The organism is Cellulomonas triticagri (assembly GCF_003696205.1).
Taxonomy (GTDB): domain Bacteria; phylum Actinomycetota; class Actinomycetes; order Actinomycetales; family Cellulomonadaceae; genus Cellulomonas; species Cellulomonas triticagri.
The window spans coordinates 1-44052 of record NZ_RFFI01000020.1; the positions used below are offsets into that span (position 1 = coordinate 1).

The window sequence follows — 44052 nt, forward strand, 5'->3', positions numbered from 1 at the left end:
GGGGTCGCGGTCCGCCCACGCGCGCGGCGGCGGCGGGCCGTCGGACCGGGGGCCGCGGCTGCTGGGCAGCTCGCTCTCCGGCAACTGCAGACCCGTGTCGATCGCGCGCTGCCACAGCGCCGCGCGGCGGCGGGTGCCCTTGCCGGAGAACGCGGGCAGCGCCACGAGCTGCGGCACGGACCGGGGCAGCGCCTGCGCGGCGGCCACGATCGCGGCGTCGGGCAGCACGCGGCCGGGGGAGATGTCCCGCTGGCGGGCGTTCTCGTCGCGGGTCTCCCACAGCGCGCGCACGACGGCGAGGCGGCGGGGGTCGCGGATCGCGTGCACGCCGGACACCCGGCGCCACGCCTCGACCCGCGGGGCCGCGGGCGGCGCGAGGCGCACGGCCTCGAACTCCTCCGCGGCCCACTGCGCCTTGCCCGCGACGGCCAGCCGCTCGGCCAGCACCTCGCGGAGCTCGATCAGCACCTCGACGTCGAGGGCCGCGTACCGCAGCCACTGCTCGGGCAGCGGCCGGGTGGACCAGTCGACGGCCGAGTGCTCCTTCGCGAGCCCGAGGCCCAGCAGCTCCGCGACCACGGCGGCCAGGCCGACCCGCTCCAGGCCCAGCAGGCGCGCGCCGAGCTCGGTGTCGAACACCCGGCTCGGGCGCAGGCCCTGCTCGGCGAGCGCGGACAGGTCCTGCGACGCGGCGTGCAGCACCCACTCGACGCCGACGAGCGCCTCGGACAGGGCGGACAGGTCGGGCAGCGCGGCCGGGTCGATCAGCGCGGTGCCCGCGCCCTCGCGGCGCAGCTGCACCAGGTAGTTGTGCTGGCCGTAGCGGTAGCCGGACGCGCGCTCGGCGTCCACGGCCACAGGGCCGGTGCCCGCGCCGAACGCGGCGACCACGCGCGCCAGCGCCTCGGGGGTGTCGACCACGGCGGGGACGCCCTCGGCCGGCTCGGTCAGCGGGACGACCACGGGCGCGTCGTCGACCTCGGTCGCGGCGTCGGCCGGGAGGTCGTCGGCGGGCGGGGCGTCGGTCGGCTCGGGGCCTGCGGCCGTCATGTCGAGGGGCTCGGCGGCGGCGGCCGGGACGGGAGCCGCGTCGGACGCGGGGGTGTCCTCGGCACCGGACGGCGCGGCGGACCGGTCGCGGGCGGAGGTCGGGGTGGGGACGGCGCCGGCCAGGGCGGGGTCGCTCGCGGCCGGGGTACCGGCCGGGTGGGGGACGGACTGCATGGCACAACCGTAGGCCGTCACGGCCCGGGGGCCGCGTCGCCGCGCGCGGGAGGCGCTCTCCGGCGCGCGGCCGTCGGGCACGTCGGACCCGCTCGGGGTCCGGCTCAGGCGAGCAGGCCCGTGCGGATCGAGATCGCGACGAGCGCCGCGCGGTCGCCGGTGCCGAGCTTGCGGGAGATCCGCGCGAGGTGGCTCTTGACCGTGAGCGCGGACAGGCCGAGCTCCTCGCCGATGGCGCGGTTGCTGAAGCCGTCCGCGACGAGCCGCAGCACGCTGAGCTCACGGGTGGTCAGGTCGGGGCGGGTGCGCGCGAACGGCGAGGGCACCGCACCGGGCTGGGCACCCGGCTGGCCGACGACGGCGTTCGGCTCGGTGGCGACGGCGCCGCGCAGGCCACCGGTCAGCAGGCCGACGAGGTCGCGACGACCGGCGCGGCGGGCGAGCAGGATGACGCGGCCGGAGCCGCGGCGGCGCAGGTTGCGCACCAGGGTCTGGCCGTCGCCCTCGGCGAGCTCGGTGACCACCACGCACATCTGGCCCAGCGGGCGGCGGCGGGGGTCGGCCTGCGTGGCCGGACCGCCCAGGGTGCCGGGGCGGCGGGGGGCGAGGGTCGCGGCGCGGGCACCCGACGTCGCCGCCGGTGCCAGGCCCGTACTGCGACGGATCGGCTCGATGCTCACTGCGGTGCCCCCTTGACGGTCCAATGCCTTGTTCCCCCTATCGGTCCGTCGCCCCGGTGTCTTGAGCGGAACGGGTGACATCGTGACCCCGCCGTGACCGGACGTCACGGGTCCTGGGGCCCACCGGGGTGCAGCGGGTGGTGCGCGGGTGGGTCAGCGGCGCGGGCCGAGGGCCACGACCCCGTCGGGGAGCGGCTCCAGACCGGCCACGGTGCACAGCAGCTCGCCCCAGGCGCGCAGGTGCGGGGCGAGGTCCTCGTCGCGCGCCGTCCAGGAGGCGCGCAGCTCGAGCTCGCACAGCTCGGGGCGCTCGTCCAGCGCGCCGAAGGACTGGGACAGCACCCGGGTGACGGTGCCGCCGGCGGCGTGCGCGTCCACCCCGGCCCCGGCCAGGGCGTCGGCGAACCAGCTCCAGGCGACCTCCGCGAGCATCGGGTCCTGCCCGACCTCGGGCTCCAGCGTCGCGCGCACGAGCGTGACCAGGCGGAACGCCCCCTCCCAGGCCTCCTGGCCCGCGGGGTCGTGCAGGACCACGAACCGGCCGGAGGCGAGCTCGTCGGCGTCCGGGTCGCGCCGGGTCCCGTGCACCTCCGCGACCAGCGCGGCCGTGTACGGGGCGATGCGGGCGGGGCCCGGGGCCTCCTCGAGGCTCACCTCGGACCGGAGGCTGACGCCGCGCAGCGACCGCAGGGCGCGCAGGAACTCCGGGGGCGCGTCGCGGGGGCCGGTGCTCACAGTCGCCGACTGTAGGGGCGAGTGCCCGACGGGTGGGCGCGGCACGCCGGTCGCCCGGGCGCAGCACTAGGGTGAAGGGGCCGTCTTACCGCACAGAAGGAGCACCCGCGCATGTCTGCACCCGCCGCACAGATCGGTGTGACCGGCCTCGCCGTGATGGGCCGGAACCTCGCCCGCAACCTGGCCCGGCACGGCTACACCGTCGCGGTGCACAACCGCTCCTACGCCAAGACCGAGTCCCTGGTGGCGGACCACGGCGACGAGGGCACCTTCGTGCCGTCGGAGTCCGTCGAGGACTTCGTGGCGTCGCTGGCGCGCCCGCGCAAGGTCATCGTCATGGTCAAGGCCGGTGGCCCGACCGACGCCGTCATCGACGAGCTGGTCCCGCTGCTGGACGAGGGCGACATCGTCATCGACGCCGGCAACGCGCACTTCCCGGACACGCGCCGCCGCGAGGCCGCGCTCAAGGCGAAGGGCCTGCACTTCGTCGGCACCGGCGTCTCCGGCGGCGAGGAGGGCGCGCTGAACGGCCCGTCGATCATGCCCGGCGGCTCGCGCGAGTCCTACGAGGTGCTCGGCCCGATCCTGGAGGACATCTCCGCGAAGGTCGACGGCACCCCGTGCTGCACCTACGTCGGCCCCGACGGCGCCGGGCACTTCGTCAAGATGGTGCACAACGGCATCGAGTACGCCGACATGCAGCTCATCGCCGAGGCGTACGACCTGCTCAAGCAGGGCCTGGGTGCCTCCGCCGCGGAGATCGCCGACATCTTCCGGACCTGGAACGAGGGCGACCTCGAGTCCTTCCTCATCGAGATCACCGCCGAGGTGCTCTCGCAGGTCGACGCCGAGACCGGGTCGGCGTTCGTCGACGTCGTGCTCGACCAGGCCGAGCAGAAGGGCACCGGCCGCTGGACCGTGCAGAACGGCCTGGACCTGGGTGTGCCGATCACCGGCATCGCGGAGGCGACCTTCGCCCGCGCCCTGTCCGGCTCCGTCCCGCAGCGCACCGCCGCCGTCGGCACGCTCCCGGCGCACGCGCAGGCCTTCGACGTCACCGACCGCGAGGCGTTCATCGAGGACGTGCGGCTCGCGCTGTACGCGTCCAAGGTCGTCGCGTACTCGCAGGGCTTCGACCAGATCGCGGCCGCCTCGGCGGAGAACGACTGGGCGATCGACCGCGGCGCCATGGCCCGCATCTGGCGCGGCGGCTGCATCATCCGCGCGCGGTTCCTCAACCGGATCACCGAGGCGTACGAGCGTGACGCGGACCTGCCGCTGCTGCTCGCGGACGAGTACTTCACCGGGGCCGTCGGCAACGGCGTGCAGGCGTGGCGCCGCGTCGTGTCGCAGGCCGCGCTCGCCGGCGTGCCGACCCCGGCGTTCTCGTCCTCGCTGGCGTACTACGACGGCGTGCGGGCCGAGCGCCTGCCCGCCTCGCTGATCCAGGCGCAGCGCGACTTCTTCGGCGCGCACACCTACCGCCGCACCGACAAGGACGGCACGTTCCACACCGACTGGTCGGGCGACCGCACCGAGCAGCCCGCGTGAGCACCCCCGCAGGACGTCCGATGTCCGGCGCCGAGGAGGTCGCGGGCCTGCAGCCCGTCATCCTCGGCGCCGACATCGGCGTGTACGCGCTGGCCCGGGCGTTCCACGAGCAGTACGGCGTCCGCTCCGTCGTGGTGAGCGGCGCGGCCCTCGGGCCCGTCGCGCACTCGCGCATCCTCGACAACGTCCTGGTCGACGACGGCCACGACCCGCGCCAGCTGGTCGACGCGCTGCTCCGGGTCGCCGCCCAGCGCACCGGGCAGCGCCTCGTGCTGCTCGCGAACTCCGACTGGCTGGTCCGCGTCGTGGTGCAGCACCGGGCCGAGCTGGAGCCGCACTACGTGGTGCCGTTCCTCGGCGCCGACCTGATGGACCGGCTGTCCGACAAGGCCACGTTCGCCGAGATCGCGACGGACCTCGGCATCTCAGTGCCGCGCACCATCGTGCAGGACTTCGCCGGTGCCGCCAACCCCGCGTGGGCGCCGGTGCCGGTGAACATGCCGTACCCGCTGATCGCCAAGGCGGCCAGCAGCGCGGACTACCAGGAGGTGACGTTCCCGGGCAAGAAGAAGGTCTTCGAGATCCAGGACGCCGCGGAGCTCGACGCGCTGTGGGTCTCGCTGCGCGCCGCCGGGTACCGGGGACGGTTCGTCGTCCAGGAGCTCGTGCCCGGCGACGACACCCAGATGCGGTCCGTCACCGCGTACGTCGACAGCCGGGGATCCATCACCCTGCTGTGCTCGGCGCACGTGCTGCTGGAGGAGCACACCCCGTCCGGCCTGGGGAACCCGGCCGCGATGGTCGTCACCCGCGAGCAGGAGATGCTCGACCAGGCGGCGGCGTTCCTGCGCGGCGTCGGGTACGTGGGCTTCGCGAACTTCGACGTGAAGGTGGACCCGCGCGACGGGTCGTACCGGTTCTTCGAGGTGAACCCCCGCATCGGGCGGAACAACTACTACGTGACGGCCGCCGGGGCGAACGTCGCCCGGTTCCTCGTCGAGGACCGGGTGCTCGACCGCGCCGTCGAGCCGGTCGTCGTGGACACCGAGGTGCTGTACACGATCCTCCCGCACCGGCTGCTGCTGCGGTACGTGCTGGACCCGGCGCTCGCCGGGAAGGTCCGCGGGCTCATCCGCGCCGGCCGTGTGGCGCGCCCGCTCGTGTACGCGCGCGACGGCGGGCCGCGGCGGCGCTGGTACGCGCTGGCCGCCGCCGTGAACCAGGTGCGCAAGTTCCGGCGCTGGTACCCGAAGGTCACCGGCACGGGCTTCTGAGGCCCGGCCCCTGACGCACCGACGGCCGCCCACCCCGCAGCGGGGAGGGCGGCCGTCGTGGTGCGCGGCTCAGCCGAGCTCGGACGTGCCCGAGTACAGGTGCAGCACCGGCACGTGCAGGTCCTCGCGGGCACGCGACGCCCAGTCGCGGTGGAACGTGTCCTCCAGCGCGTGCGGGTAGGTCACGACGACGACCTCGCGCGCGCCCTCCTCGGCGAGCGCGGTCCGCAGCGCGGGCAGCGGGTCGTCGTCCACGACGGTCCCGGACGCGCTCACACCCGCATCGGCGAACGCCGCGAGGCTGTCCGCGAGCTGCTCGGCGGCGTCGGCGACCGCCTCGGGCTTCTCGGGCTCGCGGCCCAGGACCGTGTCCAGGGCCTCGCGCAGCTCGCCCAGGCTCAGCTGGTCCACCAGCGAGACGAGGACGTTGCGCTCGGTGTCCGCCGGGACGAGCACGCGGTACCGCAGCGTCTCGTCGGCGTGCAGGGACAGGATGTGCGCGACGTCGGCCGCCGCGAGCGTGTCCTCCGTGAGGACGAGGATGGTGTCGGTCACGCCTCCGACACTATCCGGCGTCGACGCTGGTCACCCGTCAGACCGAGCACGATCCGCAGACCGCGCCGCCTGACTCGAGCAGGAGAAGGCCACGCCCACGACCGCACCCGTCCCTCGGCCGGCCGCGGCCGGACGGACGAAGCCGCTCGAGGGTGCCCGGCCGGGACCGTTGTGGGGGATCCCGGCCGGGCGTCAGGCGGGTCACAGGGGGTGGCCCCGCCTTCCCCGTCGACGCTACAGAGGAACCGGTGCTCAGCGGCCGACTGGCGGACGCCTACACAGGCCCCGTGACGACGGACGGCCTGCCCGGCGGTGCGGGTGCCGGGAGCTCGGTTCGCCCTGTCTCGTGAGGCGTTCCGCTGGTCGGCGACGCCCTTCCACGTCGCCGACGAGCGCAGGAGCCCCATCGCGCGCGAACCACGCATCCACCACCTCGCCCGGCGCCCCTGAGTAGCGGGCGGGGTGGTGAACTGCGTGGCCGGGTTCGGGTGCTCGCGGTGTCAGCCCGCTGCGAGGCGCGGTCGCGCCGCGCGATGCGCCCGGGGGCGGGGTGCGTGCAGCGGAGAGCTGCCAGCTCGGCGCGAGCGCGGCGCGCGGAGTGGGAGGGGAAGGCGTCGGTCAGGCGGGGTCGAGCGTCCAGCGGCCGAGGAGCATCCCGTCGTGGTGCAGCAGGTGCGCGGCGCGGGCGCGCCGGGGGTCGAGCCAGTCGGTGCCCCCGAGGGCGCGCAGGCCCGGGCCGCCGACCACCAGGGGGCTGGTGGTGAGGCAGAGCTCGTCCACCAGGTCGGCGCGTACCAGGTCGGTGAGCAGCCGGGGGCCGCCCTCCGCGAGCACCCGCGTCCGGCCGAGCGCGGCGAGGGCGTCCAGCGCGGCGCCGAGGTCCACGGTCGTCTCGCCGGTGACCAGCACCCGGTCCGCGCCGAGGTCCGCGCGCAGCGCGTCCAGGCGGGGGTTCGCCGCGACGGTGACCACGTACGGCGGCCGGTCCGTGCCGCGCAGGCCCTCGGGCAGGTCGCCCGACGCTGTCACCAGCGCCAGCGCGAGGTCCGGCGCCTGGCCCCTCGCCGCACGGGCCTCGCGCAGGTCCGCGGGCACCGCGAGCGGGGTGTACTGCTCGGCGCGCGCGGTCCCGGCGCCGACCAGCACGACGTCCGCGACCGCGCGCATCACCCGGAACACCCGCCAGTCCGCCGGGCCGTTGATGCTGCGCGACCGGCCGTCCGGCCCCTGCGCGGCGCCGTCGAGGGTCGCGATCATGTTCGCCCGCACCGCGCTCGTGCGTCCCGGTCGGGGGGCCGGGTGCGCGTACAGGTCGTGCAGCACGGGCTCCCCGGGCTCGGGGGCCAGCGGCACACCGGTGCGGTCGGCGGGCAGCAGCACGTCCAGGGGCGGGAGCTCGCGGGGCATGGGCGCCAGGCTAGTCGTAGGCTGTGCGGCCGTGACCCCGAGCACCACGCCGACGACGGCGAGCCTCACCGACCGGCGCCCCGACGTCGGGCGCGAGCGCCTGCTCGCCGACCGCGTCCCGCCCCCGCACTTCGACGCCGAGTCGTTCGACACCTACCGCACCGACCCCCGGTACCCGAGCCAGCAGGCCGCCGTGGACCGGCTCCGCCAGGTCGCCGCGACTCTCACCGGTCAGGGCGGCGGCCGGGGCTGGTTCCGCAAGAAAGCACCGGTCCCCGCCGTCTACCTCGACGGCGGGTTCGGCGTCGGCAAGACCCACCTGCTCGCCTCGCTCGCCAAGGCCGTCGGCCCCGAGCGCTCCGCGTACGGCACCTTCGTGGAGTACACCAACCTCGTCGGCGCGCTCGGGTTCCGGCCCACCGTCGACGCGCTGGCCACCCGCACCCTCGTGTGCATCGACGAGTTCGAGCTCGACGACCCCGGCGACACCGTCCTCATGGCCCGGCTGCTGCGCGAGCTCACCGACCGCGGTGTGGCGCTCGCGGCCACGTCCAACACGCTGCCCGAGTCCCTGGGCGAGGGCCGGTTCGCCGCCGACGACTTCCTGCGCGAGATCCAGGACCTGTCCGGGCGGTTCGAGGTGCTGCGCATCGACGGTCAGGACTACCGGCAGCGGGACACCGTCACCGACGCCGCCGGGCTGCCCGACGACGTCGTGCGCGCCGCCGTCGCCGGGACCCCGGACGCGACGCTGGACGACTTCGGTGCGCTCACCCGGCACCTCGCGACCGTGCACCCCTCCCGCTACGGGGCGCTGCTCGACGGGGTCGGGCTGGTCGCCCTCACCGGCGTCGCGCCGCTGGCCGACCAGGACGTCGCGCTGCGGCTCGTCGTGCTCGTGGACCGGCTGTACGACCGCGACGTGCCCGTGCTGCTCGGCGGGGCGGGGGAGTCCGTGCTGTTCAGCGAGCAGATGCTCGCGGGCGGGTACCGGAAGAAGTACTACCGGGCGCTGTCCCGGCTCGGGGCGCTCGCGGACCAGGGGCGGGAGCGGCTGCCGGGCTGACCGCTCGCCGGTCGACGACCCACGCCCGGATCGGTGAGGTCGGGCGTGTCTCCCAGGAGCAGCGTCAAGGTCGGTCGACGATGTCCCGGTGGACGTGTCGAGCGTGACGGTGGGACTGCCCGTGGGTGATCTAGCGGCAGCGACTCTCTGGTATCGCAGGGTTCTCGAGCTCGCCGAACCGGATCTCGAGCCTGCGGATGGCGTGGTGGAGTTCGAGGTCGGCCCGGTGTGGCTGCAGCTGGGTTCCGAGCCCTCCGGGCGTTCGGGCGCCGAGGTCGTGCTCCGACTAGGGGTCGGCGACGCTGCCTCCGAACGCGAGCGGTTGAGGGGACTGGGGGTCGCCGTCGGACCGATCGAACACGTCGAGGGCGCGGTCGACTACTTCGACTTCGTCGACCCGGACGGCAACCGGCTCAGCATCTACTCGTTGGTGCCGGCAGGGTCGTGAGCCAGGCGACGATCGCGGTCAGGACGACCCACGCGCCCGCGGCCCGCACGATCTAGGCGACCACCGCGACGGCGCGGCCCGGCAGGGTCAGCGACGCGTCGGGCCCGCTGGTGAGGCCGGGCGGGACGTCGGACCACGCCGCCCGCACGGTCACGCCCTCGGGCAGGTCGCCGAGGGGCACCGTGCGGGGCTCGCCCGCCAGGTTCACCACGACCCGCGCCGCACCGCGGTGCAGCACCAGCCAGTCTCGCCACGCGCCGTCGACCGGCTCCGCCGTCGGGTCCCAGGTGAGGTCGGTGCGCGACCGGTCGCCGGAGCCGAGGTCGGGGACCTCGCGGCGCAGCGCGACCAGCCGGCGGTACCAGTCCAGCAGCCGCGCGTGCCGGGCCTGCTCCGGCTCGGACCAGTCGAGGCGGCTGGCCTCGTGGGTGGCGGGGTCCTGCGGGTCGGGGACGACGAACGTCGCCTCGTCGGCCCCGTACGTGGCGGCCCAGCCGTGGCCGCCGAACTCGCGAGCGCGACCCTCGCGGACGGCCTGCGCGAGGTCGGGCTCGGGGTGGTCGGTGACGTACATCCAGGGGGTGCGGGCGCCCCACTCCTCGCCCATGAACAGCATGGGCGTGTAGGGCGACAGCAGCACGAGCGCGGCCTCGGCGGCGAGCGCCCCGTCGTCCAGCACCGCGGAGGGCCGGTCGCCGAGCGCGCGGTTGCCGACCTGGTCGTGGTCCTGCCCGAACACCACGAACCGGTGCCCGTCGACGTCGTCGGGGACGGGGCGTCCCCAGTCGCGGTCCCGGAACGTCGAGTAGGACCCGGCGTGCACGAACACCTCGCGCAGCGCCGTGCGCAGCGTGTCGGGCGTGCCGAAGTCGACGTAGTAGCCGTGCCGCTCGCCGGTGAGCAGCGCGTGCAGGGCGTGGTGGACGTCGTCGGCCCACTGCGCGGTCATGCCCCAGCCGCCCGCGGCGGTCGGGGTGACGGACACGGGGTCGTTGAGGTCCACCTCCGCGACCAGCGACAGCGGCCGCCCGACCTCAGCGGCGAGCGCGGCGACCTCGTCCGACATCTGCGCGAGCAGGTGCCGGTCGGAGTCGTCGACGAGGGCGTGCACGGCGTCCAGGCGCAGGGCGTCGACGTGGAAGTCCCGCAGCCAGCGCAGGACGCTGTCGAGGATCCACCGGCGCACCTCGGGCGAGCCGTCCCCGTCGAGGTTGATCGCCGCGCCCCACGGCGTGTGGTGCGCGTCGGTGAAGTACGGGCCGAAGACGCCGAGGTAGTTGCCGGACGGCCCGAGGTGGTTGTGCACGACGTCGAGGCAGACGGCGATGCCGACGGCGTGCGCGGCGTCCACGAACCGCTGGAGCGCGGCCGGGCCGCCGTACGGCTCGTGCACGCCGTACAGGCCGACGCCGTCGTACCCCCAGCCGTGCACGCCGTTGAACGGGGCGACGGGCAGCAGCTCGACCACCTCGACGCCGAGGTCGGCCAGGTGCGCGAGCCGCGCGGCGGCGGCGTCGAGGGTGCCCTCGGGGGTGAACGTGCCGACGTGCAGCTCGTACAGCACGGCGCCGCGCACGTCCCGGCCCGCCCAGGCGCTGTCGGACCACGCGTGCCGGCTCGCGTCGAACACCCGGCTCGGGCCGTGGACGCCGTCGGGCTGCCACGGGCTGCGCGGGTCGGGGCGCGGGTCGGCGCCGTCGACGGCGAAGGCGTAGTCGGTGCCGTGCGGCAGGTCGCGTCCTGATGTCCACCAGCCGCCGCCCGCCGGGTGCAGCGCGACGACCTCGGCACCCGCGTCGTCGGCGGCGGGCAGGTGCAGGTCCACGGACCCGGCGCCGGGTGCCCAGACCTCACCGGGCCGGTGCGGGTGGGTCCCGGCCGTGCGGTCCCCGGGGGCGGTGGTGGTCATGCGTCGGTCCTCCGGACGAGCAGGGCGACGGGCAGGCGGTCGAGCAGGTCGGCGAGCGGGCGGACGCCGCCGTCGACCCGTCGGTCGCCGAGGACGTCGTGCCACTCGCCGTCGGGCAGGGCCACGGTGTGCTCGCCCCAGCCGCCGAGCCGGTCGACCATGGCGGCGAGCCGGGTCGCGACGACGGCGACGCGCGGGTCCCCGTCGGCGGTGCGCGCGTAGGTGAGCACGTGCCCCGAGGAGTGCGGCAGGGCGACGAACCCGGCGCCCGCGCCCACGAACGCCTCGGGGAGGTCGCGGCGCAGCCGCAGGGCCCGGGACGTGACGAGCATCTTCTCGTCCGCCAGGTCCCGGGTACCCGCGCCCTCGTCCAGCCGGGCGAGCCGGGCGGCGAGCGCCTCGTGGTCGACGAGCCGCCGGTTGTCGGGGTCCACGAGCGCGACGGTCGGCACCTCGGTGCCCTGGTACACGTCGGCGACGCCGGGGAACGTGAGCTGCACGAGCTTCTGCCCGAGCACGGCGCCGCGCACGGCCTGCCGGGTCCGGTGCTCCCAGGTCTCGAGGAGCTCCGCGACGCGGGGGTCGCCGAGGGCCTGCACGGCGACGTCCAGCACGGCGCGCTCGTACGCGTCGTCCGGGGCGGTCCAGGAGGTGCGGTCCTTGGCCTCGCGCACGGCCTTGGTCAGGTACTGCGTGAGGCGGTCCGCGGCGATCGGGCCGTCGGCCGTCCAGGTGCCCGCGAGGGTCTGCCACAGCAGGTTCTCGGTGCGGCCGTCCAGCAGGGCGCTGCGGTATGGCGCGGACGCCTCGCGCAGCCGCCCGACGAGATCGGCCCACTCGACGGGCAGCTCGGAGAGCACGCCGAGGCGCGCGCGGACGTCCTCGCCGCGCTTGGTGTCGTGGGTGGACAGCGTGGTCATGCCGAGCGGGGTCTGCCGCTGGGAGCGCGCCGCCCAGGCCAGCAGCTCGGTGGGGGACAGCGAGAACCGCTCGGGCTCCCCGCCGACCTCGGTGAGCGCGACGAGCTGCGTCCACCGGTAGAACGCCGTGTCCTCGACGCCCTTGGCCATGACGGCGCCGCAGGTCTGCTGGAAGCGGACGACGAGCTCGTCGCGCTGCGGCTCGCGGGTGCGCCCGGCGCTGCCGACCTCGCGGCCGAGCAGCAGGTCCACGAGGACGTCCATGGTGGCGGCGCGCTCCGGGGTGAGCCGGGCGCGGGCGGTGCGGGCGGCGTGCTCCAGAACCTCGACGTCGGTGGGGTGCGGGGTGCGGCCGGGCACGACGTACGCGCGGTAGCGGTCCATCGCGACCAGCAGCTCGACCAGGCAGTCGTGCAGCGACCGCCAGGTGTGGTCGCGCAGCCGCAGGTCGGCGCGGCACACCTCGGCGGCGAGCTCGGTGAGCCGGTAGACCTCGGCGTACAGCGCGCGGTCCACGACCTGCCGCTTCGCGGTGTCGACGACCTCGGGCAGCGCGTCGGACGACTCGCCGGTCAGCCGGTGCATGAGGGCGCCGAGGCGGGCCGCGCCGCCCGGGTCGACGAACGCCTGCTGGATGCGCCACAGCGCCTCGTACCCGGTGGTGCCCGCGGTCTCCCAGTCGGGCGGCAGGTCCTCGTCGCCCTGGAGGATCTTCTCGACCACGACCCACGCCCCGCCGGAGGCGTCGCGCAGCCGCTCCAGGTAGCCGCCCGGGTCGGCCAGGCCGTCGGGGTGGTCGATGCGCAGGCCGTCGAGCACGCCCTCGTCCAGCAGCCGCAGCACGAGCGCGTGGGTCGCGTCGAAGACGGCCGGGTCCTCGACGCGCACGGCCGCGAGGGTGCCGACGTCGAAGAACCGCCGGTAGTTCAGCTCCTCGTCCGCGACCCGCCAGTACGCGAGCCGGTAGTGCTGGCGCTCCAGAAGCTCGGCGAGCGGCAGCTGCTCGGTGCCGGGGCGCACGGGGAACGCGTGGTCGTAGTAGCGCAGCACGGGCTGCGGGTCCTCGCCCTGGCCGGGCACGACCTCGTGCTCGAGGTGCAGCTCGCCCGAGGCGAGCACGGCGCCGATCCGGTCGCCGAGCACCGGCATGAGCACGTCGCCCTCGCCTGCCGACCAGTCCACGTCGAACCAGGACGCGTACGGCGACGCCGGCCCCTCGGCCAGCACGGACCACAGCGCCCGGTTGTGCCACGCGGGCGTGGGCACGGCCATGTGGTTCGGGACGATGTCGAGCACGAGACCCAGGCCGGCGGCGTGCGCGGCGTCCGCGAGCCGTCGCAGGGCGGGCTCGCCGCCGAGCACCGGTGACACCTCGTCGTGGTCGACCACGTCGTAGCCGTGCGTCGAGCCGGGTGCGGCCGTGAGCACGGGGGACAGGTAGACGTGGGTGACGCCGAGGTCCGCGAGGTAGGGCACGCGCGCGGCGACGTCGTCCAGGGTGAGGTCCGCGCCGAGCTGCACCCGGTAGGTGGAGGTCGGCACCGGGCGGTCGGGCGCGGGCAGCCGCCGGGCCGGGGTGCGGGGCTCGGTCCCGGTCGTCATCGGCCGGTCCCCGGGGCCGACCCCGTGCGGGAGCGCCCGCGCGACGACGCCCCCGCAGCCGCGTCGGGTGCGGCCGGTGCCGCGGTCGCGGAGGGTGCGGGCGGCTCCGCGCCGGAGGGCAGCGACGTCGTCGCCGGTGCCTGCGTGACCGGGTCGACCGCCTGGATCGGCGGCCGGGACAGCACCACGGTCGAGCGGGCGACGAGCTCGACCGTGGCCGAGTGCGCGATCTCGTCGCCGGGGCTCAGCTGGTGGTCGGTGTCCAGCGCGACGGTCCACGTCGCGCCGTACTCCGCGTCCGGCAGCGTGAACGACGTCGGCTCGGGCGCCGCGTTGAACAGCACGAGGAACGAGTCGTCCACGATCTCCTCGCCCCGCAGGTCCGGCTCGGCGATGGCGTCGCCGTTGAGGAAGACCATGACCGAGCGGGCGAACTCCTCCTGCCACTGCGCGTCCGACATGTGCTGGCCCGACGGGTCGAGCCACGCGATGTCGCGCAGGTCGGACTCGCCGCCGCGCTCGGGGGCACCGGCGAAGAACCGGCGGCGCCGGAACACGGGGTGCTCGCGGCGCAGGTGCACGACGCTGCGCGCGTACTCCAGCAGCGCGACGCGGTCCTCGTCGAGGTCCCAGTCCACCCAGGCGAGCTCGGAGTCCTGGCAGTACACGTTGTTGTTGCCCTGCTGGGTGCGGCCGAGCTCGTCGCCGTGGGCGATCATCGGCACGCCCTGGGACAGCAGCAGCGTGGTGAGGAAGTTGCGGCGCTGCCGCCCGCGCAGGTCGAGCACCTCGGGGTCGTCGGTCGGTCCCTCGACGCCGCAGTTCCACGAGCGGTTGTGGCTCTCGCCGTCGCGGTTGTCCTCGCCGTTGGCCTCGTTGTGCTTCTCGTTGTACGCGGTGAGGTCGGCCAGCGTGAAGCCGTCGTGGGCGGTGACGAAGTTGACGCTCGCGATCGGGCGGCGGCCGGTGTGCTCGTAGAGGTCCGAGGAGCCCGACAACCGGCTCGCGAACTCCGCCAGCGTGGACGGCTCGCCCCGCCAGAAGTCGCGCACGGTGTCCCGGTACTGCCCGTTCCACTCCGACCACAGCGGCGGGAACCCGCCGACCTGGTAGCCGCCGTCGCCGAGGTCCCACGGCTCGGCGATGAGCTTGACCTGGGAGATGACCGGGTCCTGCTGCACGATGTCGAAGAACGCGGACAGCCGGTCGACCTCGTGGAACTGCCGGGCGAGGGTCGCCGCGAGGTCGAACCGGAACCCGTCGACGTGCATGTCCTGCACCCAGTACCGCAGCGAGTCCATGATCAGCTGCAGCACGTGCGGGGAGCGCATCAGCAGCGAGTTGCCCGTGCCCGTGGTGTCGAAGTAGTGCGCCGGGTCGTCGTCCACCAGCCGGTAGTACGACGCGTTGTCGATGCCCCGGAACGACAGCGTCGGGCCCAGGTGGTTGCCCTCGGCGGTGTGGTTGTAGACGACGTCGAGGATCACCTCGATGTCGGCGGCGTGCAGGGCCTTGACCATCGCCTTGAACTCCTGCACCTGCTGCCCGGTGCTGCCGAACGCGGCGTACCCGTTGTGCGGGGCGAAGAACCCGATGGTGTTGTAGCCCCAGTAGTTGGACAGCCCCTTCTCCTGGAGCGCCGGGTCGTTGACGAACTGGTGCACCGGCATGAGCTCGACGGCCGTGACGCCGAGCGACGACAGGTGCTCCACCACCGCCGGGTGCGCCAGCGCCGAGTAGGTGCCGCGCATCTCCTCCGGGACGGCCGGGTGCAGCCGGGTCAGGCCCCGCACGTGCGCCTCGTAGACGACCGAGTCGTGGTACTCGTGCTGCGGCGGGCGGTCGTGCCCCCAGTCGAAGTACGGGTTCACGACCACGGACGTCATCGTGTGCCCGGCGGAGTCGTCGGAGTTGCGGCGGTCCTCGTCGCCGAAGGTGTACGCGTACAGCGACGGGTCGTTGCTGATCTGCCCGTCGATCGCCTTGGCGTACGGGTCGAGCAGCAGCTTGGCCGGGTCGCACCGGTGCCCCTGCGCCGGGTCGTACGGCCCGTGCACCCGGTACCCGTACCGCTGGCCGGGCTGCAGGGCGGGCAGGTAGCCGTGCCAGACGAACGCGTCGACCTCGGGCAGGTCGATGCGGGTCTCGTTCCCCGCGTCGTCGAACAGGCACAGCTCCACCCGTTCGGCGACGCCCGAGAACAGGGCGAAGTTCGTGCCGCTGCCGTCGTAGGTCGCGCCGAGCGGGTAGGGGCGTCCGGGCCAGATCCTCATGCGCGTCATTCCTCCGGGGGCCGGTGGTGGGGATGCTCTCGGCACAGCGTGCCAGTGGGTACCCCCTTTGCGCAGCGGGAACGGGTCCACCTGGGGACCACGGACGCGTCCGGGTGCCCGCGACGGGGGGTCAGGGGAGCCGCGCGCGGTGGGCAGGAGGCGGTGGGGCGGGGCTCCCGGCCGTCCGGGTGACGCTTTCACCCGGTCACCGGGTGCCATCACCCTCAAGGACTATCGCAAATCGGGCATATGGGACGGCATGCTTCCGGGTATGGCGGACGAGGACGAAGCGCGCATCGTGATCACCAACGCGGACATCGCGGCGGCGAAGCGCGACTGGCAGCTCGCCCGCAGCCGCGGGGAGCTGCCCGACCGCGTCGACGCCGCGTACGACCTCTACCGCCGCCTCATCTCCGCGCAGGCGCAGCAGATCGCCGACACGTTCCGCGCCACGGGGGCGCTCCGCAGCGACCAGGGCTGAACCCCCGCGCGACCGACCGGCCCTCGCCCCGCGAGGCGGTCCGGCCCGACGACGCGTCCCGCGCACCGCCCCACCCCGCGCACCGCCCCGGGACACCGCGCTCGCGGACCGGGGTCGCGTTCCCTCAGCGCGCGTCGGACGTCGTCAGCGCGACCCCCCGACCCGCGAGACGCGTCAGCGCGTCGATGGTGGTCCGCACGCCCACCCCGGCCGTGAGGTCGGTCAGCACGCGCACCCCGAACCCCGCCTCGAGCGCGTCCAGCGCCGTCGCGGTCACGCAGTGGTCCGTCGCCAGCCCCACGACGTCGACGTCCTCGATCCCCGCGGCGCGCAGCGCCGCCGTCAGGGTGCCGGGCGCCTCCGCATGGGGCCCCGCCTGGACGACCGCGCCCTCGAACCCCGAGTAGTCCTGACGACCCTGGCCCTTGCGGACGTGCACGGCGCTCGCGGGCAGGCGCAGGTCGGGGTGGTAGGCGGCGCCGGGGGTGTCCCGCACGCAGTGCTCGGGCCAGGTGCTGACGTAGTCCGGGTCGGCGCCGACGGCGAAGTGGCCCGCGTTGGAGTCGGGCAGCGGCTCGTGCCAGTCGGCGGTGGCGACGACGAGGTCGTAGTCCCCGGCCGCCCGGTCGAGGAACCCGGTGATCCCCGCGGCCACGGCGGTCCCGCCGGTCACCGCGAGCGACCCGCCCTCGCAGAAGTCGTTCTGCACGTCCACCACGACCAGTGCCCGGCCCACCGTGACCTCCCGTCCGCCGGTGCGCCCGGTGCGCCCCGACCCGAGGTCCACTCTAGGGACGGGTCGCGACGACGACGGTGCCGTCGAGGTCCTCGTCGCGCACCACCCGGGGGTGCAGCCCGTGCGCGGCGCAGGCCGCCGCCGTGGCGTCCGCCTGCCGGGTGCTGGTCTCGATCAGCAGGTGCCCGCCGGGTGCGAGCCAGCGCGGCGCCGCCGCGGCGACCCGCCGGTGCAGCTCGACGCCGTCGGTGCCGCCGTCCAGGGCGGTCCGGGGCTCGTGGTCGCGGGCCTCGGGCGGCATGCGGGCGATCTCGGCGGTCGGGACGTACGGGGCGTTCGCCACGACGACGTCCACCCGGCCCGCGAGGTCCGCCGGGAGCGGGGCGTCCAGGTCGCCGAGCAGCGCCGTCCCGCGGTCGCCGAGGTTGCCGCGTGCGCACGCCACGGCGGCCGGGTCGACGTCCACGGCCCACAGGGCGGTGCCGGGGGCGGCGGTCACGACGGCGAGGCCGACGGCGCCGCTGCCGCAGCACAGGTCCACGACCGTGCCCCGGCGACCGTCGTGCGGCAGCGCCGCCAGCGCCTGCGCGACCAGCAGGCCGGTGCGGGCGCGGGGCACGAACACGCCGGGCGCGACCGCGACGCGCAGTCCCCGGAACTCCGCCCAGCCGACGACCTGCTCCAGCGGCTCGCCGCCCACCCGCCGCTCGGTGAGCGCGGCGAGGGTCGCGGCGTCGGGCGCCTCGGCGGCGAGCAGGGCGGCCTCGTCCTCGGCGAACACGCAGCCCGCCGTGCGCAGCCGGCTGACCAGGGCGTCGCGCTCGGCGGGGGACAGGGGCACGGGCACGCAGGCACCGTACGCCGATGCTCGCCGCAGGACTTAGGTCCGGCCCGTCATGGCCGATAGGAGCCGCAAGGGGCACCGGAAATCGCCTACCCACGAAGGGGAGCCCACCGTGCCGGAACGGGTCGTGCGACTGGCCGAGGAGGTCGGCCGCGTCGCCGAGGAGAAGCTGCTGGGGATCGACCAGGTCGCCCGCAGCACCAAGATGCTCGCCCTGAACGCGCTCATCGAGTCCGCGCGCGTCGGCGACGCCGGTGCGGGGTTCGCGGTGGTCGCGCGCGAGGTGGGAGAGGTCGCGGACCGGGCGCGTGCGCTGTCCGAGGAGCTCTCCGGCGAGCTGCGCCCGCGGCTCGACGAGCTCACCGACCTCGGGCACCAGCTCGTGGGGCGGGTGCGGGGGCAGCGGCTCGCGGACCTCGCCCTGCACGTGATCGAGCTGATGGACCGCAACCTGTACGAGCGCTCGTGCGACGTGCGCTGGTGGGCGACCGACGCCGCGCTGGTGGACGCGCTGGCCTCGGGCGACCCGGCGGCCGCCGCGCACGCCGGGGACCGGCTCGCGACCATCCTGCGCTCGTACACGGTCTACCTCGACCTCTGGGTGGCCGACGCCGACGGTCGCGTGATCGCGCACGGCGCGCCCGACCGGGCCGGGACCCGGGTCGTCGGCGGCGACGTCAGCGGCACCCCCTGGTTCCGGGCCGCCACGGCGACCCGGGACGGGGACGACTACGCCGCCCTCGACGTCACCCGGGACCCCGGGCTGGGGGCGCTCACGGCGACCTACGCGACCGCGGTCCGGGACGGTGGCTGTCCCGACGGACGCGTCATCGGTGCCCTCGGGGTGTTCTTCGACTGGGAGCGGCAGGCGCAGGCCATCGTGGACGGCGTCCGGCTGGCGCCGGGGGAGCGCGAGAGCACCCGCGTGCTGCTGCTCGACCGCGCCGGGCTCGTGCTCGCCGCGTCCGACCGCCGCGGCGTCCTGGACGAGCGCGTCGCCCTGCGCACCGGCGACCAGCCCGCCGGGTCCTACCGCGACGAGGACCGCACCGTCGGGTTCGCGCGCACGCCCGGGTACGAGACCTACGAGGGGCTCGGCTGGTACGGCGCGCTCGTGCAGGAGGGCTGACCAGGGGCCCGGGACCGGTAACCTGGGCCGTCCGCCCCGGTAGCCCAACGGCAGAGGCAATCGGCTCAAACCCGATCCAGTGTGGGTTCGAATCCCACCCGGGGCACCCTGTGATGTCGCAGGACATCGGCGACAGCCCGAACCCATCAGGGTTCGGGCTGTTGTCGTTCCTGGGGTTGGTAGTTCCTGGTGGGGTCGAGGGTGAGCTCGCGCAGGATCTCGCCGGTGATGGCGTGGATGACGCGGATGTGCAGGTCCTGGATGAGCAGGATGACGTGGGTTCGTGCGTGGGTGCGGCCGATGCCGATGTGGTGGAGGTTGCCGGCGTGACGGACGGTGACGACGCCGTGGTCGTCGATGCGGTCGGTGCGGACTCGTTGGTGGGGTTCGTGGTGGCTGGCGGGTTGGGCTTTGGGTCGGGCGGTGTAGGCGGCCAGGGGTGTGCGTCCGGCCAGGGACCGGTGGGGGCGGGTGGTGTTGTAGTCCTGTCGCCAGGTGTCCAGCAGGTCCTGCAGGGCGGGCAGGTCGTCGGGTCGGGGGCGTGCGGAGAGCCAGCGTTTGAGGGTCTGCTGGACGCGTTCGACCTTGCCGCAGGTCGTGGGGTGGTTTGGTCGGGAGTTGCGTTGCTCGATGCCGAGGCGGTCGAGCTCGTGCTCGAAGGCGTTGCGGCCGCCGCGTCCGCCGGACAGTCGGGTGGTGAAGACCATGCCGTTGTCGGACAGGATCGCGGCGGGGATCGCGTGGTCGCTGATCGCGGCGCGGAAGGTCGTCACGACGTCGGTGCCGGTGACGCGGTGGTGGGCGGTGCAGGCGGTGACGAACCGGGAGTGGTCGTCGATGAAGGTCAGGACCTCGGTGTCGGTGGCGTCGGCGAGGCGGACGTGGGTGAAGTCGGTCTGCCAGAGCTCGTTGGGTAGGTCGGCCTCGAAGCGGATGTAGGAGGTTCGGGGCCGTTTGGACGGGGTCGGGGTGATCAGCCCGGCGGCCTTGAGGTGGCGCCAGATCGTGGCCGGTGCGATCGAGATGCCGTGGTGGGTGGCCAGGTGCCAGGCGATGGTGTGTGGTCCGGCGTCCAGGCCGTCGGCGCTGAGCTTGGCCCGCAGGTCGACGATCAGCGCGATCGTGGCGGGGTCGGTGGCGTTCGGGACGTGGTGCGGGCGCCTGGATCGAGGTTCGAACGCGGCCTCGCCCTCGTCGCGGTAGCGGGCCACGAGCTTGTAGACCCAGGCTCGGTGGACGCCGTACTCGGCCGCGACCTGAGCGACCGGGCGCCCCTCGAGGACGACCGCGGTGATGACCAGACGCGCGCGACTCGACATGCTCGAGCATCCCGGCCCGTGTCGCCGATCTCCTGAGACATGCTGTCGCCGATGTGATGAAACCAGACACCACCCGGGGCACCCTGCCCTCACCCGCACCTCGGCACGACGCGGTGCGACCTGCCGACCGAGGAGGAGTGCCGACCGTGCGACCCGCTGCCTGGGCCGAGCCCTTGCTGCGTGTCGTGCGCTCCGCGGACCTGCTGCTCGGTGACCCCGCCGCCTGGCTCGCCGACCCCGGCAACGCCCGGGTGCCCGTGGCCGTGGAGTGCTGGGTCGTCGACCACGACGCCCGGCACGTCCTGCTGGTCGACCACCGGTGGCGCGGCTGGGTGCCGCCGGGCGGGGCCGTCGACCCGGGCGACGCGGACCTCACGGCGCACCCCGTCCTCGCGTGCGTCCGCCGCTACCGCGACGACTGGGAGCCGAGCCTGTCGTTCACCTACGCGGCGCGCTCCGTGCGCGCCGAGCCGCAGGGGGAGCCCGGCCAGCCCGGCGCCTGGGTGCCGCTCGGCGCCGTCTGGCCGTCGGCGTTCCCCGAGGACCGCGCCCGGATCCGCGCCCACCTCGCCGGGCCGGGCGCCCCCGCCTGACGGTGCCCGCCGCACGCACAAGGCGTCGTCGCGCACGACCCTGGCGGTGGCGTGCCGCGTGCCGCGTGCCGCGTGCCGGTAGCGTCGACGCGCGGCACCGGTCCGACCGGGTGGTGCGCGCGTCCCCGGAGCGGAGGAGGTCCCCGTGGGCACGGTGGTCCTGTACGGCTCGGTGTCGGTGGACGGGTTCGTCGCGGACGACGACGACCAGCCCGGGCCGCTGTTCGACTGGTTGACCGGCGGCGACGTCCCGCTGGACGACGGCGGCGTGCTGCGCGTCTCCCGGGCCTCGTACGACCACGTCCGCCCGTACTGGGACGCGATCGGCGTGACCGTCGTCGGCCGTCGGGTGTTCGACCTGACGGACGGCTGGGACGGCGTCCCGCCCAGCGGCGTCGCGCACGTCGTCGTGGTGACGCACCGGCCGCCCCCGGACGGCTGGGACCCCGCGGCGCCGTTCACGTTCGTCGGCGGCGTCGAGGAGGCCGTCGAGGTGGCGCAGGGGCTCGCGGGGGACCGGGTGGTCGAGGTGGCCGCGGGTGACGTCGGCGGGCAGGTGCTCGCCGCCGGGCTCGTGGACGAGGTGCGCATGGACGTCGCGCCGGTCGTGCTCGGGTCCGGGCGCCGGTTCTTCGGGCCCGTGGCCGCCCCGCACCTGCTGGCGGACCCGGACCTGGTGGTCGCGGGCGAGCGGGTGCTGCACCTGCGCTACCGGGTCGCCCGGGCGCCGCAGACGGCTACCGACCGGTAGGCGTGCCGAGGTTCACAGGCCCGCCGTCCGCCGTCCGCGGCGCGGAGGACCTAGAATCACTCCTCGTGAGCACTCAGGACGCGACGCCCGGCGGCGAGGCGCAGGCCGCCGACACCACCCTCGACCTCGACATCCCCCCGGCCCGCGCGGCCGAGGAGACCCCGGAGGCGCCCGCCAAGCCGGCGCGCCGCGCGGTGGTCGCCGAGGACGAGGCCCTCATCCGGATGGACGTCGTGGAGACGCTCCGCGAGGCGGGCTTCGACGTCGTGGGCGAGGCGGGTGACGGCGAGCAGGCCGTGGCCCTCGCGACCGAGCTCAAGCCCGACGTCGTCGTCATGGACGTCAAGATGCCCGTGCTCGACGGCATCTCCGCCGCGGAGCGCATCGCCAAGGCGCACCTCGCGCCGGTCGTGCTGCTCACCGCGTTCTCGCAGACCGAGCTGGTCGAGCGGGCCCGCGACGCCGGCGCGATGGCGTACGTCGTCAAGCCGTTCAGCCCGTCGGACCTGCTGCCCGCGGTCGAGATCGCGATCTCCCGCTACGCGCAGATCACCGCGCTGGAGTCCGAGGTCGCCGACCTCGCCGAGCGCTTCGAGACCCGCAAGCGCGTCGACCGCGCCAAGGGTCTGCTCATGACGAAGATGGGCCTGACGGAGCCGGAGTCGTTCCGCTGGATCCAGAAGACGTCGATGGACCGCCGCCTCACCATGCGCGAGGTCGCGGACGCCGTGATCGACCAGGTCGGCAGCGCGTCCTGACGACCGGTCCCCGGTAGCCCGTCACGAGGCCCGGTCCACCCGCGAGGGTGGGCCGGGCCTCGTGCTGCACCCGGGGCCGGTGCGTGCTCGGCGCGCGGGAAGCGCTTCGCGCCCTTAAAGTCACGGTTCGGCAACAGGTGTGTTCTGAGACACAAACGACACATGCTGGACACACGCGGCCCGTAGGTTTCCCGCCAATCGCCGGTGGTCGCGTACGACCCCGGCACCCGACGGGGTTGTTCCCCGGCGGCAGTACTCATCGACAGGGGTACCACGCATGACTCGTACGACACATGCCGTCCAGGCGGCCGCCCTCGCGGGCGCGGTCGCGCTCGTGCTGACCGCGTGCGCCAGCGACGACGGCGGATCCGGCGAGGGCGAGAGCGGGGGCGGCGACGCCAGCCCGCTGATCGTCGGCACGCTGCTCCCGCAGACCGGCACGCTCGCCTACCTCGGCCCGCCCGAGATCGCGGGCGTCGACCTGGCCGTGCAGGAGATCAACGAGGCGGGCGGCGTGCTCGGCTCGGACGTCGTGGTCGAGCACGCGGACTCCTCCGACGCCGACCACGCCGAGGTGGCGACCCAGTCGGTCACCGACCTGATCTCCAAGGACGTCCAGGTCATCATCGGCGCGGCCTCGTCCTCGGTGACGCTCAACGTCATCGACGACATCACCGGCGCGGAGATCGTGCAGATCTCGCCCGCGAACACGGCCACGTCGCTGTCCGGGTACTCGGACTTCTACTTCCGCACCGCGCCGCCGGACACCGTCCAGGGCGCCGCGCTCGCGAACCTCATCCTCGCGGACGGCCGCTCCAACGTCGGCTTCCTCGTGTTCAACGACGACTACGGCACCTCGCTGCGCGACGTCGTCAAGGACACCGTCGAGGCCGAGGGCGCCACGGTCGTCTACGGCAACCCGGGCGAGGAGTTCGACCCCGCCGCGTCGAGCTTCGCGACCGACGTCACCGCGCTCACCGCGACCAACCCCGACGCCGTCGTGGTCCTCGCGTTCGAGCAGACCAAGCAGATCATCCCCGAGCTCGTCGCCGCCGGCGTCGACCCCGCGACGATCTACATGGTCGACGGCAACACGGCCGACTACTCCGAGGACTTCGACCCGGGCACGCTCGAGAACGCCCAGGGCACCATCCCCGGCGCCTTCCCGAGCGACGAGTTCCAGGCCCGGCTCAAGGAGGTCAACGCGAGCCTGACCGACTACGCCTACGGCCCCGAGTCGTACGACGCGACCATCCTGGCGGCCCTCGCGGCGGTCAAGGGCGGCGCGACCGACGGCCCGACCATCCAGGCCAACCTGGCGGCGGTCTCCGGCGCCGACGGCGGCGAGGAGTGCTCCACGTTCGCCGACTGCGTCGAGCTGCTCGACGCGGGCGAGGACATCCAGTACGTCGGGCAGGCGGGCATCGGCCCGTTCAACTCCGACAACGACCCGTCCTCGGCGTTCATCGGCGTGTACAAGTACGGCGCCGACAACAAGAACACCTGGGTCCAGGCCGTCGAGGGCACCGTCGAGTGACCTGACGCCCCACCTGGCTCCATCCCGAGGGCCCGGGACGCGCACGCCGCGTCCCGGGCCCTCGGGCGCGTCAGACCGCGGGCGTAGCGTCGCCCGCATGGACTACCGACTGGAGCTCGTGCAGGTGCCCGTCTCCGACGTGGACCGGGCCATCACCTTCTACACCGAGCGCGCAGGCTTCGTGCTCGACACCGACCAGGCCGTCGGCGGCGGCGTCCGGTTCGTGCAGCTCACCCCGCCGGGGTCGCCGGCGTCGATCGCGATCGGCACCGGGCTGACGGAGATGCCGCCGGGCTCCGTCGAGGGCCTGCAGCTCGTGGTCGCCGACATCGAGGCGGCGCAGGCGGACCTCACCGGCCGCGGTCTGGACGTGGGGGAGGTGCAGGACTTCCCGTGGGGACGGTTCCTGTACTTCGCCGACCCGGACGGCAACCGGTGGGCGGTGCAGCAGCTGCTCTCCTGAACGCCGCGCGGCCCACCCCTGGCCGGTCGTCGGCGACCGGCCTACCGTGGGCCGCATGTGCCGGAACATCACCACGCTGCGGGGCCTCGAGCCGGCCGCGACCGACGACGAGGTCGTGGCCGCGGCCCGTCAGTTCGTGCGGAAGGTCAGCGGCGTGCAGTCGGTGAGCGCCGCCACCGAGGAGCCCGTCGAGCGGGCCGTCGCGGAGATCGCCGCGATCGTGGAGCGTTTGCTGGACGAGCTGCCGGACCGTCGCCGCCCGCCGACGACGGTCCCGCCGCTGCGCCGCCCGGAGGTGCGCGAGCGTCTCGGGCTGCCGCCGTTCGAGGAGGAGCACGCGCACGACCACGACCACCCGCACGAGCACGCGCACGCCTCGGCCTGACGGCCGCGCACGACGAGAGGGCGGGGGTCGCGTCGACCCCCGCCCTCTCGTGCCTCGCTACGCCTCCGGCGTGGTGGGCTTCGCCGCGGCCGCCTCGACGTCCGTCGCCAGCGTGCCCAGGTACAGCTCGATGACCTTCGGGTCGTTCATCAGCTCGCGCCCCGGCCCGGAGTAGGCGTTCGACCCCTGGTCGAGGACGTACGCCCGGTCGCAGATCTGCAGGCACCGCCGGGCGTTCTGCTCGACGATGATGACGGACACGCCCGCCTTGTTGATCTTGCGGGTGCGCAGGAACGTCTCGTCCTGCCGCACCGGCGACAGGCCCGCGGACGGCTCGTCCAGCAGCAGCACCGACGGGTCCATCATCAGCGCCCGGGCCATGGCGACCATCTGCCGCTCACCGCCGGACAGCGAGCCCGCACGCTGCTTGCGTCGCTCTCCGAGCACGGGGAACAGGTCCACGATGAAGTCGAACCGCTCGCTGAACCGCTTCGGGGCCTGGAACAGCCCCATCTCCAGGTTCTCCTGGATCGACAGCGACGGGAACACGTTGTTGGTCTGCGGCACGAACCCGACGCCGCGGCGGACCAGCGAGTCCGCCCGGTGGTTCGTGATCTCCTCGCCCTTGAGCACCACGGACCCGGACCGGATGGTCACGAGGCCGAACAGCGCCTTCAGCAGCGTCGACTTCCCGGCGCCGTTGGGCCCGATGATGCCGACGAGCTCGCCGGGGTGCACGACCAGGTTGCAGTCGTTGAGGATGTTCACGCCCGGCACGTAGCCCGCGACCAGCGACGTGGCCGCCAGCAGCGGCTCGCCCTCGGGGGCGCCGCGGTGGACGGTCGAGGGGTCGGCCCCCTGGACGGCGGTGCTGCTCATCGCGTGCCCTCCTGCGTGGTGGTGGTCGAGCCGGTGTCGGCGAACGCGTCGGTGACCTCGCCCGCCTCCTCGGCCTCGAGCCGCTGGATGCCGTCCTCGAGCAGCGCGTCGTCGCCGAGGTCGGTGTCGTGGTGCGCGCCGAGGTACGCGTCGATGACGGCCTGGTCCGCCATGACGTCCTCGGGCGGGCCCTCGGCGACGATCTTGCCCTCGGCCATGACGACGACCCAGTCGGAGATGTGCCGGACCATGTGCATGTCGTGCTCGACGAACAGCACCGTGGTGCCGTCCTCGCGCAGCGCCTGGATGTGCCCGAGCAGCGACTGGGTCAGCGCCGGGTTCACGCCCGCCATGGGCTCGTCCAGCATGACCATCGTCGGGTTGCTCATCAGCGCCCGGGCCATCTCGAGCAGCTTGCGCTGACCGCCGGACAGCGACCCGGCGAAGTCGTCGCGCTTGGCGTCGAGCTTGAACCGGACCAGCAGCTCCTCGGCCTGCTCGGTGATCTCCTTCTCGCGCGCCTTCCACAGCGGCGGGACGAGGGCGGTGAGCAGGTTCTCGCCGGGCTGCTGCGCCGCGCCGAGCCGCATGTTCTCGATGACGGTCATGCGGGACAGCGCCTTGGTGAGCTGGAAGGTGCGCACCATGCCGGACCGGGCGACCCGCGCCGCGGACACCCCGGACAGCGAGCGGCCCTCGAACGACCAGGTGCCGGTGGACGGCTTGTCGAACCCGGTGAGCAGGTTGAACAGCGTCGTCTTGCCGGCGCCGTTCGGGCCGATCAGGGCGGTGATCGCGCCGCGCTGCACCTCCAGGTGCCCGACGTCGACGGCGGTCATGCCGCCGAAGTGCCGGGTGACGCCGTCGGCGACGACGATCGCGTCCGGCTTGTGCACGCCGGGGGTGTGCGCGACGTGGCTGAGGTCCGCGGTGACGCGGTCCTTGCCGGTCGCGGTGGTGGCGTGCGGCACGTGCGGGGGGACGTGGCCCCGGGGGAGGTCAGCGGACATCGATCGCCAGCTCCTTCTTGTCGCCGAGGATGCCTTGCGGTCGGAAGATCACCAGCAGCATCAGCGTGACGCCGACGATGATCCAGCCGAACTGCTCGATCTGCTCGGTGCGCATGATGCTCGTGGGGACGCCCTCGCGCATGACCGACTTGATGAGCATGAGCGACACCCAGAAGATGATCGAGCCGAGCACGGGCCCGAACACCGTGGCGGCGCCGCCGAGCAGCAGGATCGTCCAGATGAAGAACGTCATCGGGCGGCCCATCGAGTCGGGCTGCACCGCGCGGGGCAGGACGTAGATGATGCCGGCCGCCGCGCCGATCACCCCGCCGAGGACGAGCGACTGCATCTTGTAGGAGTAGACGTTCTTGCCGAGCGAGCGCACGGCGTCCTCGTCCTCCCGGATGCCCTTGAGCACCCGGCCCCAGGGGCTGCGCATCAGCAGCCAGACCAGGAGGCAGGCGAGCGCGACGAGGCCCCAGCCGACGAGCCGGATCCACCAGGAGTTCGACGCGTTGAGCGAGTACTCGAACGGCCCGAGGGCGAACGTCCCGTCCGGGAACGGCGAGGCGTCCTGGAACGTGTCCTTGTAGGAGTTGCCGCGCAGACCGGACGACGCGCCGGTCAGGTCGGTCAGCGCGGTCGACCGGCCGATGAGCCGGACGATCTCGGCGGCGGCGATCGTCACGATCGCGAGGTAGTCGCCGCGCAGCTTCAGGGTCGGGATGCCGAGCAGCAGGCCGAACACCGCGGCGCAGGCCAGGGCGACCAGGACGGCGGCCCACAGCGGCCAGCCGGCGATGGTCGAGATGGCGAACCCGTAGGCGCCGAGCAGCATGAACCCGGCCTGGCCCATGTTGAGCAGCCCGGTGAGGCCGAAGTGCACGTTGAGGCCGATGGCCGCCAGGGCGTAGGCGGCGGTCGTCGGGGCGAAGATCTCGCCCGCCACGTTGACGAGGATGCGGGACCAGTCCATGACGACTCCTTAGCCGATCCGCTCGGCGCGGCCGAGGATGCCCTGGGGCCGCAGCAGCAGGACGAGGATGAGGATGAGCAGGGCGCCGGCGTAGCGCATGTCGCTCGGGATGACGAGGTTCGACATCTCGACGACCAGGCCGATGACGATCGACCCGGCCAGCGCGCCGAACGCCTGCCCGAGGCCGCCGAGCGTGACCGCCGCGAACATCAGCAGCAGCAGCGCGCCGCCCATGTTCCAGGAGGTCGCGTTGAGGTAGAGGCCCATGAGGACGCCGCCGAGGGCGGCCAGGGCGGCGCCGATCACCCAGACGAGCCGCACGATGCGGTCGACGGTGATGCCGGACGCGGCGGCGAGCGCCGGGTTGTCGGACACGGCGCGGGTGGCCCGGCCGACGCGGGTGCGCAGCAGGAAGTACGCCACCGCGCCGAGCACCAGCAACGCGATCAGCAGCGACCACAGCGACGTGGTGCTGATCCGCACGGGTCCGGCGGTGATCATCGTCGGCGTGGTCGTGACGATGCGCAGCGCGCCGCCGCCGAAGAAGAACTGGTAGGTGTACTGCAGCGCCATCGACAGGCCGATGGTGACGATCATCTGCTGCGTCGTACCCACGCGCCGCTTGCGCAGCGGGTGCCACAGCCCGGCGTCCTGCACCCAGCCGGACGCGGCGCCGACCATCACGGCCAGCAGACCGGCGACCACCAGCGGCAGCCCGAAGGTCTGCGCGCCGATGTACGCGATGATCGCGCCGAGGGTGACCTGCTCGCCGTGCGCGAAGTTCGACAGGCCGGTGGTGCCGTAGATCAGGGACAGGCCGACCGACGCGAGCGCGAGCAGCAGGCCGAACACGAGACCGCTGGTCGCCTGCTGCGCGAGACGGCCCCAGGAGAACGAGCCGGACTCCGACGCCCCGACCGGGGCACCCACCTCGGCGTCGTCGGCGACCTCCCCGTCCGACGCGTCCTCCTCCGGCGAGGCGCTGGCCTCGCCGCCGGATCCGCCGCCCGCCGTGGGCTCGCCCAGCGGGAACAGCGCACCCGCCGAGGCGCCGAGCGCGACGGTGACGGTGCGGGGGTTGCTCGCGGGGTCCCGGAGCTGCTCGCCCGCGGGGAGCGTCGCGGCGTCCAGCGTGACGGTGTACTCGCCGGCCTCGGTGACGGGGGCGGTCCACCGGCCGGTGGCGTCCGTCGTGGCCTGCGAGGCCCCGCCCGGTCCGTCCACCGCGAGGACGACGCCCACCGCGGGGTCGCCCGCCGCGGTGCGGATCGTCCCGTTGATGCAGCCCGTGGCCGCGTCGGCCACGCAGGCCGCCGTGGCGGCGCGGGCGGTGCCCGGCAGGGCGAGGGAGAGGAACAGCGTGAGGAGGAGCACGCCGAGGGCGATCGGTGCCCTGGCGGTGGAACGGTCCCTGGTCGCGGCTCGGCGCACCTGGTCCTCCGTCCGGTCGTGGTCGGCAGCTGACGGCAGTCGAATGCACAGACGTCCGCGGATCTCGCGAAAACCAACCAGGAATGAGGAATCCCGGCGTTCCCGAAGTCGTGAACGGGCGAGACAGTAGGGACGGATTGTTTCCGTCCGATGTCGAACGTGTTCGAGGCATTCGCGTCGTTGCAGGCTCTCGTGGGGCCACCCGGACGGTCCCACAGGAGTCGCCACCCCGCCCCCCGGACGGAGCAGCGTTCACCCGGTGGGGTGATGCGCCCCACACGGCGCGCCCATGACCAGCGCCGCTGTGCGTCGCCCGGGCCCGTGGCGTGCACCGCGACTAGGCAGGGAGCGGGTCCGTGCGTCATGATCGGGCGATGCCGCGGGGGGCGCAGCAGGTACGACGACACCGACGTCGTCCGTGCCGTCGTCATGGAAATGGAGGCCGTCGAACCGTGCGCACGCCCGTCGCCGTCCGTCCCGCCCGCCCGCAGGATCTGGACGTCCTGGTCTCCCTGAGCCTCGCCGCACGCGCCGAGTCCCTCGTCGGCTCGCAGCTGTGCACCGACGACGGCGACCGCCTGCGGCACCAGATCGGCGCGCTCGTCGCCGAGCCCGGCGCCCTCGGCCTCGTCGGCCTGCTCGACGACGAGGTGTGCGGGCTGGTCCTCGCGCGGATCGTCGGCCCCAGCCTGTTCACCGACGAGGTGACCGTCTCCATCGAGGCCGTGTTCGTCGCCGAGGGCGCGCGTCGCCGCGGCGTCGGCCACGCCCTGCTCGGCGGCGTGGTCGAGGAGGCGCAGCGCGTCGGCGCGTCCGACGTCCTCGCCGTCCCGCTGCCCGGCGCCCGCGGCATGCTCCGGTTCCTCGCCCGGCTCGGGTTCGCACCCGCCGCCGCGCACCGCGTCGTCAGCACCGAGGTGCTGCAGCGCCGCCTCGACGCCGACGGGGCCACCCCGGCCCGCCGCGCCGGTCGCGTCGGGCTGGACGACCTCATCGCCCGGCGTCGGCGCGCCCGCGCGGGCCGGACCTCCGGCGCGTCGGCGACCGCGGGGACGGCCGCCGCGGAGGCCCGTCAGTCCCGGGCGTCCACCAGCATGCAGGTCAGCCGGGCGGAGCAGACGCGCCGCCCGCGCGGGTCGACCACGACGACGTCGTAGGTCGCCAGCCGGCCTCCGCGGTGCACCGCCGTCGCGGTGCCGGTGACCACGCCCTCGGTCGCGGACCGGTGGTGCGTGCAGCTCAGCTCGATCCCCACGGCGTGCCGTCCCGGCCCGGCGTGCGCGTTCGCGGCGTAGGAACCCAGGGTCTCCGCCAGCACCGCCGAGGCGCCGCCGTGCAGCAGCCCGAACGGCTGCACGTTCCCCGCCACCGGCATCGTGCCCACCGCGCGGTCCGGCGTGACCTCCACCACCTCGATGCCCATCCGCGCCATCAGCGTGCCCGGCGGCACGCGGGTGCCCAGCGGGGCGGTGCCGTCGGCCGGGTCGGGGTCGGGGGTGCGGGGCGCGTCGGTGTCGGTCATGCCCGATAGGTTGGCACCCGTGACTGACGCGACGCGAACCCCGGCGCCCCGCCTCCTCCTGGTCGACGGGCACTCCATGGCCTACCGCGCCTTCTTCGCCCTCCCGGTGGACAAGTTCGCGACCTCCACCGGCCAGCCGACCAACGCGGTGTTCGGCTTCGTGTCGATGCTCGCCAACCTGCTGCGCGACGAGGAGCCGACGCACGTCGCCGTCGCGTTCGACGCGGGGCGCACCACGTTCCGCACGGAGCGGTACGAGGAGTACAAGGCCAACCGCGCGGCCTCGCCCGAGCCGTTCCGCGGCCAGGTCGACGTCATCAAGCGCGTGCTGGAGACCATGCACGTGCCGACCATCGACAAGCCGGGCTTCGAGGCCGACGACATCCTCGCGACCCTCGCCCGGCAGAGCGCGGCGGCGGGCATGGAGGTCCTCATCTGCTCCGGGGACCGCGACTCCCTGCAGCTCGTCACCGACCAGGTCACCGTGCTGTACCCGGTCAAGGGGGTGTCCGAGCTCGCCCGCATGACGCCCGCGGCCGTCGAGGCGAAGTACGGGGTGCCGCCGGAGCGCTACCCGGACATCGCGGCGCTGGTCGGGGAGTCCTCCGACAACCTGCCGGGCGTCCCCGGCGTCGGGCCCAAGACCGCCGCCAAGTGGATCGCCACGTACGACGGCCTCGGCGGTGTCGTCGCGTCGGTGGCCTCGATCACCGGCAAGGCGGGGGAGTCGCTGCGCGCGCACCTCGACCAGGTGCTGCTCAACCGCGAGCTCAACCGGCTGCTGGACGACCTCGACCTGCCCGTCGGCCCCGACGACCTCGCCGCCCGGCCGTGGGACCGCGAGGCGCTGCACACGATCCTCGACGAGCTCGAGTTCCGCACCCTGCGCGACCGGTTGTTCGCGATGCTGCCGGACGACGGCGAGGACGTCCCCGTCGCCGACTCCGCCGCGCAGGGGCCTGCGCTCGCGACGCCCGTCCCCGGGGGGCTCGCGGCCTGGCTCGACGAGCACGCCACCGGGCGCACCGGCGTGGACGTGACCGGTCCGGTCCGGCCGGGCGTCGCCGAGGCCACCGCCATCGCGCTCGCCGCCGGCGACCTCGCCGTCGCGTACGACCTGCAGGACATCGACCCGCGCGACGAGCAGGCCCTCGCGGCGTGGCTCGCCGACCCGGAGCGCCCCAAGGTGCTGCACGCCGCGAAGGAGGCGTGGCACGCCCTCGCCGGTCGCGGGCTGACGCTGGCGGGCGTGGTGTTCGACACCGAGCTCGGCGCCTACCTGTGCTGGCCGGACCAGCGCGGCTACGACCTGCCGGACCTCGCCATCCGCGTCCTGCGCCGCGAGCTCGGCGTCGTGCAGCGCGACGAGGGTCAGGGCGCGTTCGACCTCGGCCTCGACGGCTCCGACGAGCACTCCCGGGCGGCCGAGCGCGCCGGGGCGCTCCTCGACCTCGCGGACGCCCTCGCGGTGCGCCTCGCCGACTCCGGCGGCGCGCACCTGCTCACCGACGTCGAGCTGCCCCTGGAGGCCGTGCTCGCCCGCATGGAGCACGTCGGCATCGCCACCGACCGCGACCGGCTCGCCGAGCTGCACGCCGAGCTCGACTCCGCGGTGCAGCGGGCCGCCGCCGACGCGTACGCCGTGCTCGGCCACGAGGTGAACCTCGGCTCCCCGAAGCAGCTCCAGGAGGTGCTGTTCGAAGAGCTCGGGATGCGCAAGACCAAGAAGATCAAGACCGGGTACACCACGGATGCCGCCTCCCTGGCCGACCTGTTCGCCGAGACCGAGCACCCGTTCCTCGAGCACCTGCTCGCGCACCGCGACCGCATCAAGCTCCGGCAGATCGTGGAGACCCTGCAGCGCTCCGTCCAGGACGACGGCCGCACCCGCACGACCTTCCAGCAGACCATCGCCGCGACCGGGCGGCTGTCCTCCACCGACCCGAACCTGCAGAACATCCCCATCCGCACCGAGACGGGCCGCCGGATCCGCGGGGCGTTCGTCGTCGGCGAGGGCTTCGAGACGCTGCTGACCGCCGACTACTCCCAGATCGAGATGCGCATCATGGCGCACCTGTCCGGCGACGAGGGCCTCATCGCCGCGTTCCGCTCGGGGGAGGACCTGCACTCCTACGTCGGGTCCCGGGTGTTCGGCGTCGCGACCGACGAGGTCACCAGCGCGCAGCGGTCCAAGATCAAGGCCATGAGCTACGGGCTCGCGTACGGGCTGTCCGCCTACGGCCTGTCCCAGCAGCTCAAGGTGTCCGTCGCCGAGGCGGACGCGCTGATGCGCGACTACTTCCAGCGGTTCGGCGGCGTGCACGACTACCTCGAGACCGTCGCCGACGAGGCACGCGCCACCGGGTACACCGCGACGATCCTCGGTCGCCGCCGCTACCTGCCCGACCTCACCAGCGACAACCGGATCCGCCGCGAGGCCGCTGAGCGCATGGCCCTCAACGCCCCCATCCAGGGCAGCGCCGCCGACATCATCAAGCTCGCGATGCTCGGCGTGCAGCGCGAGCTCGACGCCCAGGGGCTCGGCAGCCGGCTGCTGCTCCAGGTGCACGACGAGCTCGTGCTCGAGGTCGCGCCGGGGGAGCGGGACCAGGTCGAGGCGCTGGTGCGCGAGCAGATGGGCGCGGCGTACGAGCTGTCCGTCCCCCTGGACGTGTCCGTGGGCGTCGGCGAGAGCTGGCACGACGCAGGCCACTGACGCGGAGACCGCCATGACGCACCGTTGCAGTTGCCAGAACGTGAAGGTAGATTCACGTTCTGTGAAGACGCTGCCCGCCGTGCTCTCGCCGTTCATCCGGTCGGACGCGCTCGGTGCCGTCCTCGCGGAGACCATGCTCCACCCCGACCGCGAGCTGACCGTCACCGATCTGGCCCGCCGTGCGGACATCTCCGTGCCTCTGGCGCACAAGGAGGTCGGGCGGCTGGTCGAGGCGGGGGTGCTCGCCGACCGCCGGGAGGGCAACCACCGGTACGTCCGGGTCGACCGGTCGCATCCTCTGCTCGCGCCGATGACGGAGATCGTCGCGGCCACCTACGGGCCCGTCCCCGTCCTGCGTGATCTGCTCGCCGACGTCCCGGGCGTGTCGACGGCGCTGCTGTACGGGTCGTGGGCCGCGCGCCGAGCGGGTGTCGGCGGGCCGCCGCCGCAGGACGTGGACGTGCTCGTGGTGGGGACCGCGTCCCGGAGCGATCTCGCCGACCTCGCGGCGGCCGCCCGTGAGCGGATCGGCGTCGTGGTCAACGTGCACCGGGTCGCGACCGAGGACTGGGGCCGTCCGGACGGCAACCCGTTCCTCGAGACGGTGCGCTCTCGGCCCTCGGTGGTCCTGGTCGAGCGTGGTGACGGTGCCGCCTGACGCCGTCGAGTTCCTCCTGAGCCGTGGCCGGCTCGAGCGGGTCGAGCCCAGTGTGACGAGCGCGGGGTTCCTGGTCGCGGAGGCGAGGAGGCACGTCGTCTCGGCCGGCACGCTCGCCGAGACGGATCCGTCGATGGCGTTCGTCGCCGCGTACGACGGTGCGCGCAAGGCGATGACGGCCGTCCTCGCCGCGCAGGGGCTGCGAGCCGCGGCCGGCGAGGGCGGGCACACGGTGCTGCTGGACGCCCTGCGATCGCAGTTCCCGGACGACCGTGAGGTGCTCCAGCAGTTCGACTGGATGCGAGCGACGCGCAACGCGACGGCCTACCCCGACTCCGACCATCCGACGGCGACGCGCGCTGATGTCGTCGAGGCCGTCCCGGCTGCGACGGCGATCATCGACCTCGCGGTGCGCTTCCTCGACCTGCCCTGAGACGGGCTCAGGCCGGGCGGTGGGTCACGAAGATCGCCGTGCCCGGGATGTGCCGCCCGCGCAGCGGGCTCCAGCCGCCCCACGTCCGGTCGTGCCCCTCGGGCCAGGCGGGCTCGACGACCGCGTCGATGACGAGCCCCGCCGCGACGAGGTCGGCGACGTGGTCGCCGAGCGTCCGGTGGTACTCCGCGTACAGCACGGTGCCCTGCTCGTCGGCCTCGACGTAGGGGCGCCGGTCGAAGTAGGAGCGGTCGGCGGTGAGGCCCCGCTCCCCGGGGTCGTCCGGGAACGCCCACCGGACCGGGTGCGTGACCGAGCAGACCCACAGTCCGCCGGGGCGCACGACCCGCGCGGCCTCGGCGTGGACCCGCCGGGCGTCGGGGACGAAGGGGATGGCGCCGTACGCGGTGAACACGACGTCGAACGACGCGTCGGGGAAGGGCAGCGCCCTGGCGTCGGCCTGCACCAGCGGGACGGCGGGCGCGCGTCCGGCGAGGGGACCGCCGTCGGGGCGTGCGGCGTCGAGGGTCGCGGCGGCGGCGAGCATCCCGCCGGAGACGTCGGTGGCGACGACGTGGGCGCCCTGGCCGAGCAGCCAGCGGGCGCACTGCGCGGCGCCCGCGCCGACCTCCAGCACGCGACGGCCCGCGACGTCGCCGAGCAGCCGCGCGTCGGACTCGCGCAGGCCCTCGGGGCACCACAGGAAGTCGGCGTCGCCGAGGAACCCCCCGTGCTCGTCCAGGTACTCGCCGGCGTTCGCGTCCCACCACCGCCGCCCGGCGGTGTCGGTCGCCGCGGCGGGCACGTCGAGGTACCCGGCGCTGGCCAGCCGTCCGGTGCTGTCGTCGTCTGCCACCGCACGACCGTAGCGCGACCTCCGGCGGTGGCCGTGGGGTGAACACCCGGCGGCGCGCACCCGTGCGGGACCTCGGGCTCACCGAGCACCACCCGGGCACGGATAGCCTGGTCGTACCGCGTGCGCGTGCCGTGGTGCCACCGAAGCGAAGGAGACCCCAGCGTGCGAGTCGGACTGCTGACCGGCGGAGGCGACGTCCCCGGCCTGAACGCGGCGATCCGGGCCGTCGTCAAGCGCGGCGAGGGGGAGTACGGGCACTCGATCATCGGCTTCCGCAACGGGTGGCGGGGTGTCGTCGACGGCGACATCGTCCCGCTGAGCCGGGAGCACATCCGCAACGTCCTGCCGGTCGGCGGCACGCTGCTGGGGACGGCGCGGTTCCACCCGCACTCCTCGGACGGCGGCCTGGACGCGGTGCTGTCGACGCTGGAGGCGGAGCGCATCGAGGCGCTGATCTGCATCGGCGGCGACGGGACGCTGCACGCGGCGTCGAAGGTCGCCGAGGCGGGCGTGAAGATCGTCGCGATCCCGAAGACGATCGACAACGACGTGTGGGGCACGGACCGGGCGATCGGCTTCGACACCGCGGTGGAGATCGCGACCGAGGCGATCGACCGCGTGCACACCACGGCGGAGTCGCACAACCGCGTCATGATCGTCGAGGTCATGGGCCGCAGCGCGGGCTGGATCGCGGTGACCGCGGGCATCGCCGGTGGCGCGGAGCTCGTGCTGGCGCCCGAGGAGCCGTTCGACATCGACAAGGTCATCAAGTTCCTCAAGCACCGGCACCGGGCGCACGCGAACTTCTCGATCGTGGTCGTGGCCGAGGGCGCGGTACCCGCGGAGGGCACGTCGATGTCCTACGAGGCGCCGGTCGGCCAGTTCGGCGAGATCGTCGCGGGCGCGATCAGCGAGCGGGTCAAGGCGGAGATCGAGCGCCGCACCGGGTTCGACACCCGCGTGACCGTGCTCGGGCACGTGCAGCGCGGCGGCAGCCCGGTGCCCGCGGACCGCATCCTCGGCAGCCGGTTCGGCGTCGCGGCGATCGACGCGATCAGCCGCGGCGAGACCGACGTGATGACGGCGCTGCGCGGCGAGGAGGTCGTGCTCGTCCCGCTCCCGGAGATCGCGGGCAAGGTCAAGCGGGTCCCGGCGGACCTGCTGCAGGTGGCGCGCGCGCTGGCCTGACCAGGGGCGTCGGCGGCCGCGCGCGCCGGTCAGGACGGGTCCGGGTGACCCCCTGGCCGGCGCGCGCGGCCGCTTTGACCCGCTGTCGTGGCGGCCGGTAAGGTATTTGCCGGAGCGGCGTGCCCACGCGTACGCGCGAGCGCGCCGGCCCCATCCCTGTCCGTCCAACGTTCTGTCCGCATCGGAGCCCATCCCTACATGAGCATCTCCACCCCCGCCAAGCCCGGCACCCCGCAGGTCGCGGTCAACGACATCGGCACGGCCGAGGACTTCCTCGCCGCCGTCGACGCCACGATCAAGTACTTCAACGACGGCGACATCGTCGAGGGCACCATCGTCAAGGTCGACCGCGACGAGGTCCTGCTCGACATCGGTTACAAGACCGAGGGCGTCATCCCGTCCCGCGAGCTGTCCATCAAGCACGACGTGGACCCGGGCGAGGTCGTCAAGGTCGGTGACGAGGTCGAGGCCCTCGTCCTCCAGAAGGAGGACAAGGAGGGTCGTCTGATCCTGTCCAAGAAGCGCGCCCAGTACGAGCGCGCCTGGGGCACGATCGAGAAGATCAAGGAGGAGGACGGCGTCGTCACCGGCACCGTCATCGAGGTGGTCAAGGGTGGCCTCATCCTCGACATCGGCCTGCGCGGCTTCCTCCCGGCCTCCCTCGTGGAGATGCGTCGTGTCCGCGACCTCCAGCCGTACGTCGGCAAGGAGATCGAGGCGAAGATCATCGAGCTCGACAAGAACCGCAACAACGTGGTCCTGTCGCGCCGCGCGTGGCTCGAGCAGACGCAGTCCGAGGTCCGCTCCACCTTCCTGCAGACCCTGCAGAAGGGCCAGGTGCGCCCCGGTGTCGTGTCCTCGATCGTCAACTTCGGTGCGTTCGTCGACCTGGGCGGCGTGGACGGCCTCGTGCACGTCTCCGAGCTGTCCTGGAAGCACATCGACCACCCGTCCGAGGTCGTCGAGGTCGGCCAGGAGGTCACGGTCGAGGTCCTGGACGTCGACTTCGACCGCGAGCGCGTCTCCCTGTCGCTGAAGGCGACGCAGGAGGACCCGTGGCAGGCCTTCGCCCGCACGCACGCCATCGGCCAGGTCGTGCCCGGCAAGGTCACCAAGCTCGTCCCGTTCGGTGCGTTCGTGCGCGTCGAGGACGGCATCGAGGGCCTCGTGCACATCTCGGAGCTGGCCGTGCGCCACGTCGAGATCCCGGAGCAGGTCGTGCAGGTCGGCGACGACGTGTTCGTCAAGGTCATCGACATCGACCTGGAGCGCCGCCGCATCTCGCTGTCGCTGAAGCAGGCGAACGAGGGCTTCGACCCGACCTCCGAGGACTTCGACCCCGCGCTGTACGGCATGGCGGCCGAGTACGACGAGGAGGGGAACTACAAGTACCCCGAGGGCTTCGACCCGGCGACCAACGAGTGGCTCGAGGGCTACGAGTCGCAGCGCGAGACCTGGGAGGCGCAGTACGCCAAGGCGCACGAGCGCTGGGAGGCGCACCGCAAGCAGGTGCTCGACGCGGTCCAGGCCGACGCCGAGGCCGCGGCCGGTGGCGACTCCGCCACCGCGTCGTCCTCCTCGAGCTCGACGTCCTCGTCGTCCTCCTACTCCTCGGCCCCGGCCCAGGAGGCGACCGGCACGCTCGCGTCGGACGAGGCCCTGGCCGCGCTCCGCGAGAAGCTCACCGGCAACTGAGCCGACCGACCGGGGCGTGCCCCGGTCACCGGTCCGACGGGCCGGCCACCTGCGGGTGGCCGGCCCGTCGGCGTTCCCGGGCCCGTCGAGCCTGTGGGTGGGCCGTGAGAGGATCGACGGCGCCGCCCACCCACCACGCGAAAGGCGCCGCTGTGCCCGCCCGCACCACCACGCCCCGACCGGCGACGCTCACCGGATCGGTGCCGCGGCGGTCTCTGCTGCTGATGGGGCGCGGCATCGCGTCCCAGCCGCGCACCTACGTCCTCGCCATCGGCATCTCCGGCCTGTTCGGCGCCTTGACCGTGGCGGTCAGCCGCGTGCTGGGCTGGGCGACCGACACGGTCGTCGTCCCGGCCATCGGCGGCGACGCCGACGCGCAGGGCCGCATCTGGGTCGCGGGAGGCGTGCTCGCGCTCGTCGCCGTCTCGCTCGCCGCGTCCGTCGCGGGCCGCCGGATCTTCGCGGGCATGGGCGTCGCGGACCAGCAGGCGATGCACCGCCGCACCGTCACGCGCCAGTACCTGCGGCTGCCGATGTCCTGGCACCGGCAGCACCCCACGGGTCAGCTGCTGTCCAACGCGTCCGCCGACGTCGAGGCCGCGACGGGCGTGTTCAACCCGCTGCCGTTCGCCCTCGGTGTCGTCGTGATGATCGGCGTCGCCACGGTGGCCCTGCTCGCCACCGACGTGTGGCTCGCCGTCGCGGCGCTCGTCGTGCTGCCCGCGGCGGTGGTCGCGAACCTGGTGTTCCAGCGGCGGATGACCCCCGCGGCGACGCGCGCGCAGCAGCTGCGTGCCGAGGTCGCGGACATCGCCCACGAGTCCTTCGAGGCGGCGCTGCTGGTCAAGGCCCTGGGCACCGAGGACCGCGAGGAGCGCCGGTTCGCCGAGCGCACCGGTCAGCTGCGGGACGCGAACGTGCGGGTCGGCATCGTCCGGGCGTACTTCGACCCGGTCATCGACATGCTGCCGAACCTCGGCACGCTGCTGGTGCTGGTGGTCGGCGTGCTGCGGGCCCGCTCGGGCGCGGTCGGGACCGGCGACATCGTCTCCGCCGCCTACCTGCTCACCCTGATGGCCGTCCCGGTGCGGGCGTTCGGCTGGGTCCTCGGCGAGCTGCCCCGCGGCCTGGTCGGCCACGACCGTGTCGCGCGGGTGGTCGACGCCGAGGGCGAGCTGCCGCCGGGCACGACGCCGCTGGCGCGGCGTGCGGGGGGCGCTGCGCTCGGCATGTCGGGGGTCGGTGTCCGCGTGCCCGGACCGGAGGGCCCCGTCACGCTGCTCCGCGACGTCGACCTGCACGTCGCGCCCGGGCGGGTCGTCGCGGTCGTCGGCCCGACCGGCGCCGGCAAGACCACTCTGGTCTCGCTGGTGCCGCGGCTGTCGGACCCGGCGGACGGCACGGTCACGGTCGACGGCGTGGACGTGCGCGACCTCGACCCGGACGACCTCACCGCCCAGGTGGTGCTGGTCGGCCAGCAGACGTTCGTCTTCGAGGACACCGTGCGCGGCAACGTCACGATGTGCGACCCGGACGACCCCGCCGCGCCCACCGACGACGAGGTGTGGGCCGCGCTGCGGCTCGCCCGCGTCGACGGCGTCGTTCGGGACCTGCCCGGCGGCCTCGACGCCCCGCTCGGCGAGCGCGGCTCCAACCTGTCCGGCGGGCAGCGGCAGCGCCTCGCCATCGCGCGGGCGCTGGTGCGCCGCCCCCGGCTGCTGGTGCTGGACGACGCGACGTCGGCGGTCGACCCGCGGGTGGAGCAGGGCATCCTCACCGGGCTGCGCGAGCACGCCGACGGCGCCGCGGGCGGCCCCACGGTGCTGCTGGTCGCCTACCGGATGTCCTCGGTGCTGCTCGCGGACGAGGTCGTGCACGTCGAGGGCGGGCGGGTCGTGGACCACGGCACGCACGCCGAGCTGCTGGCCCGCGACGCGGGGTACCGGGCGCTCGCCACGGCGTACGAGCAGGAGTCGGAGCGGCGCGCGGCGCGCCGCCGGGACGCGCTGGACGACGAGGGCGACGAGGCCGACGACCTCGACGCCGACCTCGGCGGGGCGCGGGACGAGCAGACGACGGGAGAGGCGCGATGAGCGCGGCGGACGGGCGCGAGGGGCTGGGTGGCACGGAGCCGCTCGGCGTGATGGCGACGCTGCGGCGCGGCGTGCAGGTGTCGCCGCAGCTCGTGCAGGGCATCGGCGTCACGCTGCTGCTCGCCGTGCTGGCGGCGGCCGGCAAGGTCGTGGTGCCCGTGGCGGTGCAGCAGGTCATGGACACGGGCGTGCTCGCCGACGGCGGTCCGGACGTGCAGCGCGTCGTGACGCTCGTCGTGGCCGCGGCGCTGGCGCTGGTCCTCGGCGGTCTGTGCTCCGCGCTGGTGAACGTCCGGCTGTTCCGGGCGAGCGAGGCCGGTCTGGCGCAGCTGCGGGTCCGGGCGTTCCGGCACGTGCACGACCTGTCGGTGCTGACCCAGAACACCGAGCGGCGCGGGTCGCTGGTGTCCCGCGTGACGTCGGACGTCGACACGATCTCGCTGTTCGTGCAGTGGGGCGGCATCATGCTGCTCGTCTCGACGCTCCAGGTCGCGGTCGCGACCGTGCTCATGGCGGTCTACTCCTGGCAGCTGACCCTGCTGGTGTGGCTGTGCTTCGGGCCGCTGGTGATCGCGCTGCGGCCGCTGCAGCGCCGGGTGAACGTCGCGTACACCGTGGTGCGCGAGCGCGTCGGCGCGATGCTCGGCTCGGTCTCGGAGGCGGTCGTCGGCGCCGAGACCATCCGCGCCTACGGCGTGCAGCGCCGGGTCCAGCGGACCGTGGACGCGCGGATCGGGGCGACCCGCGACGCCATGGTGCGCGCGCAGAACACCGTCGCCTGGGTGTTCTCCTCGGGCGTGCTGGTCGCGAACCTCGTGCTCGCGGTCGTGGTCGTCGTCGGCACGCAGCTCGGCGTCGCCGGGGACCTCAGCGTCGGGCGGCTGCTCGCGTTCCTGTTCCTCGTCCAGCTGTTCACCGGCCCGGTGCAGCAGGCCACCGAGGTGCTGAACGAGCTGCAGAACGCCGTCGCCGGCTGGCGGCGCGTGCTCGGCATCATCGACACCCCCGTGCGCGTCGCGGACCCCGGCAGCGCGGGCGTGCCCTCGCCGCGCGGACCCGCCGCGGTCGAGCTGCGGGGCGTCGGCTTCGCGTACCCCGGCGGACCGCCGGTGCTGCACGGCATCGACCTGCACCTGCCCGCCGGGCGGTCCGTCGCGGTCGTCGGCGCCACGGGCTCCGGCAAGACCACGGTCGCGAAGCTCGTGACCCGGCTCATGGACCCGACCGACGGCGCGGTGCTGCTCGACGGCACCGACCTGCGCGAGGTCCGCACCGCCGACCTGCGCCGCCGGGTGGTGATGGTGCCGCAGGAGGGCTTCCTGTTCGACGCGACCCTCGCCGAGAACCTCGTGTACGGCCTGCGCGACGACGCGAGCCCCGACGGTCACCCCGCGGACGGCGCGTCCCTCGCGGACGCCGAGCCGCGGCTCCGGGCCGCGCTGGCGGACCTCGGGCTGACCGACTGGCTGGCCGAGCTCCCCTCGGGCCTCGCGACGCCGGTGGGCCAGCGCGGCGAGGCGCTGTCGGCGGGGGAGCGGCAGCTCGTGGCGCTGGCCCGCGCGTACCTCGCCGACGCCGACCTGCTGGTGCTGGACGAGGCGACCTCGGCCGTCGACCCGGCCACCGAGGTGCGCATCGCCCGCGCGCTGGACTCGCTGACCAGCGGGCGCAGCACCGTGACCATCGCGCACCGGCTGTCCACGGCGGAGGCCGCGGACCTGGTGGTCGTCGTCGACGCCGGGCGCGTGGTCGAGCACGGCCCGCACGAGGACCTCGTGGCGCAGGACGGCGTCTACGCCGCCATGCACCGCGCGTGGGTGGCGCAGACGCGGTGAGCGGGCCCGGCGCGACGTCGCCGGGGCGTGGGAGGATCCAGGGGTGAGCGAGCAGCAGAACCCGGAGCCCACCACCGTCCTCGACCCCGCCGTCGCCGCCCGCCTCAAGCGGGACGACGCCGGTCTGGTCGCCGCGGTCGTGCAGCAGCACGACACCGGCGAGGTGCTCATGCTCGGCTGGATGGACGACGAGGCGCTGCGGCGCACGCTCACCGGTGGCCGCGTGACGTTCTGGAGCCGGTCCCGGCAGGAGTACTGGCGCAAGGGGGACACGTCCGGCCACGCCCAGTTCGTGAAGTCCGTGGCGCTGGACTGCGACGGGGACGCCCTGCTGGTGCGCGTCGACCAGGTCGGCGCCGCCTGCCACACCGGCACCCGCACGTGCTTCGAGGCCGGCGGCACGCTGGACGCCGTCGTCGGCGAGCGTCCGGCCGTCGGGGCGGGGGACCGGGCGTGAGCGCCGCGACGTCCGCGCCCGCCGCGTCGCCCACCACGCCCACCGCGACCGTCGAGGTGCCCTGGGGCGCGACCTGGCCGACGCTCGACACCTTCCGCGACCTCGCCGCCCACCGACGCGTCGTGCCCGTCGTGCGGCGGCTGCTGTCCGACGACACCACCCCCGTCGGCCTGTACCGCACCCTCGCGGCCGGGCGGCCGGGCACGTTCGTCCTGGAGTCCGCCGAGCAGGCGGGCACCTGGTCCCGGTGGTCGTTCGTCGGCGTGCGCTCCCGCGCCACGCTGACCGTCCGCGACGGCCGTGCCGTGTGGACCGGGGACGTGCCCGCGGGCGTGCCCACCGAGGGCGACCCGCTCGCCGTGCTCGGCGAGACCCTGGAGGTGCTGCGCACCCCGGCGGTCCCCGGCCTGCCCCCGCTGACCGGCGGCCTCGTCGGCACCCTCGGCTGGGACATGGTCCGGCACTGGGAGCCGACCCTGCCCGCCGCGGCGCCCGACGAGCTCGGCGTCCCCGAGATGGCGCTGTGCCTCGCCAGCGACCTCGCGATCACCGACCACCACGACGGTTCCGTGTGGCTGGTCGCCAACGCGATCAACTTCGACGGCTCCGACGAGCGCGTCGACGAGGCGCACGCCGACGCCGTCGCCCGGCTCGACGCCATGCAGGCCGCCCTGCTGCGCCCCGCCGCGCCCGCCGCCGCCCTGCTGGTCGACGTCCCGGCGCCCGCGCTCGAGTTCCGCTCGACCGAGGCGGAGTACGAGCAGGCGGTGCTCGCGGGCAAGGAGGCGATCCGCGACGGCGAGGTCTTCCAGGTGGTGCTCTCGCAGCGCCTCGACCTGGACTGCCCCGCCGACCCGCTCGACGTCTACCGGGTGCTGCGCACCATCAACCCCAGCGCGTACATGTACTACCTCCAGCTGCAGGACGCCGACGGCCGGGACTTCGCCGTCGTCGGGTCCAGCCCGGAGACGCTGGTCAAGGTCAGCGACGGGCACGTCACGACGTTCCCGATCGCCGGGTCCCGCCCGCGCGGCGGCACCCCCGAGCGGGACCGCGAGCTGCACGACGAGCTCATGGCCGACCCCAAGGAGCGCGCCGAGCACCTCATGCTCGTGGACCTCGCCCGCAACGACCTGGTCAAGGTCTGCGAGCCCGCGACCGTCGAGGTCGTGGAGTTCATGGCCGTGCGGCGGTTCAGCCACATCATGCACATCTGCTCCACCGTCGTCGGGCGGCTGCGCGCCGGGGCCACGGCGCTCGGCGCGCTCACCGCGACGTTCCCCGCCGGCACGCTGTCCGGTGCGCCGAAGCCGCGGGCCATCGGGCTGATCGACGAGATCGAGCCCGCGCGCCGCGGCATCTACGGCGGCACCGTCGGGTACTTCGACCTCGACGGCGACATGGACATGGCCATCGCCATCCGCACCGCGCTGATCCGCGACGGGCGCGCCAGCGTCCAGGCGGGTGCCGGCATCGTCGCGGACTCGGTGCCCGCGACGGAGTACCAGGAGTCGCGGGACAAGGCCGCCGCGGCGGTGCGGGCGGTGCAGATCGCGGCCCGGCTGCGGGCGGCGGGGACGGCGTGAGCGCCGAGCGTGACGGCGGCGCCGAGCCCCTCGAGCACGGGGCGGCGGGCGGCGGCACGCCCACGGGGGAGCGGCGG

39 protein-coding genes and 1 tRNA gene are annotated in these 44052 nt (G+C 74.3%); 23 read left to right on the top strand and 17 right to left on the bottom strand.

Annotation, left to right across the window (positions count from 1 at the left end; all coding sequences use genetic code 11):
• The 3 genes from EBM89_RS05330 to EBM89_RS05340 all read right to left on the bottom strand — a co-directional run.
• Nucleotides 1-1050, bottom strand: a 1050-nt coding sequence (locus EBM89_RS05330) for an HRDC domain-containing protein (protein WP_147463461.1), incomplete at its 3' end; no start/stop codon positions are given.
• Nucleotides 1051-1328: 278 nt separating this feature from the next.
• On the bottom strand, nucleotides 1329-1904 hold the full coding sequence (locus EBM89_RS05335; RefSeq protein ID WP_233571555.1) for a helix-turn-helix transcriptional regulator: 576 nt from the start codon (nucleotides 1902-1904) through the stop codon (nucleotides 1329-1331).
• A 153-nt stretch (nucleotides 1905-2057) separates the two neighbouring features.
• Entirely contained in the window at nucleotides 2058-2639 is a 582-nt protein-coding gene (locus EBM89_RS05340; protein WP_122148428.1) for a DUF3000 domain-containing protein, read from the bottom strand.
• A gap of 111 nt (nucleotides 2640-2750) precedes the next feature.
• On the opposite strand from EBM89_RS05340, the gene gnd reads away from it, so the two are divergent.
• Nucleotides 2751-4190, top strand: coding sequence for an NADP-dependent phosphogluconate dehydrogenase (gene gnd / locus EBM89_RS05345; RefSeq protein WP_122148429.1), 1440 nt, complete (start codon nucleotides 2751-2753; stop codon nucleotides 4188-4190).
• Nucleotides 4187-5464 (top strand): carboxylate--amine ligase, encoded by a 1278-nt coding sequence (locus EBM89_RS05350; protein WP_369408625.1) that lies wholly within the window; start codon nucleotides 4187-4189, stop codon nucleotides 5462-5464. Before gnd ends, EBM89_RS05350 begins: the two co-directional genes overlap by 4 nt.
• 69 nt (nucleotides 5465-5533) lie before the next feature.
• Here EBM89_RS05350 and EBM89_RS05355 read toward each other — a convergent pair whose 3' ends face one another.
• Nucleotides 5534-6019 carry a hypothetical protein gene (locus EBM89_RS05355; protein WP_122148431.1) on the bottom strand — a complete coding sequence of 162 codons (486 nt, stop codon included), beginning with the start codon at nucleotides 6017-6019 and terminating at the stop codon, nucleotides 5534-5536.
• A gap of 618 nt (nucleotides 6020-6637) precedes the next feature.
• A complete protein-coding gene (locus EBM89_RS05360) occupies nucleotides 6638-7426 on the bottom strand; it encodes a dihydrofolate reductase family protein (RefSeq protein ID WP_122148432.1) in 789 nt (262 codons plus the stop codon).
• On the opposite strand from EBM89_RS05360, the gene zapE reads away from it, so the two are divergent.
• Together zapE and EBM89_RS05370 are read left to right on the top strand one after the other, a co-directional pair.
• Nucleotides 7425-8492 carry a cell division protein ZapE gene (gene zapE, locus EBM89_RS05365; protein ID WP_122148433.1) on the top strand — a complete coding sequence of 356 codons (1068 nt, stop codon included), beginning with the start codon at nucleotides 7425-7427 and terminating at the stop codon, nucleotides 8490-8492. The genes EBM89_RS05360 and zapE overlap by 2 nt on opposite strands.
• 88 nt (nucleotides 8493-8580) lie before the next feature.
• Nucleotides 8581-8940, top strand: a complete 360-nt coding sequence (locus EBM89_RS05370; protein WP_122148434.1) for a VOC family protein — start codon at nucleotides 8581-8583, stop codon at nucleotides 8938-8940.
• Between the two features lie 52 nt (nucleotides 8941-8992).
• On the opposite strand, the gene treZ is transcribed toward EBM89_RS05370, so the two are convergent.
• The 3 genes from treZ to glgX are packed head-to-tail and all read right to left on the bottom strand — an operon-like array spanning nucleotide 8993 to nucleotide 15644.
• The gene (gene treZ / locus EBM89_RS05375) at nucleotides 8993-10849 is read right to left on the bottom strand and encodes a malto-oligosyltrehalose trehalohydrolase (protein WP_122148435.1); all 1857 of its coding nucleotides are present in this window, start codon (nucleotides 10847-10849) and stop codon (nucleotides 8993-8995) included.
• On the bottom strand, nucleotides 10846-13371 hold the full coding sequence (gene treY / locus EBM89_RS05380) for a malto-oligosyltrehalose synthase (protein ID WP_122148436.1): 2526 nt from the start codon (nucleotides 13369-13371) through the stop codon (nucleotides 10846-10848). Before treY ends, treZ begins: the two co-directional genes overlap by 4 nt.
• Nucleotides 13368-15644, bottom strand: coding sequence for a glycogen debranching protein GlgX (gene glgX, locus EBM89_RS05385; RefSeq protein WP_122148437.1), 2277 nt, complete (start codon nucleotides 15642-15644; stop codon nucleotides 13368-13370). Before glgX ends, treY begins: the two co-directional genes overlap by 4 nt.
• A 271-nt stretch (nucleotides 15645-15915) precedes the next feature.
• Between glgX and EBM89_RS05390 the strand changes: the two genes are divergently transcribed.
• A complete protein-coding gene (locus EBM89_RS05390) occupies nucleotides 15916-16125 on the top strand; it encodes a hypothetical protein (RefSeq protein ID WP_122148438.1) in 210 nt (69 codons plus the stop codon).
• A 124-nt stretch (nucleotides 16126-16249) separates the two neighbouring features.
• On the opposite strand, the gene EBM89_RS05395 is transcribed toward EBM89_RS05390, so the two are convergent.
• Together EBM89_RS05395 and EBM89_RS05400 are read right to left on the bottom strand one after the other, a co-directional pair.
• Nucleotides 16250-16861, bottom strand: a complete 612-nt coding sequence (locus EBM89_RS05395; RefSeq protein ID WP_122148463.1) for an isochorismatase family protein — start codon at nucleotides 16859-16861, stop codon at nucleotides 16250-16252.
• Nucleotides 16862-16913: 52 nt separating this feature from the next.
• Nucleotides 16914-17708: a putative protein N(5)-glutamine methyltransferase gene (locus tag EBM89_RS05400; RefSeq protein ID WP_122148439.1), complete on the bottom strand. Its 795-nt coding sequence runs from the start codon at nucleotides 17706-17708 to the stop codon at nucleotides 16914-16916.
• A gap of 109 nt (nucleotides 17709-17817) precedes the next feature.
• Between EBM89_RS05400 and EBM89_RS22350 the strand changes: the two genes are divergently transcribed.
• Nucleotides 17818-18834, top strand: coding sequence for a methyl-accepting chemotaxis protein (locus EBM89_RS22350; RefSeq protein WP_305038139.1), 1017 nt, complete (start codon nucleotides 17818-17820; stop codon nucleotides 18832-18834).
• Between the two features lie 33 nt (nucleotides 18835-18867).
• Nucleotides 18868-18940, top strand: a tRNA-Leu gene (locus tag EBM89_RS05410).
• Between the two features lie 40 nt (nucleotides 18941-18980).
• Here the strand turns inward: EBM89_RS05410 and EBM89_RS05415 are convergent.
• Entirely contained in the window at nucleotides 18981-20153 is a 1173-nt protein-coding gene (locus EBM89_RS05415; RefSeq protein ID WP_122148441.1) for an IS481 family transposase, read from the bottom strand.
• Between the two features lie 146 nt (nucleotides 20154-20299).
• Between EBM89_RS05415 and EBM89_RS05420 the strand changes: the two genes are divergently transcribed.
• The 6 genes from EBM89_RS05420 to EBM89_RS05445 all read left to right on the top strand — a co-directional run bounded on the left by EBM89_RS05420 (nucleotide 20300) and on the right by EBM89_RS05445 (nucleotide 24640).
• Nucleotides 20300-20746, top strand: coding sequence for an NUDIX hydrolase (locus EBM89_RS05420; RefSeq protein ID WP_199731984.1), 447 nt, complete (start codon nucleotides 20300-20302; stop codon nucleotides 20744-20746).
• A gap of 145 nt (nucleotides 20747-20891) precedes the next feature.
• Entirely contained in the window at nucleotides 20892-21497 is a 606-nt protein-coding gene (locus tag EBM89_RS05425) for a dihydrofolate reductase family protein (RefSeq protein WP_122148442.1), read from the top strand.
• 131 nt (nucleotides 21498-21628) lie between these two features.
• Nucleotides 21629-22255 carry an ANTAR domain-containing response regulator gene (locus EBM89_RS05430; RefSeq protein ID WP_233571559.1) on the top strand — a complete coding sequence of 209 codons (627 nt, stop codon included), beginning with the start codon at nucleotides 21629-21631 and terminating at the stop codon, nucleotides 22253-22255.
• 277 nt (nucleotides 22256-22532) lie between these two features.
• Nucleotides 22533-23792, top strand: a complete 1260-nt coding sequence (locus EBM89_RS05435; RefSeq protein WP_122148444.1) for an ABC transporter substrate-binding protein — start codon at nucleotides 22533-22535, stop codon at nucleotides 23790-23792.
• 97 nt (nucleotides 23793-23889) lie between these two features.
• Nucleotides 23890-24255: a VOC family protein gene (locus EBM89_RS05440; RefSeq protein ID WP_122148445.1), complete on the top strand. Its 366-nt coding sequence runs from the start codon at nucleotides 23890-23892 to the stop codon at nucleotides 24253-24255.
• Between the two features lie 55 nt (nucleotides 24256-24310).
• Nucleotides 24311-24640 carry a DUF2277 domain-containing protein gene (locus EBM89_RS05445; protein WP_122148446.1) on the top strand — a complete coding sequence of 110 codons (330 nt, stop codon included), beginning with the start codon at nucleotides 24311-24313 and terminating at the stop codon, nucleotides 24638-24640.
• Between the two features lie 57 nt (nucleotides 24641-24697).
• On the opposite strand, the gene EBM89_RS05450 is transcribed toward EBM89_RS05445, so the two are convergent.
• From EBM89_RS05450 to EBM89_RS05465, 4 genes are read right to left on the bottom strand one after another with little or no spacing between them, the layout of a single operon-like run.
• A complete protein-coding gene (locus EBM89_RS05450; RefSeq protein ID WP_122148447.1) occupies nucleotides 24698-25519 on the bottom strand; it encodes an ABC transporter ATP-binding protein in 822 nt (273 codons plus the stop codon).
• Nucleotides 25516-26529 (bottom strand): ABC transporter ATP-binding protein, encoded by a 1014-nt coding sequence (locus EBM89_RS05455; RefSeq protein WP_122148448.1) that lies wholly within the window; start codon nucleotides 26527-26529, stop codon nucleotides 25516-25518. Before EBM89_RS05455 ends, EBM89_RS05450 begins: the two co-directional genes overlap by 4 nt.
• The gene (locus EBM89_RS05460; RefSeq protein ID WP_122148449.1) at nucleotides 26519-27505 is read right to left on the bottom strand and encodes a branched-chain amino acid ABC transporter permease; all 987 of its coding nucleotides are present in this window, start codon (nucleotides 27503-27505) and stop codon (nucleotides 26519-26521) included. Before EBM89_RS05460 ends, EBM89_RS05455 begins: the two co-directional genes overlap by 11 nt.
• 9 nt (nucleotides 27506-27514) lie before the next feature.
• The gene (locus tag EBM89_RS05465; protein WP_233571557.1) at nucleotides 27515-28879 is read right to left on the bottom strand and encodes a branched-chain amino acid ABC transporter permease; all 1365 of its coding nucleotides are present in this window, start codon (nucleotides 28877-28879) and stop codon (nucleotides 27515-27517) included.
• 509 nt (nucleotides 28880-29388) lie between these two features.
• On the opposite strand from EBM89_RS05465, the gene EBM89_RS05470 reads away from it, so the two are divergent.
• Nucleotides 29389-30093 (top strand): GNAT family N-acetyltransferase, encoded by a 705-nt coding sequence (locus EBM89_RS05470; protein WP_233571558.1) that lies wholly within the window; start codon nucleotides 29389-29391, stop codon nucleotides 30091-30093.
• On the opposite strand, the gene EBM89_RS05475 is transcribed toward EBM89_RS05470, so the two are convergent.
• Entirely contained in the window at nucleotides 30009-30458 is a 450-nt protein-coding gene (locus EBM89_RS05475; RefSeq protein ID WP_122148452.1) for a PaaI family thioesterase, read from the bottom strand. The two genes, EBM89_RS05470 and EBM89_RS05475, sit on opposite strands and share 85 nt — an antisense overlap.
• On the opposite strand from EBM89_RS05475, the gene polA reads away from it, so the two are divergent.
• From polA to EBM89_RS05490, 3 genes are all read left to right on the top strand, one after another.
• Nucleotides 30457-33174 carry a DNA polymerase I gene (polA, locus tag EBM89_RS05480; RefSeq protein ID WP_122148453.1) on the top strand — a complete coding sequence of 906 codons (2718 nt, stop codon included), beginning with the start codon at nucleotides 30457-30459 and terminating at the stop codon, nucleotides 33172-33174. The two genes, EBM89_RS05475 and polA, sit on opposite strands and share 2 nt — an antisense overlap.
• 61 nt (nucleotides 33175-33235) lie before the next feature.
• The gene (locus EBM89_RS05485; protein ID WP_122148454.1) at nucleotides 33236-33832 is read left to right on the top strand and encodes a winged helix-turn-helix domain-containing protein; all 597 of its coding nucleotides are present in this window, start codon (nucleotides 33236-33238) and stop codon (nucleotides 33830-33832) included.
• Nucleotides 33822-34265: a HEPN domain-containing protein gene (locus tag EBM89_RS05490; protein WP_147463460.1), complete on the top strand. Its 444-nt coding sequence runs from the start codon at nucleotides 33822-33824 to the stop codon at nucleotides 34263-34265. Before EBM89_RS05485 ends, EBM89_RS05490 begins: the two co-directional genes overlap by 11 nt.
• A gap of 7 nt (nucleotides 34266-34272) precedes the next feature.
• On the opposite strand, the gene EBM89_RS05495 is transcribed toward EBM89_RS05490, so the two are convergent.
• Complete coding sequence (locus tag EBM89_RS05495; protein WP_122148456.1) at nucleotides 34273-35121, bottom strand: class I SAM-dependent methyltransferase; 849 nt, start codon at nucleotides 35119-35121, stop codon at nucleotides 34273-34275.
• A 162-nt stretch (nucleotides 35122-35283) separates the two neighbouring features.
• Between EBM89_RS05495 and EBM89_RS05500 the strand changes: the two genes are divergently transcribed.
• The 6 genes from EBM89_RS05500 (at nucleotide 35284) to EBM89_RS05525 (ending at nucleotide 43975) form a co-directional block, all read left to right on the top strand.
• Nucleotides 35284-36309: a 6-phosphofructokinase gene (locus EBM89_RS05500; protein WP_122148457.1), complete on the top strand. Its 1026-nt coding sequence runs from the start codon at nucleotides 35284-35286 to the stop codon at nucleotides 36307-36309.
• A 198-nt stretch (nucleotides 36310-36507) separates the two neighbouring features.
• Nucleotides 36508-38004, top strand: coding sequence for a 30S ribosomal protein S1 (gene rpsA / locus EBM89_RS05505; protein ID WP_122148458.1), 1497 nt, complete (start codon nucleotides 36508-36510; stop codon nucleotides 38002-38004).
• Between the two features lie 224 nt (nucleotides 38005-38228).
• Entirely contained in the window at nucleotides 38229-40097 is a 1869-nt protein-coding gene (locus EBM89_RS05510) for an ABC transporter ATP-binding protein (protein WP_122148465.1), read from the top strand.
• Nucleotides 40094-41932, top strand: a complete 1839-nt coding sequence (locus EBM89_RS05515) for an ABC transporter ATP-binding protein (protein WP_122148459.1) — start codon at nucleotides 40094-40096, stop codon at nucleotides 41930-41932. The genes EBM89_RS05510 and EBM89_RS05515 overlap by 4 nt, the downstream gene beginning before the upstream one ends.
• 43 nt (nucleotides 41933-41975) lie before the next feature.
• A complete protein-coding gene (hisI, locus tag EBM89_RS05520; RefSeq protein ID WP_122148460.1) occupies nucleotides 41976-42389 on the top strand; it encodes a phosphoribosyl-AMP cyclohydrolase in 414 nt (137 codons plus the stop codon).
• Entirely contained in the window at nucleotides 42386-43975 is a 1590-nt protein-coding gene (locus tag EBM89_RS05525; RefSeq protein WP_122148461.1) for an anthranilate synthase component I, read from the top strand. The genes hisI and EBM89_RS05525 overlap by 4 nt, the downstream gene beginning before the upstream one ends.
• Nucleotides 43976-44052: the final 77 nt, after the last annotated feature.

Excerpts from the sequence above, each read along its gene's own strand:
- EBM89_RS05450 (WP_122148447.1), bottom strand. The coding sequence starts at position 25,519 with ATGAGCAGCACCGCCGTCCAGGGGGCCGACCCCTCGACCGTCCACCGC.
- EBM89_RS05460 (WP_122148449.1), bottom strand. The coding sequence starts at position 27,505 with ATGGACTGGTCCCGCATCCTCGTCAACGTGGCGGGCGAGATCTTCGCC.
- gnd (WP_122148429.1), top strand. The coding sequence starts at position 2,751 with ATGTCTGCACCCGCCGCACAGATCGGTGTGACCGGCCTCGCCGTGATG.
- treZ (WP_122148435.1), bottom strand. The coding sequence starts at position 10,849 with ATGACCACCACCGCCCCCGGGGACCGCACGGCCGGGACCCACCCGCAC.
- rpsA (WP_122148458.1), top strand. The coding sequence starts at position 36,508 with ATGAGCATCTCCACCCCCGCCAAGCCCGGCACCCCGCAGGTCGCGGTC.
- EBM89_RS05415 (WP_122148441.1), bottom strand. The coding sequence starts at position 20,153 with ATGTCGAGTCGCGCGCGTCTGGTCATCACCGCGGTCGTCCTCGAGGGG.
- EBM89_RS05455 (WP_122148448.1), bottom strand. The coding sequence starts at position 26,529 with ATGTCCGCTGACCTCCCCCGGGGCCACGTCCCCCCGCACGTGCCGCAC.
- EBM89_RS05515 (WP_122148459.1), top strand. The coding sequence starts at position 40,094 with ATGAGCGCGGCGGACGGGCGCGAGGGGCTGGGTGGCACGGAGCCGCTC.
- EBM89_RS05435 (WP_122148444.1), top strand. The coding sequence starts at position 22,533 with ATGACTCGTACGACACATGCCGTCCAGGCGGCCGCCCTCGCGGGCGCG.
- zapE (WP_122148433.1), top strand. The coding sequence starts at position 7,425 with ATGGGCGCCAGGCTAGTCGTAGGCTGTGCGGCCGTGACCCCGAGCACC.
- EBM89_RS05445 (WP_122148446.1), top strand. The coding sequence starts at position 24,311 with ATGTGCCGGAACATCACCACGCTGCGGGGCCTCGAGCCGGCCGCGACC.
- EBM89_RS05390 (WP_122148438.1), top strand. The coding sequence starts at position 15,916 with ATGGCGGACGAGGACGAAGCGCGCATCGTGATCACCAACGCGGACATC.
- EBM89_RS05440 (WP_122148445.1), top strand. The coding sequence starts at position 23,890 with ATGGACTACCGACTGGAGCTCGTGCAGGTGCCCGTCTCCGACGTGGAC.
- glgX (WP_122148437.1), bottom strand. The coding sequence starts at position 15,644 with ATGAGGATCTGGCCCGGACGCCCCTACCCGCTCGGCGCGACCTACGAC.
- EBM89_RS05360 (WP_122148432.1), bottom strand. The coding sequence starts at position 7,426 with ATGCCCCGCGAGCTCCCGCCCCTGGACGTGCTGCTGCCCGCCGACCGC.
- treY (WP_122148436.1), bottom strand. The coding sequence starts at position 13,371 with ATGACGACCGGGACCGAGCCCCGCACCCCGGCCCGGCGGCTGCCCGCG.
- EBM89_RS05510 (WP_122148465.1), top strand. The coding sequence starts at position 38,229 with ATGGGGCGCGGCATCGCGTCCCAGCCGCGCACCTACGTCCTCGCCATC.
- EBM89_RS05475 (WP_122148452.1), bottom strand. The coding sequence starts at position 30,458 with ATGACCGACACCGACGCGCCCCGCACCCCCGACCCCGACCCGGCCGAC.
- polA (WP_122148453.1), top strand. The coding sequence starts at position 30,457 with ATGCCCGATAGGTTGGCACCCGTGACTGACGCGACGCGAACCCCGGCG.